Source organism: Streptomyces vietnamensis, assembly GCF_000830005.1.
GTDB classification, from domain to species: Bacteria; Actinomycetota; Actinomycetes; order Streptomycetales; family Streptomycetaceae; genus Streptomyces; species Streptomyces vietnamensis.
This window is the reverse complement of sequence record NZ_CP010407.1, coordinates 2306305-2362567: the sequence shown is the minus strand read 5'-3', so window position 1 is coordinate 2362567 and position 56263 is coordinate 2306305. Positions and strand designations below refer to the sequence as shown.

Here is a 56263-nt window from a genome sequence, read left to right as displayed (position 1 = left end):
GGTCGAGGAGCGGCAGGTGGTCAGTGAGACCATCGAGTCGGTCCGCTGCCGTTGGTGCAACGCGGTGGACCAGATCGAACTGGTGGACAGGCCGGGCGCCGAATCCTGAGGGACGGCGCGGACGACATAGGGGTGACGGATCGTGGAGCAGCCCGCGCACGGTGGTGAGCCGGCCGGCGCGGCAGGTGACGCTGCCGAGACGCTCGACCACCCACTGCCGGAAGGTGTACGGCGGCGGGTCGTCGCGCTGGTCGCGGACGCCTTCGGCGGGCTCACCGTCACGGAGCTGCCCGCCCCCCTTCGGCAGTACGCCCGCTTCACCGCGAGCCGGCGGGCCAAGTTCGCCGGCAACGCGATGGCCGCCGCCCTGGAGAGCGACCCGCTCTTCCGGCAGCGGATCGGCGAACGGTTCAAGCAGGGCCAGCCCGAGCTGGCCGGAGCCGTGGAGACCGGCACCCCGCCCGCGGCCGCCGACCCCGTCGACGTGGCCGCGGCCGCCTATGTGCTGCGCCCGCCCGGCTGGATCAAGCTCGTCGCCGCCGCCGGCGAGGAGGCCCAGCGGGCCGACGCCGAGCGGGCCGACGAGGCCGGCCGGCGCGAGCTGGAGCGGCTGCGCGAGGAGCTGGCCGCCGCCCAGGACCGCTCCCGGGGCGAGACCGAGCAGCTCAGACGCGACCTGGAGACCGCCCGCAAGGAAGCGGAATCGCTTCAGCGCAAGCTGCGCAGCGCCCAGAGCGACGTCAAGCGCGGCGAGGCCGCGCTGCGCAAGGTCCAGGGCGAGATCGAGGCCGCGCGGGCCGAGTCGGCGGCGCAGGTGTCGGCCGCCGAGAGCGAGACGCGGCGGCTCAAGGCCCGGCTCGGCGAGGTCGAGGCGGCCCTGGAGGCCAGCCGCAGGACCGCCCGCGAGGGCCGCTCGGTGGAGGACATGCGGCTGCGGCTGCTGCTCGACACGGTCCTCGACGCGGCCCAGGGGCTGCGGCGCGAACTCGCGCTGCCGCCCGTCTCGGTGCACCCGGCGGACACCGTGGACGCGGTGGAGCCGGGGCGGATGTCCCCGAAGGACATCGCGGCGCGGGCGCTCTCCGAGACGGACCCGGCGCTGCTCGACCAACTGCTCGCGCTGCCGCAGGCGCATCTCGTCGTCGACGGCTACAACGTCACCAAGACCGGCTATCCGACGATGCCGTTGGAGAAGCAGCGGCTGCGGCTGCTCGGCGGTCTCTCGGCGCTCGCCGCCCGCTCGGGCGCCGAGGTCACCTGTGTCTTCGACGGGGCGGAGCTGGCGGCCCCGGTGCTGCTCGCACCGCCGCGCGGGGTGCGGGTGCTGTTCTCCAAGCCCGGTGTCACGGCGGACGAGTTGATCCGTCAGCTGGTCCGGGCGGAGCCGCCGGGCCGGCCGGTCGTGGTGGCCTCCACCGACCGCGAGGTGGCCGACGGCGTCGCGAAGGCGGGAGCACGGCCGGTGGCCTCCGCTTTGTTGCTGAAGCGGCTTTCGCGCCTCTCGTGACACATCGCAACTCCTGGGCGGTATGCCCGAATTCTGGATGGCGCACCGTCAAGTACTCATCACTGCCCGTGTGATGTATGTAAATAAAGTGGTGCGTGGGCGAGATTTTTGCCATCGGGATTTGAACTGATCACAACTTGGTCACTAGGGTCGGGCCTCGAACCTTCGCGCGGTTGATCACCCATCCGGGGTGGCGGCGGAGGAACCGCCTGCCCCTGACCGGTTGGGCGGCTCTGAGGAAGAAGGAGCTCGCCCCCGTGGCGTCCCACCGTCGACCCAAGCAGCCGAGCCGAACCCGTGTGACCGTGCTCACCGTGACCGCGGCCGCCGCCGTTGCGCTCACCGCCCAGTCCGGGGCCCAGGCCGCTCCCGCCAAGCCGAAGATCGACGAGGTCAAGTCGAAGGTCGACCAGCTGAACGAAGAGGCGGAGGTGGCCACCGAGCAGTACAACCTCGCCGACGAGCGGCGGGGCAAGCTGCAGAAGGAGGTCAGCCAGCTCCAGGACAAGGTGGCCCGCGGCCAGCAGGAGCTCAACACCCTCCGCGACCAGATCGGTTCGGTCGCCAGCGCCCAGTACCGCTCCGGCGGCATCGACCCGGCGCTCCAGCTCTTCCTCTCCGCCGACCCGGACACCTACCTCGACAAGGCGTCCGCGATCGACCAGTTGAGCGCCCAGCAGGCCGACGTCCTCACCTCGATCCAGGCCAAGCAGCGCACGCTCGCCCAGGAGCGGGCCGAGGCCACCGCGAAGCTGGCCGACCTCGAGGACGTCCGCAAGACGCTCGGCGAGAAGAAGAAGAAGTTCCAGGGCAAGCTCGCCGAGGCCCGGGAGCTCCTCAACACCCTCACCGCGGCCGAGCGCCAGAAGATGGAGCAGCAGGAGCGGGAGCAGTCGCAGCGCGCCAGCCGCGCCGCCACCGGCTCGCGCCCCGACCTGGGCAACGAGGCCCCCGCGAGCAGCTTCGGCGCCGCCGCGCTCTCCGCCGCCGCCACCCAGCTCGGCAAGCCGTACGTCTCCGGCGCCGAGGGCCCCAACTCGTACGACTGCTCCGGTCTGACCATGTGGTCCTACCGCCAGGCCGGCGTCGGCATCACCCGCACCACCTACACCCAGCAGAACGACGGCGTGAAGATCGGCCGCAGCCAGCTCAAGCCGGGCGACCTGGTCTTCTTCAACAACCTGGCGCACGTGGGCCTGTACGCGGGCAACAACACCGTCCTGCACGCCCCCCACTCGGGCGCCGTCGTCCGCTACGAGTCCATGAACACCATCGGCTCGTTCATGTTCGGCGTCCGCGTGGCCGGCTGACCCTCCCCCGCGACCCGCTCCGGCATGCCGCCCAATCGGGTGGTTCGCCGCGACGCACACTGACCTGACGCCCCGCCGGTGACCTGTGTTCTCCGGCGGGGCGTCACTTTGTGTGCCCGGCACCTTCGTTGGACGAGGGCTGATCAGCGGCTACTGTCTGCCGCGCCAGTCTGCGTCGAGCCGAACGGAGCGCGATTCGTGGCGTCCCACCGCCGACCCGCCCGGGTCACCGTCCTCACCGCAGCCGCCGCGGCCACCGCGGCGGCGTCCCTCGGGGCCGTCCCCGCGAGCGCCGACCCCGGGGCCACCCCGGCGGCCACCCGCGCCACGGTCGACCGCCTCTACGAGGAGGCCGAGAAGGCCACCGAGGGATACAACCGGGCGGACGAGAAGGCGAACGCGCTGCGCCGGACGGTCTCCCAGGCGCAGGACAGCCTCGCCCGCGGCCAGGAACGCATCAACCGCATGCGGGGCGTGCTCGGTTCGGTCGCCGGGGCCCAGTACCGCTCCGGCGGCATCGACCCCGCCCTCGCCCTGCTGCTCTCCTCCGACCCCGACAGCTATCTGGACCGGGCCACCGCCCTGGACCGGGTCACCGCCCGCCAGACCGCCGCGCTCGGCGAACTCCGGCGCGAGCAGCGCAGCCTGAGCCAGAAGCGGAGCGAGGCCCGCGCGGCCCTCGCCGAACTGGAGCAGAGCCGGGCCGAGGTCGCCCGCCACAAGCGCACCGTCGAACGGAAGCTCGCCGAGGCCCGCCGGGTGCTCGCCTCCCTCACCGTCGAGGAGCGCGCCGACTACGACCGCGCCTCCCGCACCGGCGAGCGCGCCGAGGGACCCGACGGCGGGCCCGCCGAGCCGCTGCCGCCGCTCGCCGACCTCGGCCCCTCGCGGGCCGCCGCCGCGGTGATCGCCGCCCGCAGCGCGATCGGCAAGCCGTACGTGTGGGGGGCGACCGGACCCTCGGCCTTCGACTGCTCGGGCCTCATGGTCTGGTCGTACCGGCAGGCCGGGATCAGCCTGCCGCGCACCTCCTCGGCGCAGCGGTACGCGGGCCGGCAGGTGCCGCTCTCGCAGGCGCAGCCGGGCGACCTCGTCACGTATCGCGGCGACGCCAGCCACGTCGCGATCTACGCCGGGAACGGGCAGGTCATCCACGCCCCCTACCCGGGCGCCCGGGTCCGCTACGACCCGGTGAACATGATGTCCCACGTGACGGTGACCCGCGTTTGAACACGTCCCCGTACGGAGGTCCCGCACGACCGTGACCCGCGCCTGAGGGCGCCCCCGTACGATCGGGGGCGTGGCGGGTCGGCGGAGTGCAGCGGCGCGCGGTGCGGCGGCTGGTCTGCTGGCCGCGCTCCTCGCGCTCGGCGGATGCGCCGCCCCCGCCCCCGGGAGACCGGCGTCGGGGGAGATCCAGAGCCTCCTCGACCGGCACGCGCGGGCGCTGCTCGACCGGGACGAGGCCGGCTACCTCGCGGCCCTCGACCCCGCGCTCGTACCGGCCGCGCGCACCGAGTTCGACCGGCTCGCGAAGATCCCGCTCGGCGGCCTGAGCTACCGGGTCACCGACGTCGACCGGACCGGCGAGGGCCGGGTCACCGCCAGGGCCGAGCTCGGCTACCGGATCAAGGGCTACGACTCGGGGCCCGCCACCACCGAGCGGGTCCTCGACCTCGCCGAGCGGGACGGCCGCTGGTACGTCACCGGCGACCGCGCCGCCGAGGGCGCCCCGCAGCAGCTGTGGCAGCAGGGCGAGGTCACGACCGTCACCGGCCGGCGCAGCCTCGTCCTCGGCGTGGGGCAGAGCCGGGAACGGCTGCGGGAGATCGCGACGGCGGCCGACCGGGCGGTGCCCGCCGTCGGGGACGCCTGGCACGGGAACTGGGCGGGCCGGATCGTGGTCCTCGTACCCTCCTCGATCGAGGCGATGGGCCGTCTCCTCGGCGGGCCGGCCGCCTCCTACCGGGGCATCGCGGCCGTCACGACCGGCCGGACGGGCGGCGGCCCGACGGCGCCCGCGGACCGGGTGATCGTGAACCCGGAGGCGTACGCGGTGCTCGGCGCGTTCGGCCGGCAGCTGGTCCTCACCCACGAGACCACCCATGTCGCGACCCGCGTCCAGACCACCGGTGCCACCCCGGTCTGGCTCTCCGAGGGCTTCGCCGACTGGGTCGCCTACCGGGGGACCGAGCGCACCGCCGCCCAGGCCGCCCCCGAGCTGCGCCGCGCGGTCCTGGCGGGCCACCTCCCGGCGGAGCTCCCCGACGACCGGGCCTTCGCCTTCGGAGGCGACTCCGAGGCCCTGGCCCGGGCCTACGAGGGCGGCTGGCTGGCCTGCGAGCTGATCGCGGACCGCTGGGGCGAGGAGAAGCTGACCGCGTTCTACCGGGCGGTGGGCGCGCACCCGGCCCGGGACGGCGCGGTGGAGAAGGCGCTCCGGGAGGTCCTGGACACCACGCCGGAGGAGTTCACCGCAGACTGGCGGACGTACCTGGGGGAGCGGCTGGGCTAGCCCGCCCTCTCGGCGCGAGCCGGACAGGCCGTGGGGCCCGCCCTCTCGGCGCGAGCCGGACAGGCCGTGGGGCCCGCCCTCTCGGCGCGAGCCGGACAGGCCCTGGGGCCCGCTTCCTCAGCGCGAGCCGGACAGGGCCTTCTCGCGCTCCGGCCGAGTCGCCTGCGCGGGGATCTTCCCGGCCTCGGCGAGCCGCGGTTCCGTCACCGTGTGACGCCACAGGATCCGGCAGGCGATGACGGTGGCGGCGATCAGCAGACCGTTCCGGGTGAACAGCACCGCCACGCCCAGCGGATCGCTCCGCGTCACGTGCGAGAACCACACCGGGAACTCGAACTGCGTCACCGCCGTCGCCCACAGCACCAGGTGCGCGGGCTTCCGCATCCGGCTCGACCGGTAGGCGAGGCACACCGCCGCCAGGCCGACCAGCCACAGCATGTACTGGGGGGAGAGCACCCGGCTCGTCGTCGTGAACAGCAGCACCGCCACGAAGGCCGCGTCCGCCACCGTCGAGGAACCGAAGTGGACCGCCCGTATCCGCCACACAAGGAGCCAGCCGAACGCGGCGACCGTGAGGACGAGCGCGGCCGTCGACACCGTGGACACGTACGGGCCGAGGAACTCGATCGAGCCGTAGTTCATCTTCGCCTCGCCCTTCCAGCCGAGGTGCCGGACGACGTGGAAGACCATCGAGCCCAGCGACTCGACCTCGGTGCCCCGGTCGCGCTGGAAACCGAGGAAGGCCAGTGCCCCCGGCATCCACGCCACACAGAACGCGAGCACCGCGGCCGCCGCGCCCACCGCCGTCGACCAGGAGCGGAAGGTCGCCCGCCCCTTCGGGGTGCCCGCGAGCAGCAACACCGGCCACACCTTCAGGACCGCGCCGAAACCGGCGAGCGCGCCGAGCACGCGCGGGCTGCGGCCCGCCGCGAGCAGCCCCGCCACGGCGACGGCGGTGACCATCACGTCGTACCGGGCGTACGAGGTCGGGCCGAGCAGCGGGACGCCCGCCAGCCAGAGCCAGGCGCCGCGCGACGAGCGGCCCGCGCGGCGGCCCGTGTGGAGGAGCAGCCCGAAGACGAGCGCGTCGCAGAGGAAGGCGAGGAGGAAGAAGGCGGTCGCGTAGCCGAGGAACGGCAGCAGACCGGGGGAGAGGATCGCGAACGCGGCGGCCGGCGGGTACTGCCAGGTGATGTCGTCCAGCGGGTACGTGCCGGTCCGCAGGACCTCGTACCAGCCCTGGTAGATGTTCGAGACGTCGAACGTGATGTCCGGGCCGGGGATGACCACGATCTTGAAGACGCAGAGCAGCATGATCGCCCGGGTGAGGCCCCAGAGGCCGATCGGAAGCCGCAGACCCGTGCGTGATCCGTTCCCCACCGCACCCGTCGTCACTGTCGCGTCCTTGTCCTGTCGGCCCGCGGTAGCGGGACAGCCGTGTTGCCGGGCGGTGGATGCGATCGCGTACTGTCGGCCACGATGCACAAGACCCTGATCGTAACCAACGACTTCCCGCCGCGTCCCGGCGGAATCCAGGCCTTCCTGCACAACATGGCGCTCCGCCTGGACCCCGACCGGATCGTGGTCTACGCCTCCACGTGGAAGCGCAGCCGTGAAGGGATCGAGGCGACGGCCGCGTTCGACGCCGAACAGCCTTTCACGGTCGTACGGGATCGCACCACCATGCTGCTGCCGACTCCTCGGGTCACCGCCCGCGCCACCGCGCTGCTCCGCGAGCACGGCTGCGAGTCCGTGTGGTTCGGCGCCGCCGCGCCGCTCGGCCTGATGGCCCCCGCGCTGCGCAGGGCCGGCGCGAAGCGGCTCGTCGCCACCACCCACGGGCACGAGGCGGGCTGGGCCCAGCTCCCCGCCGCCCGGCAGCTCCTGCGCCGCATCGGCGAGGGCACGGACACGATCACCTACCTCGGCGAGTACACCCGCTCCCGGATCGCGAGCGCCCTCACCCCGGCCGCCGCCGGCCGCATGGTCCAGCTCCCGCCCGGCGTCGACGAGAAGACCTTCCACCCCGACTCGGGCGGCGACGAGGTCCGCGCCCGCCTCGGGCTCAGCGACCGCCCCGTCGTCGTCTGCGTCTCCCGGCTCGTCCCCCGCAAGGGCCAGGACACCCTGATCAGGGCCATGCCCGCGATCCTGAGCCGGGTCCCGGACGCCGTCCTCCTGATCGTCGGCGGCGGACCGTACGAGAAGGACCTGCACCGCCTCGCCGCCGAGACCGGCGTGGCCGGATCCGTACGCTTCACCGGCGCCGTCCCCTGGTCCGAACTGCCCGCCCACTACGGGGCCGGCGACGTCTTCGCCATGCCCTGCCGCACCCGGCGCGGCGGCCTCGACGTCGAGGGCCTCGGCATCGTCTACCTGGAGGCCTCCGCCACCGGCCTGCCCGTCGTCGCCGGCGACTCCGGCGGCGCGCCCGACGCCGTCCTCGACGGCGAGACCGGCTGGGTCGTCCGCGGCGAGTCCGCCGAGGAGACCGCCGACCGCGTCACCACCCTCCTCCTCGACCCCGAACTCCGCGCCCGCATGGGCGAGCGGGGCCGGGCCTGGGTGGAGGAGAAGTGGCGCTGGGACCTGCTCGCGGAACGGCTGCGCGAGCTGCTGTAGTCCCCGGAGTACGGGGAGGGGCAGCCCCCGGAGTACGGGAAGGGGCCGGGCGATCGAATCGCCCGGCCCCTTCCCGTTTCCCGTACGCGCCCCTACTTCGTGTAGATGGCCTCGATCTCGTCCGCGAAGTCCTTCGCGACGACGTTCCGCTTCAGCTTCAGGGACGGGGTGATGTGGCCCGCCTCCTCCGTGAACTGGGCCGGGAGGATACGGAACTTGCGGACCGACTCCGCCTTGGAGACCGCCGCGTTGCCGTCGTCGATCGCCCGCTGGACCTCCGCGATGAGTTCCGCGTCGTCCCGGAGGGAGGCCGCCGTCGAACCGGCCGGCTTGCCGTGCTCGCTCGCCCAGCGGCCGAGGAACTCCTCGTCGATCGTGACCAGCGCGCCCACGAACGGACGCCCGTCGCCGACCACCATGCACTCCGCGACCAGCGCGTGCGCCCGGATCCGGTCCTCGATGACCGCCGGGGCGACGTTCTTGCCGCCCGCCGTCACCAGGATCTCCTTCTTGCGGCCGGTGATCGCGAGGTAGCCGTCCTCGTCGAGCGTGCCGATGTCACCCGTGTGGAACCAGCCGTCCGCGAGCGCCTCGGCGGTCGCCGCCTCGTTGTTCCAGTACCGCGAGAAGATGTGCTCGCCGTGCAGCAGCACCTCGCCGTCGTCGGCGATCCGCACCACCGAACCCGGCAGCGGCTGACCGACCGTGCCGATCTTCTGCCGGTCCCAGGGGTTGAACGCGGTCGCCGCGCACGACTCCGTCAGGCCGTAGCCCTCCAGGACCGTGAAGCCGATGCCCCGGAAGAAGTGGCCGAGCCGCTCGCCGAGGGGAGCGCCGCCCGAGATCGCGTACTCGCCGCGACCGCCGAGCACCGCCCGCAGCTTGCTGAAGACCAGCTTGTCGAAGACCTTGTGCTTCAGCTTCAGACCGAAGGACGGGCCCTGCGGGGTGCCGATCGCCCTGCTGTACGCGATGGCCGTGTGCGCGGCCTTGTCGAAGATCTTGCCCTTGCCGTCGGCCTGCGCCTTCGCCCGCGCCGAGTTGTAGACCTTCTCGAAGACGCGCGGCACGCCCAGGATCAGCGTCGGCCGGAACGAGGCCAGTTCGTCCGTGAGGTTCTTGATGTCCGGGACGCAGCCGAGGCGGATCGGCGCCATCACGGACGCGACCTCGACGAGCCGCCCGAAGACGTGCGCGGCCGGCAGGAACAGCAGCACCGAGCACTCGCCCGTACGGAAGAGGGGCTTGAGCCGCTCCACCACGTTGCCGCACTCGGCGAAGAAGGCCCGGTGGGTCAGGACGCAGCCCTTGGGGCGGCCCGTCGTGCCCGAGGTGTAGACGATCGTCGCCGGGTCGTCCGCGTTCGCCGCCGACATGCGCGCGTCGAGCAGCTCGTCGGAGACGTCCGCGCCGGTGGCCGTGAGCTGCGCGACCGCGTCGTGCTCGATCTGCCAGATGCCCTTGAGCTCCGGCAGGTTCGCCCGCACGGACTCCACCGCGGCCTGGTGCGCGGCGCTCTCGACGAGCACCAGCGTCGCGCCCGAGTCGCCGAGGATCCACTGGATCTGCTCCGGCGAGCTCGTCTCGTACACCGGCACGGTCACCGCGCCCGCGCTCCAGATCGCGAAGTCGAGGAGCACCCACTCGTAGCGCGTACGGGAGAGCAGCGCGACCCGGTCACCCGGCTCCACGCCGGAGGCGATCAGACCCTTGGCGACCCCGCGGACCTCGGCGAGGAACTGCTTGGCGGTGACGTCCGTCCAGACGCCGTCGACCTTGCGCCCCATCACGGCGACGTCTGGGTGCTGGGAGGCGTTGCGGCGGATGAGATCCGTCAGGTTGCCGTCCGCGGGGACCTCGTACAGGGCCGGAAGGCTGAACTCGCGCAAGACTGCTGCTCCTCATCGGGCGCCGGCGCCACGGCTCTGTGTGATGCACCGGTGAAGTCCATGATCGGGCAGGTGCTCAGTGGGGGTGAGCACGACTGGACCGCTCGGACGTTACCCACCAGTACATGGTTCCCGATAGGGGGTCCCGGCCAGATGTTCCGTGCGTCACACATGCATGACGGTGCTCTGCGCACAGTAATCCACAGGTTTCACGACTCCCAAGTAACCGCAGGTGACACCCCCTAAGGTGGGCTCATGCGAGTCCATGTGGTCAGTGACGTGCACGGCAACGCCGGCGACCTCGCCAAGGCGGGGGAGGGCGCCGACGCCCTGATATGCCTCGGCGACCTGGTCCTCTTCCTCGACTACGCCGACCACAGCCGGGGCATCTTCCCCGACCTCTTCGGCACCGAGAACGCCGACCGGCTCGTCGAGCTGCGCACCGCCCGCCGCTTCGACGAGGCCCGTGACCTGGGCCGCAGCCTCTGGGCCGGGCTCGACGTCGACCGCGACACCGCCATCGAGGCCGCGGTCCGCCGCCAGTACGCCGAACTCTTCGCCGCCTTCCCCACCCCCACGTACGCCACCTACGGGAACGTCGACATCCCCCAGCTCTGGGCCGACTTCGCCGGGGCGGGGACGAAGGTCCTCGACGGCGAGCGGATCGAGCTCGGCGGGCTCGTGTTCGGCTTCGTCGGCGGCGGGCTGCGCACGCCCATGCGCACCCCGTACGAGATCTCCGACGAGGAGTACGCGGCGAAGGTCGAGGCCCTCGGCGACGTCGACGTCCTCTGCTCCCACATCCCGCCGGACGTGGCGGAGCTGACGTACGACACCGTGGCCCGCCGCTTCGAGCGCGGCAGCCGGGCCCTGCTCGACGCCATCCACCGCGTCCGGCCCCGGTACTCCCTCTTCGGCCACGTCCACCAGCCGCTGGTCCGGCGGATGCGGATCGGCCGGACGGAGTGCGTGAACGTCGGCCACTTCGCCTCGACGGGGAAGCCCTTCGCCCTGGAGTGGTGACGGCGCGGCCACGGGGGCGCGATAGCCTTCCGTCGGCACGTCTGTGCCCCTTTTACTTCCGCCGGACCGCACAGTGGAGGAGCCACCGCGATGGCCGAACACACCAGCTCGAGCATCACCATCGAGGCGGCGCCGGCCGACGTCATGGGCGTGATCGCCGACTTCGCCCGCTACCCCGAGTGGACCGGCGAGGTGAAGGAGGCCGAGGTGCTGTCGGTCGACGAGGCCGGCCGCGCGGAGAAGGTCCGCCTCCTCCTCGACGCGGGCGCCATCCGGGACGACCACACCCTCGCGTACACCTGGACCGGGGACGACGAGGTCTCCTGGACCCTGGTCAAGTCCCAGATGCTCCGCTCCCTGGACGGCTCGTACCTGCTGAAGCCCCTCGGCGACAAGCGCACCGAGGTCACGTACCAGCTGACGGTGGACGTCAAGATCCCCATGCTCGGCATGATCAAGCGCAAGGCGGAGAAGGTCATCATCGACCGGGCCCTGGCGGGCCTGAAGCAGCGGGTGGAATCGGGCGCGTAACGCCCCCACACCCCGCGGGGCCCCGCACCCGGCTGGACCTCCGCCCGGCACCCGTGCGAGGCCGCACCCGGCCGGGCGGTGCCCCGGCCCGCCCCCCCGTGCGGGGCCCGCACCCGGCTGGACCTTCGCCCCGCGCCCGCGTGGAGAGCCCGCACCCGCTGCCGTGTGGGCAATCGTCCCGCTGGGGCGGGACGGGTGGGCACACGGGACGGCGCGCCTGGCCGCGCCCCCGCCCCCTGCGCCTGGACCCGCACCCCAACGGCGCCGCACGACGTGGTGCGGGTCCAGGCGCGGAAGCCTCGGGCGCCGGCAGGGCGCGGGTCCGTTGTGCCCACCCGTTCCGCCCCAGCGGAACGATTGCCCACAACGGGGTGGGCACCGCCCCGTCGGGGCGCAGGCCCGCCACAGGTGGCGGGGGTGCACCGGTAACGTTCCCGGGCATGCGGATCATCCTTGTCACCGGCCCCGGCGGCGCCGGACGCACCACCCTCGCCGCCGCCACCGCCCTCGCCGAGGCGCAAGCGCAAGCGCAGGCGCAGGCCGGCCGTCAGGTCCTGCTCGTCTCCGAGGACGCCGACCCGATGGAGGGCGTGAAGCTCCTGCGCCCCCGCCCCGGGGACGACTTCCGGCGGGAGTTCCTCGCCCTCCAGGCCCGCTCCTCCGCCGCCCTCGACCTCCTCGGCACCGCCCCCTTCGAGGACGCCGAGCTCACCGAGCTCCCCGGGAGCCGGCAGTTCGCCCTGCTCAGGGCCCTGCGCGACGCCGCCGCCGGTGACCACGAGCTCGCCGTCGTCGATCTGCCCCCGCTCCCCGAGGCCCTCGCCCTGCTCGCTCTGCCCGGGCAGCTCCGCCGCTATCTGCGCCGCCTGCTGCCCCCGGAGCGCCAGGCCGCCCGCGCCCTGCGCCCGATGCTGGCCCAGCTCGCCGGCGTCCCCATGCCCGCGCAGTGGCTGTACGAGACGACCGCCCGCTGGGAGGCCGAGCTCGCCGCCGTCCAGGCCGTCGTCGAGGACCCCGACACCACCGTCCGGCTCGTCCTCGAACCCGGCCCCGGCGCCGCCCGCGCCCTGCGCACCGCCCGGCTCGGTCTCGCCGTCCAGCGCCTCGCCCTCGACGCCGTCGTCGCCAACCGGATCCTGCCCGCCGCCTCCGAGGACCCCTGGCTCGCCGGACTCACCGCCGAACAGCACCGGCACCTCGCGGAGCTCCGTACCGCCACCACCGGCGAGCTGTACGAGCTGCCGCATCTCGGCAGGGCCCCGCGCGGGGCCGAGGACCTGGTGCTCCTCTCGCCCGTCCGGACCGAGAAGACGGTCCCCGTACCGGAGTGGGCCGTCGAGGACCGGCGCGAGGAGGACGGCGTCCTCGTCTGGCACATCCCCCTGCCGGGGGCCGTCAAGGAGGAGCTCTCCCTCGTCCGCCGCGGTGACGAACTGCTCCTGACGGCGGGCGCGTTCCGCCGCGGCGTCCCGCTGCCGGGCGCCCTGCGCCGCTGCACCGTCACCGGCGCCGGGCTCGTCGACGGGGACCTCCGGGTGCGCTTCACGCCCGACCCCGGGCTCTGGCCCCGTACCCCCTGAGGCGCGTGTACCGTCGAAGTACGCAGCCACTGAGGAGTACGCCATGAGCGATTCGGACGCCTGGGCCAAGGCCTGTGCCGAGGACCTGGAGGCGGAGAAGGCCCGCCGCCGGGCGCAGCGCGCGGCCGAGCCCGGCTCGCCCGCGGAGGAGTTCCGCAGGCTCTTCGAGGCCGTGGCCGACAAGGTCTCCGGCAGCCTCGGGAACCCGCTCCTCGGCGGCCAGGCCGCGCAGACCGTGCAGCAGCTCGTCAACCAGGCGAAGGCCGTCGTCGAGCCCGTCATCGAGCGCAACCCGCAGGTCTTCGACCACCTCGCCGCCGCCGGCAGCGAGCTGCTCGCCGCCTACCGTTCCGCCGTCGAGGGCCACGAGAGCCGCTGGACCCGCGGCGGCGCCGTACCCGATGCCGACGACCCGCGCCGCGACGCGGATCCGGACACGCCCCGCAAGGACGACGAGGGGCCCGGAACCGGCCAGCACATCGACCTCGACTGAGCGGCGGGCCACCCCCGCTCGGGTACGGTGGGCCTTAGCGGGGCTCGACCGAAAACTGAGGGACACATGGGACTCACCATCGGCGTCGACATCGGCGGCACGAAGATCGCGGCCGGCGTGGTCGACGAGGAGGGCAACATCCTCGACACGCACACCGTGCCCACCCCGCCGACCCCCGAAGGCATCGTCGACGCCATCTGCGCCGCCGTCTCCGAGGCCGGCAAGGGGTACGAGATCGAGGCCGTCGGCATCGGAGCCGCGGGCTACGTCGACGACAAGCGTGCCACCGTCCTCTTCGCGCCGAACATCGACTGGCGGCACGAGCCGCTGAAGGACAAGGTCGAGCAGCGGGTCGGCCTGCCCGTCGTCGTCGAGAACGACGCCAACGCGGCGGCCTGGGGCGAGTACAAGTTCGGCGCCGGCAAGGGCCACGAGGACGTCATCTGCATCACCCTCGGCACCGGCCTCGGCGGCGGCATCATCATCGGCAACAAGCTGCGCCGCGGACGCTTCGGCGTGGCCGCCGAGTTCGGCCACATCCGGGTCGTCCCGGACGGCCTGCTGTGCGGCTGCGGCAGCCAGGGCTGCTGGGAGCAGTACGCCTCCGGGCGCGCGCTCGTCCGGTACGCCAAGCAGCGCGCCAACGCCACCCCGGAGCGCGCGGAGATCCTCCTCGGCCTCGGCGACGGCACCCCGGAGGGCATCGAGGGCAAGCACGTCAGCCAGGCCGCCCGCGCGGGCGACCCGGTGGCCGTCGACTCCTTCCGCGAGCTGGCCCGCTGGGCCGGCGCCGGCCTCGCCGACCTGGCCTCGCTCTTCGACCCCTCGGCGTTCATCGTCGGCGGCGGCGTCTCGGACGAGGGCGACCTCGTCCTCGACCCGATCCGCAAGTCCTTCCGGCGCTGGCTGATCGGCGGCCAGTGGCGCCCGCACGCGCAGGTCCTCGCGGCCCAGCTCGGCAACAAGGCCGGCCTGGTCGGCGCGGCCGACCTCGCCCGCCAGGGCTGAACCCGGTACGGAGCCGTACGACGACCGCCCGCCGCGTCCTCTCGGACACGGCGGGCGGTCGTCGTATGTTGGCCGTCATGGCGATCAGTGAGCTGCCCAACTCCCGCACCGAGAGCGACGGTTCGGCCGTCCTCCGGGTCCTGAGCTACAACGTCCGCTCGATGCGCGACGACGAGGACGCCCTCGCCCGGGTGATCCGCGCCTGCGCCCCGGACCTCGTCTTCGTCCAGGAGGCCCCGCGCTTCTTCCGCTGGCGCAAACACGCCGCCCGGCTCGCCGCCAAGAGCGAGCTGGTCATGCTCAGCGGCGGAGCCACCGCCGCCGGACCGATGCTGCTGTGCTCCCTGCGGGCCACGGTGGAGCGTACGGAGGACGTCCTGCTGCCGCTCACCCCCGGCCTGCACCGGCGCGGCCTCGCGACCGCCGTCGTCCGCTTCGCCGGGGCCCGGGTCGGTCTGGTCAGCTGCCACCTGAGCCTGCGCGAGGACGAGCGGTACGCCCAGGCGGGGATGGTCCTCGACCGGGTCGCCGCCCTCGGCACCCCGTACGCCCTCGTCGCCGGCGACCTGAACGAACGCCCCGGAGGCCCCGCCTTCACCCGCCTCACGGAGGAGCTCCAGGACGGCTGGGCGGTCAGCCCCTGGGGCGGCGAGCACACCTCGACCCCCGCCGACCCGCACCAGCGCATCGACGCGATCCTGGCGACCCCGGGCGTCGAGTTCCTCGGCTGCGGAGTCCCGCCCCACCTCGACCCGGCGGACCTGCGGGCCGCCACCGATCACCTTCCGGTGCTGGCGGCGGTCCGGGTGCCTGCCGCGTCCTGAGGCCGCACCCGGCACGACTTGCCCGGCCACCTGCCCGGCGGCCGGAGGCCGGCGCAGCCGTCCGCAGTGACACATGCGGCTCCGCCGCGTGGCCGGGAGGCGCCCCGGCGCCGAGTGGTGCGAGGGCGGCGTCGAGAATCAGACGACCGCCCCGCGGCCCGGGTCGTCGAAGCCGTCGTCATCGTCGTCGTCGTGCTTCATGCGGGCCACCAGGGTCACGAAGCCGCCCAGGAAGCCGCCCACGCAGAGCGTCGTCAGCCACCAGGTCATGTCCCACTGGAGCAGGACGGCGAGCAGCATCAGGACCGGGCCGCCGACGACCGCGAGCCAGGCGAACTTGGTCGTCGTGTCCGCCTCGGGCAGCGGCGGCGGCTCCGGCGGGACGAAGTGGCCCTCGTCGGCACCGCCCGCCGCGTCGTCCGGCTCGGCCGGCGAGTAGTCGCGGGGGCCGCCGGAGAGCACACCGGGCGCGAACACGATCGAGCTGCCGAGCGCGGGCCGCTCGGGACCCGCCTCCGGCTCCTCGTCCGCCTCGGGGTCCTCGACCGGGGGCTTCGGCCTCGGCTTCCAGGCCGTGCCCTTCACCGGCCGGATCTCCCCGGAGTCCTCGTCGGCCCCGTCTTCGGGCTCCGGAAGCGACAGGTTCTCGACGGGCCGGAACGGCTTCGCCCCCGGAGGGTCCGCGGGCTCCTCGCCGTACCCGGCGACGATCGCGGCCCAGGCCGCCTCCTCGTCGATGGGCTGCGGCTCCCGCCCGTCGCCGTCCTGCTGCTCAGCCACCGCTCCTGCTTCCCTTCCCGTCGACCAGATCCGGGGCCAGACGCTCGACGAAGGCCAGGCTCTCGTCGAAGATCCGCTCTGCATCATGGTCCAACGTCGCCACGTGGTAGCTCTGTTCCAGCAGGATCTCCTTGACGTCCGTCGAGGAGATCCGGGAGAGGATCCGGGCCGAGTCGGCGGGCGGCACGACGTGGTCCTGGGGGCTGTGGAGCAGTACCACCGGCTGGGTGACCTGCGGGAGCTGCGCGTCCACGGTCTGGAAGAGGCGGCGCAGGGAGTGCGCGGCGTGCAGCGGCACCCGGTCGTAGCCGACCTCGGTCACGCCCTCCTTGGCGATGTCGCTGGCGATGCCCTTGGTGGAGGGGACCAGGTGCCGGACGACCGGCAGGGCGTGCGCGGCGAGGCCGTGCACCTTGTTCGCCGGGTTGACCAGGACGATGCCCCGCACCGCGTCGCCGTGCTGGGCGGCCAGCCGCAGCGTGAGGGCCCCGCCCATGGAGAGGCCGAAGACGAAGACGGTCCGGCACCGCTCCTGGAGCTCGCGCAGGGCCCGGTCCACCTCCGCGTACCAGTCGTGCCAGGTGGTGAGCTGCATGTCCTGCCAGCGGGTGCCGTGGCCGGGCAGCAGCGGCACCGACACCGACAGGCCGCGCTCGGCCAGGTACTCGGCCCACGGGCGCATCGACTGCGGGGAACCGGTGAATCCGTGACAGAGAAGGACGCCGACCTCTCCGCCTTCATGGCGGTACGGCTCGGCTCCGGGAAGGACCGGCACCGGGGTCTCCTGTTCGGTTGCGACTCCGGCGTCTGCGGGTGCGCCGGAGCGACGGAAGATGGGGAAGGACCTTCACGGTACGCGACCGGACCGACACCGACCAGGGCCGTAGCGGGGGCCGTGCGTCGGTACGGGATAAAGTCGGGGCGACGGCACACGGAAGGCATGGCGAGTTGATCTACGGCGCAATGAAGTTCTCCATCGGAGGGTCCCTGAAGCTTGCCTTCCGTCCCTGGGTGGAGGGTCTGGAGAACATCCCCGCCGAGGGGCCCGCGATCCTCGCGAGCAACCACCTGTCCTTCTCGGACTCCTTCTTCCTGCCCGCCGTCCTGGACCGCAAGGTCACCTTCATCGCCAAGGCCGAGTACTTCACCACCCCGGGTGTGAAGGGCAAGCTCACCGCCGCCTTCTTCAAGGGCGTCGGCCAGCTCCCGGTGGACCGTTCGGGTGCCCGCGGCGCGGGCGAGGCGGCCATCAAGGCCGGCATCGAGGTCATCGAGGGCGGCGGGCTCTTCGGGATCTACCCGGAGGGCACCCGTTCGCCCGACGGCCGCCTCTACCGGGGCAAGCCCGGCGGTCTGGCGCGCGTCGCCCTGGCCACCGGCGCGCCAGTGATCCCGGTCGCCATGATCGACACCGAGAAGATCCAGCCGCCCGGCAAGGTCGTCCCCAAGCTGATGCGCCCGGGGATCCGGATCGGCAAGCCGCTGGACTTCACCCGCTACCAGGGCATGGAGGGGGACCGCTTCATCCTCCGCTCGGTGACCGACGAGGTCATGTACGAGATCATGAAGCTGTCCGGCCAGGAGTACGTCGACATCTACGCGACCGCCGCCAAGCGGCAGATCGCGGAGGCGGAGAAGGCGGCCAAGGAGGCCGTCAAGGCCGAGATCGCCGCTCGGGAAGAGTCCGGCGCGTAAGTCCCCGCGAGGGGTTTTCCGGGGGTGGGGGAGATGGCCAAGCGCGAGCGTGTCGTGCGCATGTCGGTCGAGCTGCCGCTGTGGCGGGCGCTGACCGGCTACCGCGTCCTGACGATGGTCTACGCGGTGCTGATCTTCGTGTTCGGCCGGGAGCGGTACGAGCGGCCCTGGATCGCCGTCGCCTATCTGGCGGTGCTGGGCGTCTGGACCCTCGCCACCCTCCCCAAGGTGGCGAACGCGGCGAGCTGCACCAAGCGCTTCCTCGGCGCCGACCTCGCCGTCGCCCTCGTCGGCATCCTCCTCACCCCGCTCGTCGACGCCCAGGCCCAGTCGGTCGACGGCCCCACCCTGCCGTCGATATGGACCGCGGGATCCGTCCTCGCGTTCGCGATCAAGGGCGGCTGGCGCTGGGCCGGCGTCGCCTCCTCCCTGGTCGCCGTCGCCAACATCGTCGAGCGCGGGCACCCCACCCGGGACACCTTCCACAACGTGCTCCTGGTCTGGGTCGCCTCCATCGCCATCGGCTACGTCGTCGAGGTCGCCCGCGCCTCCGAGCGCACCCTCGCCCGCGCCCTGGAGATCGAGGCCGCGACCCGGGAGCGGGAGCGGCTGGCCCGCGACATCCACGACAGCGTCCTCCAGGTCCTCGCGATGGTGCAGCGGCGCGGCACGGCGCTCGGCGGCGAGGCCGCCGAGCTCGGCCGGATGGCGGGGGAGCAGGAGGTGGCCCTCCGCACCCTCGTCGCGGGCGGGCTCACCCGGCCCAGCCTGGTCTCCGAGGACGAGTCCGAGGGCGCCTTCGTCCGGGTCGTCGAGGTGGACGACGATCCCCCTTATGGCGCGGGCGACGCGCCCGTCGACCTCCGCGTCCTGCTCGCCCCGCGCGCCGGGGCCAAGGTCACCCTCTCCGAGCCGGGCGCCCCGGTCCTGCTGCCGCCGCCCGCCGCCCGCGAGCTGGCCAACGCCGTCGGCGCCGCCCTGGACAACGTCCGGGTGCACGCCGGCGAGGACGCGCACGCGTGGATCCTGATCGAGGACTGGCCGGACGAGGTGATCGTCACCGTCCGGGACGACGGTCCCGGCATCCCCGAGGGCCGCCTCGCGGAGGCCTGGGGCGAGGGCCGGATGGGCGTCGCCCTGTCCATCCGGGGGAGACTGCGGGATCTGGGCGGCTCGGCCGAGCTGATCTCGGTCCCCGGCCAGGGCACGGAAGTCGAGTTGAAGGTTCCACGGGGGAAGGCAGGGGAGAAGTGAGCGAGCAGCGGATCAAGGTGATGGTCGTCGACGACCATCCGATGTGGCGGGACGCGGTCGCCCGCGACCTCGCGGAGGCGGGCTTCGACGTGGTCGCCACCGCCGGCGACGGCGAGCAGGCCGTGCGCCGCGCCGCCGCGGCCGGTCCCGACGTCCTCGTCCTGGACCTGAACCTGCCGGTCAAGCCGGGCGTCCAGGTCTGCAAGGAGCTCGTCGGCGGCCGTCCCGAGCTGCGGGTCCTCGTCCTCTCGGCGAGCGGCGAGCACGCCGACGTCCTGGAGGCCGTCAAGTCCGGCGCCACCGGCTACCTCCTCAAGTCGGCCAGTACGGAGGAGCTGATCGACGCGGTCCGCCGCACGGCCGTCGGCGACCCCGTCTTCACCCCGGGCCTGGCCGGCCTGGTCCTCGGCGAGTACCGCCGGCTGGCCTCCGAGCCCGCCCCGGCGGCCGGCGCCGACGAGCCGAAGGCCCCGCAGCTCACCGAGCGCGAGACCGAGGTGCTGCGGCTCGTCGCCAAGGGCCTCAGCTACAAGCAGATCGCCGAGCGCCTCGTCATCTCGCACCGCACGGTGCAGAACCACGTCCAGAACACCCTGGGCAAGCTCCAGCTGCACAACAGGGTGGAGCTCGTCCGGTACGCCATCGAGCGCGGCCTCGACGACGCCTGAGGCGGCCGGGGACGACGATGGGCCGTATATTCCGCATATACGGCCCATCGTGATGTTGAGGGGAATCCCGTGGAAATCCTGGCATTCGGCGTGCAGGCGGACGAGCGGCCCCTCATGGAGAAGGCCTTCGAGGGACACCACGACGTCCGCTGCCTGAGCGTCTTCCTCAATGAGGACACCGCCCCCATCGCCGCCGGCTACGAGATCATCTCCACCAGCGTCAACGCCGATCTGAACCACCGGGTCCTGCAGACCCTCGCCGCCGGCGGGACCCGGATGATCGCCCAGCGCTCCACGGGCTTCAACAACATCGACCTGGAGGTCGCCGAGCGCCTCGGCCTCACCGTCGCCCGGGTCTCGTCCTACTCGCCTTACTCCGTCGCCGAGTTCGCCTGGACCCTGGCCCTGGCGGTCAACCGCCGGATCGTCCGCGCCTCCAACCGGACCCGCGACTTCGACTTCCGGCTCGACGGACTGATGGGCCGTGACCTGCGGGGCCGTACCGTCGGCGTCCTCGGCACCGGCAAGATCGGCGAGGCCTTCACCCGGATCGCCCACGGCTTCGGCATGAACCTCCTCGGCTGGGACGTCGCCGAGAACCCCGCCTGCGTGGAACTCGGCATGAAGTACGTCGAGAAGGAGCGGCTCTTCGCCGAGGCCGACCTCATCAGCCTCCACGTCCCGCTCATGGAGGCCACCTGGCACCTCGTCGACGCCGCCGCCCTCAAGGCCATGAAGGACGACGCCCTCCTGGTGAACTCCAGCCGCGGCGGCCTCGTCGACACCGAGGCCCTCGTCACCGAGCTCCGGTCCGGCCGTTTCGCCGGAGTCGGCCTGGACGTGTACGAGGCGGAGGCCGGGCTCTTCTTCCTCGACAAGTCCCTGGAGGTCGTCGAGGACGACACCCTGGCCCGCCTGGTCACCTTCCCGAACGTGGTGGTGACCTCCCACCAGGCGTACTACACGACGGACGCGGTCGGCCAGATCATCGACACGACGGTCCAGAACGTCCTCGACTACGGCGCGGGGCGGCGCAGCGAGAACGTCCTGGTCCCGAGGGCCTCCTAGACCAGCACGCCGGCGAGCAGCGAGGCCGTCAGGGCGGCCCCGTCCGTCGTGAGCACCGACTCCGGGTGGAACTGCACCCCCGCGAAGCCCGGTCCGCGCAGGGCGTGCACCTCGCCGGTCTCCGCGTCCCGGCTCACCTCGATGCGGTGCAGCGCCAGTTCCGTCGCCGTCCGGTCGTCGCAGCGGGCGGTGAAGCTGTTGTAGAAGCCGACCGTCTGCTCCTGCCCGAAGAGGTCGATCCGCAGCTGCGCCCCCTGGAACGGGGTCCGCTTGCGGACGATGTCCAGGCCCAGTTCGGCCGCGATCAGCTCGTGCCCGAGGCAGACGCCGAGCAGGCCGTGGCGGTGTTCCCGTACGAGCTCCGCCGTCAGACCGCGCAGGAAGCGCATCTTCGGGTCGGACGCGTCCGAGGGGTTTCCCGGGCCGGGTCCGAGGACGACCGGGCCCTCGTGGGCGAGCGCGAGCTCCCGCAGGCCCGGCTCGTCGTAGCGGAGCACCGACACCTCGAGGCCCGAGGAGCGCAGGACGTGCGCCAGCATCGCCGTGAAGGTGTCCTCGGCGTCGATCACGAGCGCGTGCCCGGACAGCTCCGCCGACCTGACCTGCATCTTCAGCCAGAACGGCGCGAGGTCCGCACGACGCGCGTCGAGCGCGGCCCGCACCCGGGGGTCGTCGGCGAGGCGGGGCGCCACCGGGGACCCGTCGTGCGGCCGCCCCTCCCGTACCCCGAGCGCGGTGAGCACCCCCGCCGCCTTCGCGTGGGTCTCCGCGACTTCACCATCCGGGTCCGAGTGCCGTACGAGCGTGGCACCCACCGGCACCCGCAGCCGTCCGTCGGCGGCGATGTCGGCGGTACGGATCAGGATGGGCGAGTCCAGCGTCTGCGCCCCGTTCGCGTCCGTGCCGAGCAGGGCCAGGGCGCCCGCGTAGTACCCCCGGCCGCCCTCCTCGTGACGCTCGATCACCCGGCAGGCGTTCTGCACCGGCGAGCCGGTCACGGTCGCCGCGAACATCGTCTCCCGCAGCACCTCCCGCACGTCCAGCGAGGACCGGCCGCGCAACTCGTACTCGGTGTGCGCGAGATGGGCCATCTCCTTGAGCCGCGGACCGACCACCACCCCGCCCATGTCGCCGACCGTGCACATCATCTTCAGCTCCTCGTCCACCACCATGGAGAGCTCTTCGGTCTCCTTGCGGTCGGCGAGGAAGGCGAGCAGGTCCTCGGGGGTCGGGGCGGCCCCGGCCGGGTAGCGGTACGTGCCGCTGATCGGGTTCATCACGACCGTGCCCCCCGACATCCGGACGTGCACCTCGGGGCTCGCCCCGACGAGCGTCCGGTCCCCGGTGTGCACGACGAACGTCCAGTACGCGCCCCGCTCGCCCGCGAGCAGCCGCCGGAACAGGGCGAGCGCGTCGGCGCGCCCGAAGCCCGGGATCTCGCCGGTGTAGGTGCGCCGGATCACGAAGTTCGCGCCCTCGCCGGAGCCGATCTCCTCGTCGATGACCCGCCGCACGGTCTCCGCGTAGTCCTCGTCGGAGACGTCGAACCCGCCGCCCTCCACCCGTACGTCATGGGCGGGCAGCGCGGCGAGGGCCTCGTCGAGCGGCAGCTCGTACGCCTCGTCGGCGACGAGCACGGAGAGCGGGGTGCCGTCGTCCCGCACGTCGAAGCCGCGCTCCCGGATCTGCCGGAAGGGCACGAGCGCGAGCGTCGGCAGCGGGCCCACGGGCAGCTCCGCGAGGCGCTCGGCCTCGTGGACCCGGCCGATCAGCACCTCGACGGTGTCGTGGTCACGGCCGGGGGTGCGGCGGCGCAGCAGGGCGAAGGGAGGGCAGGAGTCGTCGAGGAGACGGGAGAGGTCCATGGGGCGTGTCGTTCCTTCCGAGCGGAGTACGGAGAGGAGGAACGGCCCCGGGTACGAGAAAGGCCGCCCCTCGGGCGGCCTTCGCGTGTCTGTCGGTGTACGCGAGATCAGTGGGCCGCCGGATGAGCGGTCCACCACCAGTTCTGGTTCGAGTGCGCGTACATGCGAGCACTGTAACCCAGCGGGACACGGGAACGGGGTCCGTTCCGCACCGTGGACGGTGCGGAACGGACCCCGCGGCCCTGCGATCAGACCTGCGACCCGATCAGACGATCAGGTTGTAGATCCCCCAGCCGCTGCCGATCGAGACGCGGGTGGCGTACGGGTTCGGGTAGCCGTTGGTGTTCTTGTAGAACCACAGGACACCGGAGGCGTCCCGGGCGATCAGGTCCGGCTTGCCGTCCTTGTCCAGGTCGCTCGGGCCGACCATGACGTTGTAGACGCCCCAGCCGCCGCCGACCTTGGCACGGGTGGCGTACGGGTTCGGGGAGCCGCCCGTGTTCTTGTACAGCCACAGCGTGCCGGTCGTGTCGCGGGCGATCAGGTCCGGCTTGCCGTCACCGGTCATGTCACCGGTGCTGATGAGCTCGTTGTAGACGTTCCAGCCGCCGCCCACCTTGACCCGGGTCGCGAAGGGGTTCGGGGTGGCGCCCGTGTTCGTGTACAGCCACAGGACGCCGGAGGCGTCGCGGGCGATCAGGTCCGGCCGGCCGTCGGCGTTCATGTCCCGCGCGCCGAGCAGCTTGTTGTAGATCCCCCAACCGGCGCCGACCTTGAGCCGCGCCTTGAACGGGGCGGAGGGGTTGCCGCTGCCCTGGTAGTACCAGAGCACGCCGTCCTTGTCCCGGGCGACCATGTCCCCGGTCCCGTCGGCCCGCAGCGCCGTCATCGGCGTGATCGCGTTGTACCCGCCCCACCCGGGCCCGACCCGGTACCGCGTCAGGAACGAGGTGCCCGAACCGGTGCCCTGGTACTGCCAGAGGACGCCGTCCTTGTCGCGGGCGATGACGTTGTAGCGGTCGGTGGTGGCGACGGGGGCGGCGCCGGGCGCCTCCACGATGTCGCTCTGCTTCACCCAGACGATCTTGTGGTGGAAGCGGATCGGCACGAAGAGCACGTTGCCGACGACGTTCTTCTGGGCGGAGCCGAACCAGTCGTCGCCCTTCACCGCGGGACCGGCCTTCACGTAGGCCTGGCCGGAGGAGAAGGTGAACTTCGACAGCGGGTCGTTCTCGTCGCCCGGCGGGGTCAGGCCGGCCGCGGTGTAGGCGGCGGTGTCCGGGAAGGAGCGGCCGAAGACCTTGGTCGAGGCGAGGCCCGACTTGAGCTTCACGGTCGTGGCGCCGGACACCGGCACGGTGTACTGGCCGCCCGGGTTGTAGAACCAGGCCTTCTCACCCGCGTACCAGATCGCCGTCCAGTCGGTGCGGGTCTCGGCGACGACGTAGAGGCCGCCGGCGCGGACCTTGTTGCCGTAGTTCGAGCCCTCGGACCAGCCCGAGCTGTAGTACGGGTCCTTCAGCGTCGTCGCGCTCGTCGAGGGCGACGTGTACAGGTAGCCGAAGTTGGACGGACGCGCCGGGACGGCCGTGCCGCCGGTGGTCAGCGTCGGCTGGTTCGCCGTGGTGAACGGCGGGACCACCCGGACCACCTGGCCGGCGCGGAGCAGACCGCCCGCTCCCTTGTCGCCCTGCGGGGCGCCCAGGAGGGACATGTAGTAGTTCCAGTCCCAGTACGGGCCCGCGTCCCAGTGGAGCGAGTCGACGTTGTCGTCCGTCTGGAGTGCCACCTCGTCGTGGCCGATGATGTGCTCGCGGTCGATCGGCACGCCGTACTTGTTCGCGAGGAACTTCACCAGGGCGGCGGAGGAGGCGTACTGGGACGGGGTGTACCAGCTGCCCTCCTTGATGGCGTAGCCCTCGTGCTCCACGCCGATCGCGTGCATGTTGTGGGTCCAGTTGCCCGCGTGCCACGCCAGGTTCTTGTTCTCGAGCATCTGGGTGACCAGACCGTCCGAGGCGCGGATCAGATAGTGGGCGCTGCCCGACCCGGTCGGGTCGGTGAGCACCTGGAGCGAGCCGTCGTAGCCGCCTTCGGTGTCGTGGATGACGATCTGGCGGATGTCCGTGCCCTGGTTGGGGCGGTCTCCGGCGGTGTAGTTCTTCTTCCCCGCGGAGTTGGGGACGCTCAGCTTGACGTTGCAGTTGAGGCCGGCGGGGCACTCGGGGAGCGTGGTCTCCGTCGTGCTCGCGAAGGTCGCGGCCAGCGGCACGTTCGACGGCTTGACCGGGTCGACCGCAGGGTCGGCCGGCAGGGTGACCTGCTCGCCGTCGAGGGTGAGCTCCCGCTCACCGGTCTTGATCGAGTCGAAGACGCGCTTCGCGAAGAGGTCGGCGCCCTTCTTCTCGGGGGACTGGCTGAACCGCGCCACGGCCGGGTACCAGTCGCCCGGCTCGTCGGACAGCTCGGCGCCGGCCTGCTTCTGGTAATCGGCGAGAAGCGCCGCACCGGCCCGGATGGAGGCCGAGGTGTCGTTCTGGACGGTCTGGGTGGAGCTGTCGATCAGCTCGGCGGCCTTGTCCAGGGTGTGGAGCCGGGGGTCGTCGGTGTCGACGAGCGCCTTCTCCAGGATGCGCCGGACCTTCTCGCGGTCGAAGGTCTTCTCGATCTCCGGCCGGCCGGAGCCGTTGAAGTGATCGATCTGCTCGTCGGTGACCTTCTGGTCCACGTCCTCCGGGTCGACCTTCGTCAGACCCATGACGTTGTACGAGCCGATCGTGCTCGGCTCGCCGTCGTGCGACTCCCACCGGCTCTGCTGGTACGACACCGCCATCAGCACGCTCTGCGGCACATCGAACTCGCGCGCCGCGTTTGCGAACTGCTCCTGGAGGGAAGAGTCGCCTCCGGGCTTGCCGTCGCCCGCCGCGCCGAGGAGGCCCGGTGAGGCGACCGCGATGGTGCCGATGGTGGCCGTGGCGACGACCGCCGCCGCCGCTCCGTACAAGAGTCGTTTCTTCTTGCGGTCCCTGCGGTGCCTCTGGGTCACGCCCACCCCTGTGGTTCGACTGTGTTCTTGTGAAACGCGCCGCAGGGTAACACCACACGAAGGCATGAATGTCACCAGCAGACATTTCCGGCGCGCGTCTCAGCCATTGGGCAGAGGGACAGGACAGGACGAAGAACCCCGTACTGTGGTGCATGTGACCGTGAACGCTGATTCCCACGCCGTCGCCAAGGCGACCTGGCGAGACCTGCCCGCGGCGCAGCAGCCCGAGTACCCCGATGCCGAGGCTCTGCGCGATGTGATCGCGGACCTCGAGTCGTATCCTCCGCTCGTCTTCGCCGGCGAGTGCGACCAGCTGCGCGCCCGGATGGGAGCCGTCGCCCGTGGCGAGGCGTTCCTGCTCCAGGGCGGCGACTGCGCCGAGGCCTTCGACGCCGTGTCCGCCGACCACATCAGGGCCAAGCTCAAGACGCTGCTCCAGATGAGCGCCGTCCTCACCTACGCGGCCTCCGTGCCCGTCGTGAAGGTCGGCCGCATCGCCGGCCAGTACTCGAAGCCCCGCTCCAAGGGCACCGAGACCCGTGACGGCGTGACCCTGCCGACCTACCGCGGCGACTCGGTCAACGGCTTCGACTTCAACGAGAAGGCCCGCATCCCGGACCCCGAGCGGCTGAAGCGGATGTACAACGCCTCCGCCTCCACGCTCAACCTGGTCCGCGCCTTCACCACCGGTGGCTACGCCGACCTGCGCCAGGTGCACGCCTGGAACCAGGACTTCGTGAAGTCGTCCCCCTCGGGCCAGCGCTACGAGGCGCTCGCCCGCGAGATCGACAACGCCCTGAACTTCATGAAGGCCTGCGGCACCGACCCGGCCGAGTTCAAGGCCGTCGAGTTCTACTCCTCGCACGAGGCGCTGCTGCTCGACTACGAGGGCGCCCTGACCCGTACGGACTCGCGCACCGGCAAGCTGTACGACACCTCCGGCCACATGGTCTGGGTCGGTGAGCGCACCCGTCAGCTCGACCACGCGCACATCGAGTTCTGCTCGCAGATCGCCAACCCGATCGGCATCAAGCTCGGCCCGACCACCACGGTGGACGAGGCGCTCACCTACATCGACCGTCTCGACCCGGACCGCGAGCCGGGCCGGCTGACCTTCATCGTCCGCATGGGCGCCGACAAGGTCCGCGACAAGCTCCCCGAGCTGGTCGAGAAGGTCACCGCCTCTGGTGCGGTCGTCGCCTGGGTCACCGACCCGATGCACGGCAACACCTTCGAGGCGGCCTCCGGCCACAAGACGCGCCGCTTCGACGACGTGCTCGACGAGGTCAAGGGCTTCTTCGAGGTCCACAAGGAGCTGGGCACCCACCCGGGCGGCATCCACGTCGAGCTCACCGGTGACGACGTCACCGAGTGCGTGGGCGGCGGCGACGAGATCTTCGTCGACGACCTGCACCAGCGCTACGAGACGGCCTGCGACCCGCGGCTCAACCGCAGCCAGTCGCTCGACCTGGCGTTCCTGGTGGCGGAGATGTACCGCGATCAGTAAGTAGGTTCTTACGGAGATGGGGCACGGATCGCTGTGATCCGTGCCCCATCTCCGTATCGAGGGCTTTTACGCCTCCGAGGCGCCGGGTAAGGTTAGGTTAGCCTTAACGATCTCGGCGGGAGGTGAACCGCGTGTACGTCTGCTCATGCTTCGGTGTCACGGAGAAGCAGGTCAAGGAGCACGCGGACGCGGGCGCCTGCACGCCCCGCCAGATAGCCTCCGCCTGCAAGGCCGGTACGGACTGCGGTTCCTGCGTCCGTCGCATCCAGGCCATCCTCGGGCGCGGCAACTGCCCGCGACGCGAGCTCGTGGACCAGGGCATGCCCGCCCTGACGGCGGAGACGGTCGCCGAGCTCCAGGAAGCCGCCTAGGACCCTCGGGTCCGTCCTAGCTGGGCTGCTCGATGAGCGTCGAGAGGTACAGCGCCTCGCCCAGGGACTCGATCAGCTCCAGCTGCGTGTCCAGGTAGTCGATGTGGTGCTCCTCGTCGGCGAGGATCTCCTCGAAGAGGTTGGCGGACGTGACGTCCCCCTTGGCGCGCATGACCTCGATCCCGCGCCTCAGGCGGTCGATCGCCTCCACCTCGACCTGGCGGTCCGCCTGGAACATCTCGGTGATCGTCTGGCCGACCCGCACGTGGAAGAGCCGCTGGTAGTTGGGCAGGCCGTCGAGCATCAGGATGCGCTCGGTCAGCTTGTCCGCGTGCTTCATCTCGTCGATGGACTCTTCGCGGGTGTACTTGGCGAGCTTCGTCCACCCCTTGTTGTCCTGGATGCGGTAATGCAGCCAGTACTGGTTGATGGCCGTCAGCTCGCCGGTCAGCTGCTCGTTGAGGAACTCGAGGACCTCGGGGTCGCCCTGCATCGCTTCAGGATCCTTCCACGCTACGTGTCCATGCCGTCACCAGGCGGTATGGCCGCATCCTCGCACCCCGAATGGGGGGCGTCCAGTAAGTGCAGGCTTAGTGTGAGTTGCCCGAATCGAGCCGCCCGCATGGTCGCCTGGTCATGACCACCCCTCGCCGTCTGTCACCATGGATGACATGGGTCAGCCGGAGAGCGGAGCACACCGGGAAGCGGGTCAGCCGGATCGTTCGCCGGACCTTCCGCCGGATCTGCCGCCGGGGCAGCGGCTCCAGCGCGGCTGGCCGGTCACCCATTACGGGCCCGTCCCCAAGTTCAAGCCGGACCGCTGGGAGTTCCGCGTCTTCGGGGCGACGGCCGACGGCGACAAGCGGTGCTGGAACCACGAGGAGTTCTCGGCCCTCCCGTTCTCCACGGTCGTGGCCGATCTGCACTGCGTCACGAAATTCAGCATGCTCGGGGCCGAATGGGGCGGTGTCCCCGCCCGCACGATCCTGGAGCTCGCCCCGCCCGCCCCGCATGTGACGCATGTGATGGTCTGGGCCGAGTACGGCTACAGCGCCAACATGCGGCTCGCCGACTTCGCGTCCGACCGTACGATCTTCGCCACCCACAAGGACGGGGAGCTGCTCACCGCCGAGCACGGCTTCCCGCTGCGGCTCGTCGTCCCGCACCTGTACGCCTGGAAGGGGCCCAAGTGGGTCCGGGGCGTCGAGTACATGGCGGCCGACCGCCGGGGCTTCTGGGAGGAGCGCGGCTACCACAACCTCGGTGACCCGTGGACGGAGCAGCGCTACTCGTACCAGGAGGAACCGGGAGACGGCCCGGAGCTGTAGCAGCTCCGGACCGTCTCGGTGGTGGTTCGGCGGTGGCTCAGTGGTGGTACTGGTGGACCACCGCGTGGCCCTTGCCGCGGCCGATCATCCACTTGTTGACCGGTGTGGTCACCACGAAGGCGATGGCGAGCGAGACCGCGAGGGCGACCCAGAAGAGCGCCTCGTCGAGGTGCGCGTCCATGGCGCTGGGCCAGAGGGCGATGACGCCGTTGTCGATGATCTCCATGACGGCGATCGAGAGGGTGTCGGCGGCGAGGGCGACCTTGAAGGCCGTCTTGAAGTCGACGCCGGCGGACAGGATGCCGCGCAGGGTGAGCGCGTAGCCGAAGAAGAAGGCCAGGATGATCGCGAGGACCATCGTCGGCAGGTTGCCCCAGCCGAACGCGGTGCCGATGATCATGCCGAGGATCTCGCCGATGGCGCAGCCGGTGAGGCAGTGCAGCGTGGCCTGGGCGGCCATGGACCAGGAGACCTTGCCGCCGGGGGTGCGGTGGTGACCCGCGTGGGCGTCGTGGCCCGTGTGGGCGTCGTGGCCCTCGTGGCCGACATGACCCTCGTGGCTGGTGTGGGTGCCGTGGCCTTCGTGACCGGCGTGCCCCTCGTGGCCGGCGTGGGTGCCGTGACCGGCGTGGGCGGCGTGGTCCCCATGGCCCGCGTGGCCCGCGTGGGAGTCGTGGTTCTGGTGGTGACCCTCGTGGCCCTGGTGGCCGGTATGACCCTCGTGGCCGGAATGGTCGTGGTGTGCGTGCGCTTCGTGCTGCATGAGGTGCCCCCAGCCTCGGGTATGCGGTTCCGTCGTCGATAGGAACCGTATACCCCCCTAGGGTATTCCTCAACAGGAAATGATCATCCTCGGCGCTCGCGGAGCTTCTTCAGGAGCTCGACGTCGGCGACGTGCCCCTCCTTGCCGCCAGGGGTCTCGATGATCAACGGTACGTTCTCGGTCGCCGGGTGCCGCAGGAGTTTTTCGAAGGCCTCCTCGCCGATGTGACCGGCGCCGATGTTCGCGTGCCGGTCCTTGTGGGCGCCCACCACGTCCTTCGAGTCGTTGGCGTGGATCAGCTTCAGCCGGCCCTCGCCGACCGTGTCCACCAGCAGGTCGAGGGTCTGCGCCGCGCCGTGCGGGCCCGCCAGGTCGTGCCCGGCCGCGAAGATGTGGCAGGTGTCGAGGCAGACGCCCAGCTTGGGGTGGCGGTCGAGCGCGTCGAAGTACGGCCCGAAGTCCCAGGTCCGCGAGCAGAGCGAGGAGCCCTGGCCCGCCGTCGACTCCAGGAGCAGATCCGGATCGTCCTCGTGCGTCAGCTCGTCGAGGAGCGGCAGCATCCGCTCGCGCACCTGGGCGAGGGCCACCTCGCGCGGCCGGCCGCCGGTCGCCGAGCCGGTGTGCACCACCACGCCCTTCGCGCCGATCTCCCGGCCCCGGCGCAGCGAGTGCCGCAGCGACTCCACCGACTTCTCCACCGTGGCCTCGGTGTGGGAGCCGAAGTTGATCAGGTACGGGGCGTGCACCCAGACCGAGATCGACTCGGCCTCGCACTCGGCCCGGAACCGCTCGTCCTGGACCGGGTTGCCGGTCGGGGTCGCCCAGCCGCGCGGGTTGGCGACGAAGACCTGCACGGTCTCGGCGCCCAGCTCGCGGGCGTACCCGAGGCCGACCGTGGCGAGGCCACCGGCCACGGGGACGTGGCCGCCGACGGGGTTGCGCATGAGTCTCTAGAGTCCCTTGATCGTGATGGTGATGGTGGAGCCCTCGGGCGCGGTCTGCCCGCCCTCCACGGACTGGCTCGCGACCTTGTCGCCGAGGTAGGGGAAGGACTTCTTGACCTCCACCTCGAAGCCCGCGTCCTCCAGGGCCGTCCGGGCGTCCTCGGTCGACCGGTCCGTCACGTCCGGGACCTCGACCAGCTTCGGGCCCTTGGAGACGGTCAGGGTGATGACATCGCCCTCGGCGGCCCGGCTGCCCCCGGCGAGGGACTGGGCCGCGACGGTTCCGGCCTCCTCGGGGGAGTTGATCCGCTCCGGGGCGACCTTCACGGTGAGCCCCTCCTCCTGGAGGGCGGCCGTGGCGTCGGCGACGGTCTCGCCGCTGACGTCGGGCACGTCGATCGGAGAGCCCTTGCTGACCACCAGGGCGACGGCCGAGTCGGGGCTGCGCTCGGTGCCGGGCTCGGGGTCGGAGCCGATCACGGAGCCCTGAGCGACGGAGTCGCTGAAGGAGTAGGTGATCACCCCGGGCGCCAGGCCCTCCTGCTCCAGGTCGCGCTTGGCCTCCGCGAGCGGCTTGCCCTTGAGGTTGGGCACCTTCACGATCTGCGGGCCGCGGGAGAGCGTGAGGGTGACCGTGCCGTTGCCCCGGACGCGCTCGCCGGGGGCCGGGTCGACGGCCATGACCGTGCCGCGCTCGTACACGTCGCTGAAGGCGCGCTTCGTGGTGCCGACGTCGAGACCGGCGTCCGTGAGGCGCTTCGTCGCGGCGGCCTCGGACTGGCCGAGGACTGCGGGGACGCGGGTGAACTGGCCGGAATTGATGTACCAGACGCCGGCGCCCAGGCCGAGGGCGAGCAGGACGGCGACGACCGCGAGGAGGGGGCCGCGCGGGGGCCGCCGGCGGCCGGCGCGGGGCGCCTCCGGGGCGGGCAGCCGGTTGGTGTGCTCCACGGGTACGGGCCTGGCGATCACGCTGGTCCGGTCCTCGGCGGTGTCCCGGGCCTCGGAGCGGGCCAGCGGCGGCACCGCGTCCAGCTGCTCGTCGCCGAGCCCGGCGCGGGCCTCCCGGAGCAGGGCGAGCAGGGCGACGGCGTCGTACGGACGGAGCTCGGGGTTCCGGGCCGTGGCCGCCGCGACCAGGTCGTCGAGCTCCGGGGCGAGCCCGGGGACGGTGGCGGAGGGGACGGGCACGTCGGTGTTCAGGTGCTGGTAGAGCACCTGGGCGGGGGTGTCGCCGGAGTGCGGCTTGCCGCCGGTCAGCATCTCGTAGAGGACGACGCCGCAGGCGTACACGTCGGCGCGGGTGTCGGCGGTGCCGTGCTCGATCTGCTCCGGCGCGAGGTACGAGACCGTGCCGAGGACCGCGCCGGTGGTGGCCGTCGCCGAGCCCACGGCCCGGACGAGACCGAAGTCGGCGACCTTCACCCGGCCGTCGTCCCCTATCAGGACGTTCTCCGGCTTCATGTCCCGGTGCACGAACCCGGCCCGGTGCGCGGCGCCGAGCGCGGCGAGGACCGGCTCCAGGATGTCGAGCGCGGCCCGGGGCGAGAGGGCGCCGCGCTCGCGCAGGACGTCGCGGAGGGTGCAGCCGGCGACGTACTCCATCGCCAGATAGACGTACGCGCCCTCGGCGCCCTGGTCGAAGACGCCGACGACGTTGGGGTGCGCGAGCCGGGCGACGGACTTCGCCTCGCGGATGAACCGCTCGACGAAGGCGGCGTCCGTGGCGAGGTCGGGGTGCATCACCTTGAGCGCGAGGACGCGGTCGAGGCGGGTGTCGACGGCCCGGTAGACCGTGGCCATCCCGCCGACGGCGATGCGCGCGTCGACGCGGTAGCGGCCGTCGAGCAGCCGCCCGACGAGGGGGTCCTGAAGGGTCGTGTCCACGGGCCGAGTCTACGAGGGCGGCGCGGGCGGGCGGGCCTGCCGCCCCTGTACTGCAGCGCACCTGTGACGCACCCGGCCCCGACGCGGACCACGGCCCGCTGGGCGGTGCCCGCCCGTGTGCCCGCGCCCGCGCTTGGCGGTGCCCCGCCCCGTGTGGCCCGAGCCCGCGCTGGGCGCCGCCCCGCCGCCGGGTGGGCCCGCGCCCGGGCGGGCGGCGCCCACCCGCCGTGTGGGCAATCGTCCCGCTGGGCGGGACGGGTGGGCACACGGGACGGCGCCCCCAGCCGGGCCTAGGCGTTCCGTGCCTGGACCCGCACCGACCGAGCGCCGTGCACGGGGTGCGGGTCAGGGCGCGGAAGCCTCTGGCGCCGGCAGGGCGCGGGTCCGTTGTGCCCACCCGTTCCGCCCTGCGGAACGATTGCCCACAACGGGGGCGGCGCCGTCCGTGCGGGTGGGCACCGCCCCAGCGGAACGATTGCCCACAACGGGGCGGGCGCGGCCCACAGCGGCGGGCGCGGGTCCGCAACGGGGTCAGAAGGCGGGGCGTTCGGGGTCCAGGTGGGCCTGGCCCGTGGTCGGGGAGGACGCGGAGGCGAAGTGGCGGCGGGGAATGCGGCCGGCACGGTGCGCCAGGCGGCCCGCTTCCACCGCGTGGCGCATCGCCGAGGCCATCAGCACCGGCTCCTGCGCCCGCGTCACCGCCGACGCCAGCATCACCGCCGCGCACCCCAGCTCCATCGCGAGCGCCGCGTCCGAGGCGGTTCCCGCGCCGGCGTCGAGGATCACCGGGACCCCGGCCCGTTCCGTGATCAGCTGGAAGTTGTGCGGGTTGCGGATGCCGAGGCCGGAGCCGATGGGCGAGCCGAGCGGCATGATCGCCGCGCAGCCGACGTCCTCCAGCTTCCGGGCGAGGACCGGGTCGTCGTTGGTGTAGGGGAGGACCACGAAACCGTCGTCGACCAGGGTCTCGGCCGCGGCCAGGAGCTCCTCGCCGTCCGGGAGGAGGGTCCGCTCGTCCGCCACGACCTCCAGCTTGATCCAGTTCGTGCCCAGTGCCTCCCTCGCCAGCCGTGCCGTGAGGACGGCCTCGCCGGCCGTGTAGCAGCCCGCCGTGTTCGGCAGGACCCGGATGCCGAGGCGTTCCAGGACGGAGAGGACCGAGCCCTGGACGGTCGGGTCCAGGCGCCGCATGGCGACCGTCGTCAGCTCCGTACCGCTGGCGACGAGGGAGCGTTCCAGGACGTCGAGGCTGGGAGCGCCGCCGGTGCCCATGATGAGGCGGGAGGCGAACTCCGTACCGCCGAGGGTGAAGACGTCGTCGGACATCGCGGTCAGCCTCCCTGTACTGCCGTGAGGACTTCCACCCGGTCGCCCTCGCCGAGCAGCGTCGTGGCCCACTCGCCGCGCGGGACGACCTCCTCGTTGACGGCCGCGGCCACGCCCGAGGGGGCGGTGCTCAGGGTCGCGACCAGGGCGTCGAGGGCGACGGGGCCCGTCAGGACCCGGGGCTCGCCGTTCACGGACACGTTCATGCGGGCTGCTCCTGACGTACGGGGGAGAAACGGCGGGGGGTGAAGGGGCGCGCCTCGTCGGGGAGGGTGCCCGTGGTGAGCGCCTCGGCCATGACGTCGCCGGTGACGGGGGTGAGCAATACCCCGTTGCGGTAGTGGCCGGTGGCCAGGTGGAGGCCGGGCAGGGCGGTCGGTCCGAGGAGGGGGGCGTTGTCGGGGGAGCCCGGGCGCAGGCCCGCGCACGTCTCGGTGAGCGGCAGCTCGGTGAGACCGGGGACCAGCTCGTGGGCGTCGCGGAGGAGTTCGTACACCCCGCCCGCCGTCACCGTGGTGTCCCAGCCCAGTTCCTCGCTGGTGGCGCCGACGACGAGCTCGCCGTTCTCGCGGGGCACCAGGTAGACGTGGCTGCCGCGGACGACGGCCCGGACGGTGCGGGAGAGGAAGGGGGCGTACGGCGCGGGGACCCGGAGGCGCAGGACCTGGCCCTTCACGGGGCGGACCGGTGGCAGGACCTCGTCGGGGACGCCCGCGAGGCGGCCGCTGAGGCTGCCGGCGGCGAGCACGACCTGGTCGGCCGTCAGCTCCTCGCCGTCGGCGAGCACGGCACCGCGGGCCCGGTCGCGTACGACCGCCAGGCGTTCCGCGAGCGTGCGGTGGAAGACCACCCCGGCCCGCTCGCAGGCCGTCACGAGCGCGGCGGCCAGTCGGCGCGGGTCGACCTGGTGGTCGCCGTCGACCCGGAGTCCGCCGCGGACGCCGGGGGCCAGCATCGGTTCGAGGCGGCGGCACTCGCGGCCGCTGAGCCATTCGGAGACGAGCCCGCAGCGGGTCTGCAGGGCGTGCAGTTCGCGCAGGTGGGCCCGGTCGTCGGCGTCGAGGGCGACGGCGAGGGTGCCGCAGGCCCGGTAGCCGACGTCGTGGCCGGTGGCCTCCTCCAGTTCGGCGGCGAAGGCGGGGTAGCGGGCCGCGGAGGCGAGGTTGAGCCCGAGCAGGGTCTCCTCGCCGTAGTGGAGTTCGGTGACGGCGGCGAGCATGCCGGCCGCGACCCGGGCGGCCCCGCCGCCCGGGTCCGGGTCGACGACGGCGGTGCGCAGTCCGCGCTGCGCGGCTCGCCAGGCCGTGACCAGGCCGATGATGCCGCCTCCGACCACGAGGACGTCGGACACATGGACATCGGAAGAACGCATGGGCGTCCAGCCCCTCCCTTCGCCGGCATGACCCGGATCAGGTTCGTACGGTCGGAGGCCGTCCCAGCCTCCCTCTCAGCCCGGTGCGTCCGGACTCCCGCGAGTGCTTTACGCCCGCCAGACTAGCCCGCGTCTCCGGGGGGCCACAGACCCCTCCCTTCCTGACGGTCCGTCAGATGCGTAAGGTGGTCGGGTGAGCGAGCAGAAGCAGGCCCAGCAGCACGTGGTGATCGTCGGCGCCGGAATGGCGGGCGTCCAGACCGCCGTCGCCCTGCGCGAGCAGGGCTTCACCGGCCCCGTGACCCTCATCGGGGCCGAACCCCACCAGCCCTACGACCGGCCACCGCTCTCCAAGGCGATCCTCCTCGGCAAGGCCGAGGACTCCGCCTTCGAGATCGACTTCGAGGACCTCGACATCGAGCTCCGCCTCGGCCTGGACGTCACCGGCCTCCGCGCCGCCGACCACGAGATCGACACCGAGGCCGGCCCCGTCGCGTACGACACCCTGGTCGTCGCCACCGGGGCCCAGCCCGTCGTCCTGCCCGGCACCGAGGGCGTCCCCGGGGTCCACCTCCTCCGCACCCTGGACGACGCCGTGCGCCTCGGGCCCGTCCTGGAGCGCCGCCACTCCGTCGTGGTCGTCGGCGCCGGCTGGATCGGCGCCGAGTTCGCCACCGCCGCGCGCGAGGCGGGCTGCGCCGTCACCGTCGTCGAGGCCGCCGACCGTCCGCTCGCCGGAGCCCTGCCCGCCGAGGTCACCGCACCCATGGCCGAGTGGTACGGGGCGAACGGCGCCGAACTCCTCACCCACGCGCGCGTGGACACCGTCGAGCCCGGCGCACCGGGCCGCGTCGTCCTCGCCGACGGCCGCGAACTGCCCGCCGACGCCGTCGTCGTCGGCATCGGCGCCCGCCCCGCCACCGGCTGGCTCACCGGCTCCGGCATCGCCCTCGACCCGAGCGGCGCCGTCACCGCCGACGACCGGCTGCGCACCTCGCTGCCCGATGTGTACGCCGTCGGCGACTGCGCCTCCTTCCCCTCCGCCCGCTACGGCGAGCGGCTCCTCGTCCACCACTGGGACAACGCGCTCCAGGGCCCCCGCGCGGTCGCCGCGGCGATCACCGGGACCGCCGACGCGCCCTACGACCCGGTGCCGTACTTCTGGTCCGAGCAGTTCGGCCGCTTCGTCCAGTACGCGGGACACCACGCGGCCGCCGACGAGCTGCTGTGGCGCGGCGACCCGGCCGACGAGGCCTGGTCCGTGCTCTGGCTGCGCGCCGGAGTGCCGGTGGCCCTCCTCGCGGTCGGCCGCCCCCGCGACCTGGCCCAGGGCCGCAAGCTCATCGAGGCCGCCGTCCCCGTCGACCCGGAGCGCGCCGCGGACCCGGCCGTCCCCCTGAAGGCGGCAGTCCGGTAGGGCCCGGCTACCGGCTGTCAGTCCGGGATGGCAGGCTTGTCCTGTGACCGAGATTGACGCAAAGACCGATGCTCTCGTCCCCGCCTGGCTCTTCCTCCCCGACATCGCGGAGGCGCTCGACATCGAGGTGACGCGCGTGCGGCAGCTGGTCAAGGAGGGCCAGCTCATCGCCGTCCGCCGCGAAGTGCGCCCCGGCGAGAAGATCCTCCAGGTGCCCGCCGCCTTCATCGACGGCGACAAGATCGTCAAGGGCCTCGTCGGCACCCTGACGCTCCTGCGGGACGACGGCTTCACCGACGAAGAGATGCTGGAGTGGCTCTTCACTCCGGACCCGACCCTGCCCGGCACCCCCGCGCAGGCCCTGAGTGAGAATCGCGGCACGGAGGTGAAGCGCCGCGCCCAGGCGCTCGCCGTCTGACGCACGCACCACCGAAGACACCACCGCGGGTGCCGGGCCGGCTGATCGAGGCCGGCCCGGCACCGGCACCACCCGACGGGGGGAACACCCATGTCCACGCCTCGTGAGCGGCTCGCCGACGCCCGGCTCTACCTGTGCACCGACGCCCGGAAGCGCCAGGGCGACCTGCCGGCCTTCCTCGACGCCGTGCTCTCCTCCGGCGTGGACATCGTGCAGCTCCGCGACAAGGGCATGGAGGCCGGTGAGGAGCTGGAGCACCTCGCCGTCTTCGCCGAGGCCGCCCGCCGGCACGGCAAGCTCCTCGCGGTGAACGACCGGGCCGACGTCGCCCACGCCATCGGCTCCGACGTCCTCCACCTCGGCCAGGGCGACCTGCCCGTGCCCGCCGCCCGCGCGATCCTCGGCGAGGAGGTGCTGATCGGCCGTTCCTGCCACGCCGAGACCGAGGTCGCCGCGGCCGCCGCCGAGCCGGGCGTGGACTACTTCTGCACCGGCCCCTGCTGGCCCACCCCCACCAAGCCCGGGCGGTACGCGCCGGGGCTCGACCTCGTGCGGTACGCGGCGGGCCTGGCCCAGGACCGGCCCTGGTTCGCCATCGGCGGCATCGACGAGACCAACCTCGACGAGGTCCTGGACGCGGGCGCCCGCCGGATCGTCGTCGTCCGCGCCATCACCGAGGCCGCCGACCCGGCCGCCGCGACGGCCGCCCTCGCCAAGCGGGTCCGCGAGCGCGCCGAAGCCTGAGGAACGGGGACGCCCACCGGCGGCGCGTCCCGACAGTTGTCCGAAAAGTTGTCCAACACTCGGACGGTGTTCACGCGGTTCCCTGGACCCCGTCTAACCTGCCCGTATGGCCCTTGGTACCGCTTCCGTCCGATCGGACCGCGCACGCACCGTGCGCGAGATCCTCGCGTCCGGTGAGACGTCGTACTCCTTCGAGTTCTACGCGCCCCGGACCGAGAAGGGCGAGCAGGTCCTCTGGAACGCCATGCGCCGCGTCGAGGCGGTCGGCCCCAGCTTCGTCTCCGTGACCTACGGCGCCGGCGGCTCCACCCGCGGCGGCACCGTCAAGGCCACCCAGAAGATCGCCTCCGACACCACGCTCACCCCCGTCGCCCACCTCACGGCCGTCGACCACTCGGTCGCCGAGCTGAGGAACATCCTCGGCCAGTACGCCGACGTCGGCATCCGCAACATGCTCGCCGTCCGGGGCGACCCGCCGGGCGACCCGCTGGGCGAGTGGGTCGAGCACCCGGAGGGCGTGAAGTACGCCGCCGACCTCGTCCGGCTGATCAAGGAGTCGGGAGACTTCTGCGTCGGCGTCGCCGCCTTCCCGGAGATGCACCCCCGCTCCCTCGACTGGGACACGGACATCCGGCACTTCGTGGACAAGTGCCGCGCGGGCGCCGACTACGCGATCACCCAGATGTTCTTCGACCCGGAGAACTACCTGCGGCTCCGCGACAGCGTGGAGAAGGCGGGCTGCGAGACCCCGATCATCCCCGAGGTCATGCCCGTCGTGAACGTGAAGACGCTCGACCGGCTGCCCCAGCTGAGCAACGCCGTCTTCCCCGCGGATGTGAAAGAGCGCATCCTCGCCGTCAAGGACGATGCCGCCGCTGTACGCTCCATCGGTATCGAGTTCGCGACGGAGTTCTGCGCGCGTCTGCTCTCCGAGGGTGTCCCCGGACTGCACTTCATCACGCTCAACAGCTCCACCGCGACGCTCGAGATCTACGAGAATCTCGGACTGCACCAGCAGTCGTGACCGGTCGTACCCGCCCCTGACCCGCGGCGGTGACCGTGGAGAGGGGCGGCGGGGCATGGGGTGGACGGTCCTCTACATCGCGTTCGGCGTGGTCGCACTGTGGCTGCTGGGGGAGGTGCTCCTCCAGTACAAGGCGCGGCTGCGCTGGCGCCTGCTCGCCTTCGGCGGCTTCCTCGGCGTGGTCCTGGGCGTCCTGCTGCCCTCCGTCTTCGTCATCATCGCCGGGGCCCTCGCCTTCGCCGTCGGCCAGACCTATGTGACGCTCTCCTTCCGCCGCGGCTTCTCCACCGGCTGGGCGATCGGCGGCAGTCCGGGCGCGAGCCGCCGCCGCAAGGCCGCCGCGCCGGCCGAGGCCGGACCCACCCTCGAGGTCACCGAGCTCTCGTACGACACCGTGGACTCCGCGTACGACACGGAGGACGGGCACGACGCCCACCAGGAGACGGCCGCCGAGACGACGGCGGTCTACGAGCCGCAGCCGATGCCCGAGGACACCGGCCAGTACGGGGTCTACGAGACCGCCGGCCAGGGCACCGGAGCAGCCGGGTACGGGACGGGGTACGACCCCTACGCGTCCGCGTACCAGCAGCCCGGCTACGAGCAGACCTCCTACGAGCAGCCCGGCTACGAGCAGCAGCCGGCCTACGACTACGGCGCCGCCGCCGGACAGCAGCAGTACGCCGCGTACTCCGACCCGTACATCGGCCCGGGCACCGACGGCCAGCAGTACGGCTCGTACTACAACGACCCGTACGCCCCCTCGTACACCTACGACACCCCGCCCGGCGGCGTCTGGGTCCCGCAGCAGCGCGACACCGAGCACGCCCCGCAGCAGCCGCAGGCCCCGTACGGCTACGAGCAGCCGCACCCGGACGACCAGTACCGCTACTAGGCCCCTACCACCTACTGGGAGCCGCGGAAGTCCGCGCCCTCCACGATGAGTCCGGCCACCAGCGCGCCCGACATGCCCGCGTGGGCGAGCCCGCCGCCGGGGTGCGACCAGCCGCCCGCGTAGTACAGGCCGGGCAGCGGGGAACGGTTGGCGGCCGGAAGGAGCCTGCCGTTCGCTCCGGCGAGCGCGGGCCCCGGCACCTCGGCGGCGCCCGTCTCCCGCCGTACGTCCTCCGGCGTCCGGACGTGCCGCCAGAGGAGCCGCTCCGCGAGTCCCGGGACCGCCCGGCCGGACGCCTCGACCATCCGGTCGGCGAAGGCCTCCCAGTCCTGCCCGGAGTCCCTCCGCACGGTCGCCGTGACCGTCACCGACTCGTAGTCACCGTCCGGGCGCAGCGCCGGGTCGTCAGGACGCAGCACGGTCACCGTCGGCCGCCCGCCCTCCGCGTGCACGACGGTCCGGTGGACCGCGTCCGCCTCCCGGGCGCCGCGCAGGGCCAGACAGACCGTCACCCGGCCCGTCCCGTTCACCTGGTGGCGAGGCGGGGCCTGACCGTGGTGCAGCGCCGGGACCGGGGCCCCGGACACCACGTGGTCGGCCTCGACGGTCTCGCCGCTCGCCAGCCGGACCCCGGCCGCCCGGCCGTCCTTCTCCAGGACGTCCTCGACCGGTGTGCCGAACACGAACTCCACCCGCCGCTTCCGGCACCGCTCGTACACCGCGTCGGCGAGCGCCCGCAGGCCCCCGCCCACGTACCAGCTGCCGAAGGTCTGCTCCATGTACGGCAGGACGACCGCCGAGGCCGGGGCGGTCGCCGGGTCGAAGCCGTACGACCACGCGTACGCGTCGAGGAGGGCCGCGAGTCGAGGGTCGCGCAGCTCCCGCGCCCCGACCTGGGAGAGCGTCGTCGTCGGGCGGCGCAGCAGGCCCGCCTTCGGGGCCGGGTACGGCTCACGGGCGAGCGGCGCCGGGTCGGCCGGCTGCGGCTCCTCCAGGAGCGGGCGCCGGGTCCGGTCCCAGGCCTCGCGGGCCCGGGTCAGGAAGTCGCCCCAGCGCTCGCCCGCGCCCGCGCCGAGCGCCGCGTCCAGGGCGGCGACCGTGCCGGCCCGGGAGGCGTTCGGCAGGTCGACGCGGGTGCCGTCGGCGAAGACGTGACGGGCCGCCGGATCGACCTGCGTCAGCGCGACGCACTCCTCGAGGGGTTCCTTGCCGGTCTTCACGAACAGGTCGCGGTAGACGGCGGGCAGGTGCAGCAGCCCGGGGCCGGTGTCGAAAGCGAAGCCGTCGCGCTCGAAGCGGCCGACCGCGCCGCCGTACGTCGACGTCCTCTCGTACACCGTCACCGTGTGTCCGGCGACCGCCAGTCGGGCCGCCGCCGCCATGGCGCCGAGTCCCGCGCCGATCACCACAATCCGTGCCATGCGGACGAGCCTATCCGGCGCCTCCGACACCGCCGGAGGGCAGGCCGGGGCCGGTCAGAAGTGGTCCGAGCCGTCGTCCGGCGGGGCGTGGACCCGTGGGCGGGCCCCCGGGGCCCTCAGCCGTTTCTCCTCCCGCCGCTGGGACCGGCGCCGCCAGAAGCGGCGGATCTGCTGGGCCAGGAAGACCACTATCGCCAGGCCCGCCAGGAGCAGGGCGGCCGCGATGACCGCCGCCGCCACGGGATGGAAGACGGCGAAGGTGACGATCGCCGCCACCCCGAGGTCCTCCGCCAGGCTCAGCGCGATGTTCGAGAACGGCTCGGGCGAGGTGTTGACCGCCATCCTCGTCCCCGCCTTGACGAAGTGACTGAGCAAGGCCGTCGAACCGCCGACCGCACCCGCCGCCAGCTCCGGCAGCGAACCGTTCTGCCCGGCGAGCAGGGCGCCGACCACGGCCCCCGCGATCGGCCGGATCACCGTGTGGACGGAGTCCCATATCGAGTCGACGTACGGAATCTTGTCCGCCACCGCCTCGCACAGGAACAGCACGGCCGCCGCGACGAGGACATCGGTGCGCTGCAGGGACGCGGGCACCTCGTCGGTCAGCCCGGTCGCGCCGAAGACGCCGAACAGCAGGACCACCGCGTACGCGTTGATCCCGCTCGCCCAGCCGCTGGTGAACACCAGGGGGAGTACCGACACGCCCGCGATCGTAACCAGGACTGAGTATCCGTACCTAGAGGGCGAGATGAGTAGGTGCGCGGATGGGGCCGGCACCGGCGGGAGGAGAGAGTGGAGCCCACGGAAGGGGCGCGGCTCCGGTACCGCCGGCACGGGGCTGCGGAACGGGGCCGCGCACCTGCCGGCACGGGGGCGAAGGAAAGAAGCCGGTGCGGCGAGGCTCGGGGGGATCGAGCCTCACCGCACCGGCCTTTCGTGCGCCTGCCCCACTGGCCTTTCGTGCGTCTGCCGCACCGGTCTTTCGTGCGTCTGCCGCACCGGCCTCTCGTACGTGCTTCTCAGCGGCCGCCGACGCGGCCGTGCAGCAGGCGGGACAGCGCCGCGTGCACGTCGTCGAGCGAACGCTCGCTCTGGAAGGCCTGCCAGTCGAGCGCCGCCACGAGCACCATCCCGACCAGCGCCGACGCCGTCAGCTGTACGTCGATCTCGTCGCTCAGCTCACCGGCCGCCACGCCCTCGCGCAGGACGCCCTCCACCACCGCGACGGCTTCCTGACGGACCACCAGGAGGGTCGAGTTCCAGGCGCGTCCGGTGCGCCAGAGCTCGGCCACGTACAGCTGGGTGAAGGCCGGATAGCGGTCGATGAAGACGAGGCCCGCCCGGATCATCGCGTCCAGCGCGTCGACCCGGCTCCCGCCGCGCTCGGCGGTCTCCTCGGCCGCCGAGCGCAGGGAGGCGGCGAGCAGCGACACCCCGTGGCGCAGCAGCTCCTCGAAGAGCTCGGTCTTGCTCTTGAAGTTGTAGTAGACCGTGCCCTTGGCCACGCCGGCCCGCTCGGCGATCTCGTCGACCGTCGTCGCGGAGAAGCCCTGCTCCGCGATGAGGGTGACGGCCGCCTCGTAGAGCTTCGTGCGCGTGGCCCGGCGTCGGGTGCTGCTGCTGTCCATGGCGTCGATTCTCACAGGTTCAGAGCGACAGTTCGGGGTGGAGCCGGTCGAGCGTCCACACCTGCTTCTTGCGCGCCGAGACGGCGGTCAGGGCCAGGGCGCCGACGGTGAAGGCGGCCAGGACCGCGCAGGCCTGCCAGACCGGTCCGAGCCCGCCCCCGGTGATCAGCCGGCGCAGCGCCTCGACCACGTAGCTCATCGGCAGGAACGGGTGGACGGCGTTGAAGAAGGCCGGGCTGGTCTGGACGGGATACGTGCCGCCCGCCGAGGTCAGCTGGAGCATCAGGAACGCGAGCACCAGGATCCGGCCCGCCGCGCCGAAGCGGGCGTTGAGCCACTGGATGATCGCGGCGAAGCAGCAGGTGACCAGGGCGAGGAAGCCGATCGTGCCGGCGGCCCGGGTCATCTGGAGGCCGAGGCCCCAGTGCAGGACCGACATCAGGGCCGCGACCTGGAGGACGCCGATCGCCGCCACCGGGAGCCAGCCCGCGAGCGCGATCCGCCAGGCGGAGCCGCCCGCCGCGAGGGCGCGCCGGTTCAGCGGCTGGATGATCATGTACGCGACCATCGCGCCGACCCAGAGGGAGAGCGGGATGAAGTACGGGGCGAAACCGGTGCCGTAGTTCGGCGCCTTGTGCAGGGACTGGGAGGCCAGCTTCACCGGGTCGGCCATGACCTCCGTGCGCCGGTCGCGGTCCTGCCGGTCGTAGTCGGGGATCTGGTCGACGCCGTCCTTCAGGCCGGTGGCGAGGGTGCCCGAGCCGTCGGCCAGCTTGAACAGACCGCCGTCCAGGGCGCCCGCGCCCTTCTTCAGCTTGCCGACACCGGTGTCGAGGCTGACCGAACCGGTCTTCGCCGCGGTGATGCCGGTGTGCAGCTGGTCCGCGCCCGTCGCGACCTTCTGCGCGCCCGCGTTGAGCTGGTTGATCTTCCTGATGGCGTCCTCGACGTCCTCGTCGAGGTGCGGGGCGCGGGCGGCCAGCTCGTCGGCCTGCTTCTTGAGCTTGACCAGGCGCGCGTCCAGGGTCTTCAGGTCGTCGCTGTTGTCCTTGGTCAGCTCGTGTACGTCGTCGGCGATCGTGGCCACGTCGTCGGCGGTGACCGAGGCCTTCTTGAGCTTCTCGCAGATCTTCGGGTCGAGCGGGGGAGTGGTGGCGGGGGCGTCGACGCAGACCTCGCGGTGGAGCCGGGCGAGATCGTCGTCGGCCCGGTGGGCGGCGGTACGGACCTGGGGCGCGTGCTCCACCAGGTCGGCGAGGTTGTGGCGGGCGGCCGTGGCCGAGTCGGAGACGAGCCGGGCGGTGTCGCGGATCGACTTGCCGTTGTTCGCCAGGTACGGGCGGACCTTGTCCGCCGTGCCGTTCACCTTGTCGGCGAGGCTCTGCGTGCCGTTCGCGACCTTGCGGGAGCCGTTCTCCAGGTCCTTGGCGCCCTTGTCGAGCTTCTTCAGGCCGGAGGCCAGGTCGCCGCTGCCGGTCTTGGCGTCCGTCAGCCCGTCCGACAGGCTCTTGGAGCCCTTCTTCGCCTTGTCCACGCCCTGCTTGAGGTCGGCCGCGCCCTTGGCGGCCTTCGCGGTGGCGTCGTGGATGTCGGAGAAGGAGATGAAGATCTTGTCGAGGAAGCCGCGCGAGGACTTCGTGGAGGCCGCGCTGCGCACCTCGGCGAAGACCGTCCGGGAGATCGAGCCGACGATGTAGTTGTTGGCGTCGTTCGTCCGCACCTGGAGCGCGCCGGTCTCGGGGGAGTCGCCGGAGCTGGAGGCGATGCGGGAGCTGAAGTCGCCGGGCATGGTCAGGGACAGGTAGTACGTCCCGTCCTCCACGCCCGCGCGTGCCTCGGCGTCGCTCACCCGGTGCCACTCGAAGGTGTTGCTCTTCAGGAGGCCCTCGGTGATGTCGTCACCGGCGTGGATCTCCTTGCCGCCGGCGGTGGCGCCCCGGTCCTCGTTGACGAGGGCGACGGGGATCTTGTCGAGCCTGCTGTACGGGTCCCAGAACGAGTACAGGTACAGGGCGCCGTACAGCAGCGGCAGCAGCAGGATCGCGACGAGCGCGGCGCGCGGCAGCTTTCCCCTGCCGAAGCGCTTCAGCTCAAGCGCGGCCAGTTTCGGCGAGCGCATCGGCCGCCCCCTCCTCGGTCGTGGCGTCGGTGGTGTCGTCGGCGGCCGGCTCCCCGACGGCGGCCGTGGTGTCCTCGGCGGTGCCGCCCTCGGCGCCGGTCCCGGCGGGGGCGGTCTTCGCGATGCCGGTCTCGGCGGTCTCGGTCTTCGCGGGATCGGTCTTCGTGATGCCGGTCTTCGCGGGATCGGTCTTCGTGATGCTGGTCTTCGCGGGATCGGTCTTCGTGATGCTGGTCTTCGCGGGGCCGGTCTTCGTGATGCTGGTCTTCGCGGGGCCGGTCTTCGGGACGCCGGTCTCCGCGGGGTCGGTCTTCGCGGGGTCGGCCGGGGCCTCGGAGGCGGTGTCCGCGGTGGTCCCGCCTTCCAGCGTCGTGATGCGCAGGGCGTCCTCGGGGGCCTCGCTGCAGACGGCGAGCACCGTCGTCCCGGAGGCGGCCAGGGAGCGCAGCAGCGCCCAGGCCTCGGCGCGGTCGGCGTCCGAGAGCTTCAGGTCCGTGTCGTCCACGGCGAGCAGCCGGGGGCGCCCGATCAGGGCGAGGGCGATCGAGAGCCGGAGGGCCTCAAGGCGCTCCAGGTCCCGTACGGAGGTCCGCTCGCCCTTCGGCAGGGCGTCGAGGTCGAGGCCCGCGGCCGCCACGGCCTCGTCGATCCGGGTCCGGGCCGTCGCCGCGCGCTCGGCGGGGCGCCGCAGGAGCGCCCGTACGGAACCGTCGAAGCGGCGCTGGAGCAGGGCCCGCTCGCGCAGGTGCTCGGCGACCGTGAAGGCGGGGTCGAGCTCGCTGACGCCCGGGACCTGACCGAGCGCGCTGATCCGGCGCACGGCGGCCATCTTGCGGGGCAGCGGGAGGCCGCCGACCTCGGCGTTCCCCTCCTGGGTCTTCATCCGGCCGGTGAGCGCGAGCAGCAGACAGGTGCGGCCCGAGCCCGAAGGGCCCTCGATCGCCACCAGCGTGCCGGGCTCGGCCCGGAAGGAGACCTTCCGGAAGGCCCAGCCGCGCGGTCCCTTCAGTCCGAAGCCGTCCGCGACGACGGCGGCGCCGTGCGGCTGCTCCTCGGTTTCCGTGCCCACGGTCCCACCCCCCATTCCCCTTTTTGAACTGACCAGTCAGTCTAAAAGTTACCCCTGAGTTGGGTTTCGGGCAAAGCCCCAGGTCAACGCGATTGTCAGTGGGGCGCGACACGATGAACACATACGGCCACAGCGCCGTCACGCGACGACAGGAGGCTCGTCATGGCCAGCCCTTCCGCAGCAGCCGCGCCCCGCCGCCGTCCCACCCCGGGAGAGGCGGGGCCCGCGTCCGACATCCACCCCGTCCCGCGCCGGTCCGCCGCCCCGCCCGCCGCCCTCGACCTCCTCGCCAAGTCCCGCGCCGGACTCGCCGAGGCCGCCGTCCTCGACCGCCCCCACGAGCGGTACGCCACCGCCCACCTCGCCGCCCTGCGCGCCGCGGCCGCCGTGCTCGCCGCCCGGGGCAGGGCCGACGCCCGGCCCCGCCACCGGCAGCGGATAAGGAGCACCTGGGAGCTCCTCCCCGACCTCGCCCCCGAGCTGACCGAATGGAGCGCCCTCTTCGCCGACGGCGCCCCGCGCAGAGCCCGCGCCGAGGCCGGCATCAGCAGCGCCGCCACCCGCCGCGAGGCCGACGACCTGCTCAGGGACGCCGGGCACTTCCTGCGCCTGGTCGAGCGGCTGCTCGCCCTCCCGCCGGCCCTGCCCCGCCGGCCCGGGGCCGACGAGGCGGACGGATGATCCGAAAGCCGGGGGCTAGGCCATAGGGTGGGGAGCGTTCGTACCCGTCACCGAGGAGTCAACAGCCGTGCCGGACCCTTCCCCTGTCTTCGGTCGAGAGGCGTCGTCGCGCCCGTCGCGCGCCTCCCTGCGTACCGCCGTCGTCTGGGACGTCCTCAAAGACGCCCTGGACCGCCGGGTCGAGGCCACCGGGAAGGACAGCCTCGACGTCCTCGACACGGGTGGCGGCTCCGGCAACTTCGCGGTACCGGTGGCCCGCCTCGGCCACCGCGTCACCGTCGTCGACCCCAGCCCCAACGCGCTCTTCGCGCTGGAGCGCCGGGCCGCCGAGGCCGGTGTCGCCGACCTCGTCACCGGCGTCCAGGGCGACATCCGCGGCCTCTTCGACGTCGTCGAGCGCGAGGCGTACGACACGGTGCTCTGCCACGGCGTCCTGGAGTACGTCGACGACCCCGCCGAGGGCGTACGGAACGCGGTCGCGGCGCTCCGCCCCGGCGGCAGCCTCAGCCTGCTCGCCGCCGGGGTCGGCGGCGCCGTCCTGGCCCGCGCCCTCGCCGGCCACTTCACCGAGGCCCGGCACGCCCTCGACGACCCGGCGGGCCGCTGGGGTGCCGGCGACCCCGTGCCCCGGCGCTTCACCGCCGAGCAGCTCGCCGAGCTCGCCGACGGAGCCGGACTCGAGGTCGGCGCCGTGCACGGCGTCCGGGTCTTCGCCGACCTGGTCCCCGGCGTCCTCGTCGACACCGAGCCCGGCGCCGCCGAGGCCCTGCTCAAGCTGGAGGCGGCCGCCGCGGAGCTGCCCTCCTTCCACGCCATCGCCACCCAGCTGCACGTTCTCGGCGAGAAGCGGGCCTGAGCAGCAGGGCCACCCGTTCGGCGGTGCAGGCCGGGGTGCTCCATGGAGTACGCCACAGCCCGCCCGATATGGGGCTCCGCCCCGTATGATCGGGGGACACCATCCGGCATGACGGACAAGGGGCTGGGGAATCAACGCCTCAGCAACCGATCCGCATGGCGGCCCGGATTGGCTATTCGGCATTGAGGGCGGGTTTCACGGGGGCGATTCCCTGCCTATCCTGAAAGGGCCGCAAACCGGTCGCCCCCGCGACCGACGACTAGGAGGACTCCGTGCCGCTCTCGGAGCACGAGCAGCGAATGCTCGAGCAGATGGAGCGAGCGCTGTACGCCGAAGATCCCAAGTTCGCGACAGCGCTCGAGGGAAGCGGACTGCGTACGTACACCCGGCGACGGGTTTACCAGGCAGTCGTCGGCTTCCTGGTGGGTATCGCGCTCCTCATGGCCGGAATGGTCGCACAGCAGATCTGGATCAGCGTGGTGGGATTCCTCGTCATGCTGGGCTGCGCGGTCCTGGCGGTCACCGGATGGCGCAAGGCGCCCAAGCCGGGCGAGCAGCGGGCGGCCGGAGGCCGTCAGGCTCGGCAGCGACGCTCCATGATGGACCGGATCGAAGCGCGGTGGCAGCGTCGCCGCGACGAGCAGCAGGGCGGCGGCCACTGACGGCCCCTGAGCGGTAGCCCCGCCCCCCGAACACACCCCGAGCCCCGCAGGGCCCGCGCCCCTCGACGCGCCCCCTGCGGGGCTCGACGCGTCGGGACCCCCACCGACACGGACCCACACCCGCGCGGCCCGCGCCCTCCTGGGCGACGCCCTTCACCGCCCGCCGCGTGGCCCCGAGCCCGGCTGGGCGGCGCTCCCGCCCGCGCGGGCCCGCGTCCGGCAGGCCGGTGCCCTCCGCCCCCGCCGTGTGGGCCCGCGCCCGGGCTGGGCGTCGCCCCGCTGCCGTGTGGGCAATCGTCCCGCTGGGGCGGGACGGGTGGGCACACGGGACGGCGCGCCTGGCCGCGCCCCGCCCCCTGTGCCTGGACCCGCACCCTGACCGCGCCGCACGACGGGGTGCGGGTTCAGGCGCGGAAGCCTCGGGCGCCGGCAGGGCGCGGGTCCGTTGTGCCCACCCGTTCCGCCCCAGCGGAACGATTGCCCACAACGGGAGCGGCGGGGCGCCGCCCCGGTGGAGCGGCTGCCCACAACGGGGGCCGTCGGCCCGGTGGAGGGGCTGTCCGTAGCGGGCGGTGGGGCGCGGCGCCCGCCACGGTGGCGGTGTCGTCAGTTCGCCTCGCGGGGCCCGCGGCGGAAGACGGCTGTCGCTCGCGCCGTCGCCGCCTGCCGCCACCCCGCCCAGCGCGCCGTCGCCGCGGCCCAGCGGGACGACGCCGCCCAGCGGACGCGGGCCGCCGAGCGCGGGGCCAGGAGGGCGCGGAGCCGGGTGCGGCGGTCGGCGCCCGCGTGGAAGCCCACGCGGACCCGCGCCGCTTCGGAGGCCAGGTCCGCGACGGGCCGCGGCCGGGGCGCGTACAGCACCTCCTCCACCGCCCGCGCCACCCGGTGCACCGCGTCCGCGGACTCGCCCCGCAGCTCACCGAGGCGGACGATCCGCGCCGCCGCCTTCCTCGGCGTGAGGGAGTCGTCCGGCTCGACCCCGTGGTCCCAGGCCGTGTCGTTGATCTCCTCCCAGACCGCGAGGGCGGAGCCGTCCGCGCCGAGCCGCCGGGCCCGCACCCGCCTGCGCCACAGCAGGGGCAGGAAGGGCAGGGCGAGGAGGAGCAGGACCCCTGCCGTCACGAGCGTCACCGTCAGGAGGTCGGGGCCCGAGCCGTCCGAGGCCGCGTCCGCGGCCGCCGCGTCCGGGCCGCACCCGCCGAGCTTCTTCTCCTGCGGGGTGCAGCTCGCCGAGGCGCTCGGCGCGGCGGACGGCTGCGCCGAGGCGCTCTGCTGCGGCTGCGCGGGCCCGGTGGCCGTGCCCGAGGGGGTGTTCTCCCGGGTGTACGCGGGGGTGGAGCCCCGCGAGGGCGTCGGCTCGAACCGTGTCCACCCGGCGCCCTCGAAGTACAGCTCGGGCCAGGCGTGCGCGTCCCGGATGCCGACGGAGACCGAGCCGTCGGTCTGCGTCGTGCCCGGCATGAAGCCCACGGCGACCCGCGCGGGGATGCCGAGCGAGCGGGCCATCGCCGCCATGGAGAAGGAGAAGTGGACGCAGAAGCCCTCCTTGTCCTTCAGGAAGCGGGAGATGGCCTGGACCCCGGTCCCGGACACCACGTCGACGTCGTAGCGGAAGCCGCCGTCCTGGGCGAACCAGTCCTGGAGCTTCACCGCCCGCTCGTAGTCGTTGCGCGCGCCCTTGGTGACCTTCAGGGCCGTCGCCTTCACGTCGCCCGGCAGCGAGGCTGGCACCTTGGTGTACTCGCGGCGCAGCTTCTCGGGGGCGGGTCCTGCGCCGGCCAGCTGCCCGGCCGTCGGCTGCACGTCCAGGCTGGAGACCTGGTAGCGGGCGCCCTTGGTGGTCTGCCGGTCGTCGCCGACGAGCATCCGGCCGGCCGGCTCGTACCGCCAGCGTCCTTCGATGTCGACCCGGCCGGCCGGGTACGGCATCGGCAGCCACTTCTGCTCGTACGCGTCGGAGGCGACGAAGTTGCTGGTCACCTCGGTGATCCGGACGCTCTGGGAGAGGCCGTCGGGCCAGGGCAGCTGCTTGGGCACGTCCTCGATCGGGCGGACCGAGGACTTCCACGAGGTGCCGTCGAACTGGTCGAGCGCGACGAGCCGCAGGTACAGCCCGCTGGTGTCGCGGGCGTTGGTCCGGTAGCGCAGGACCTCCCGGTCCTCCGGCTGGCGCAGGTTGTTCTGGAGGGAGACCAGCGGGTTCACGGCGGAGATCGTGCCGCCCTTGCCGGCGCCCCCGCCCCCCTCGCCGCCGCCTCCGAAGAGGCCGCCGGAGAAGCCCGGCAGCGCGAGCGGTGCCACCAGGGCGACGCCCATGGCGACGGCGCCGATCCGGCGGCCGGTGCGCGCCGGGGCGAAGGCGGGCCCGCCGGCGGCGACGCTGGAGCCGGGGCGGGCGGAGCGCTGGGCGCCGCCGAAGACGCGGCCCCACTGGGAGAGCCGGTCACGGCCCTCGGCGAGGAGCAGCAGCAGATAGCCGGAGGCAGCGAGGAGGAACCAGAGCCAGCCGGCGCCGCCGCCGGAGAGACCGGCGGCCACCGAGTACAGGGCGAGCAGCGGCAGGCCGGCCGGGGCCGCCTTGCGGAAGGTGACCGCGAGGGCGTCCACCAGGAGCCCGATCGCGACGACGCCGCCGACCAGCATGAGCCGGATGCCCTCGGTGTCGGGCGCGGGGATCGCGTACCGGCCGACGTCCTCGGCGCCCGCCCGGAACAGCTCGACGGCGTGGGTGAAGACCTCGGGGCCCGGGAGGAACCACAGGAGGGCCTGCTCGCGGGCGAAGCACACGGTCAGTGCGAGCAGCACGACGACGAGCTGGGCCAGCAGCGTCAGCGGCCGGGCCAGCGGCACCCGGCGGGCCAGTGTGCCCACCCCGCTCACCAGGGCGAGGACGAAGGCCGCCGTGAAGATCCAGGTCGCCGGCTTCACCAGGGGGAGCAGCGCCCCGGCCGCCATCAGGGTGGCGCCCCAGGAAGCGAGCGTCAGCCGTGTGCGGCCGCTCATGACCATCCTCCGTAGGTGTCGGCGGCGGCGGTCTCCGGGCGGAGTCCGGCCGCCTGCTGCCACAGGTCGGCGAGCGAGGCGCCGGGCGGTACGGCGAGGGCCGTCCAGCCCGCCTCCCGCAGCTGCCGCACCCGGTCCTCGACCGCTCCGGTCACCGAGCCGCCGGTGAGCCAGGTGCCGGAGTCCAGGACGAAGGCGACGGCCGCGCCGGTCCGCCCGCGCATCCTGGCGGTGAGGGCCGCCTGCTCCTCGTCGAGGTCGCCGAGGAAGGCGATGAGCAGCCCGTCGCCGCCGCCGCGCAGCACGTCGGAGGCGCGGGAGAGCCCGGCTCCCTCGGAGTGGTCGACGACCGCGAGGGTGTCCATCATCAGTCCGGCCGCCTCGGCCGAGTCCTGTGCCGAGCCGGCGAAGCCCTCGGCGCCCTCGCCGGGGATCGCGCTGCCGGTGTCGGTGAGCAGCCGGACCGCGTAGCCGCGCTCCAGCATGTGGACGAGGGCGGAGGCGGTGCCGGAGACGGCCCATTCGAAGGCGGAGTCGGGGCCCGCGCCCTGGAAGGCGATCCGGCGGGTGTCGAGGAGGACGGTGCAGCGGGCCCGCTGGGGCAGCTCCTCGCGGCGGACCATCAGCTCGCCGTAGCGGGCGGTGGAGCGCCAGTGGACCCGGCGCAGGTCGTCGCCGTGGCGGTAGGTGCGCGGGATGACGTCGTCGTCGCCGGCGAGCGCGAGGGAGCGGGACTGCCCGTCCCCGTACCCGGAGGCCTCGCCGAAGAGCTTCACCGGCGGGAGGGCCTCGGTGCGGGGCACGACGGTGAGGGTGTCGTACGCGCTGAAGGAGCGGGTCAGCTCGCACATCCCGAAGGGGTCGTTGAGCCGCAGCTGGAGGGGGCCCAGCGGGAAGCGGCCGCGCAGGTCGGAGCGGACCCGGTAGGACACCTCGCGCCGCCCGCCGGCCTCGACCCGGTCGAGGACGAAGCGGGGGCGGGGCCCCAGCATGTACGGCACGTGGTCCTGGAGCATCAGGAGGCCGGTGGGCAGCTTGGAGACGTTCTCCATGCGCAGCTGGACCCGGGCCTCGGTGCCGGTCTCGACCCGCTGGGGGGTGAGCCGGCGGGAGGCGGCGACCCGGTAGCGGGTCCGGTGCAGCACGAGGACGCAGATCAGCGGCAGGGCGGCGAGCAGCAGCCCGACGCGCAGCAGGTCGGCCTGGCCGAGGACGTACGCGCAGACGGCGGCGGCCACTCCCGCGGCGAGGAAGGAGCGGCCGCGGGTGGTGAGACCGCCGAGGGCGGCCCGCAGCCCGCCCCGGTCGTCCTCGTCGCCCCGCTGGCCCTCCGGCACGGCGGCGCCACTCATCACAGCCGCCGGGCGCCGGGCTGCTGCTGGCCGTAGATCGGTCCGGCGGGCGGGGCCGCGGCCGGGACGGGGGTGCGCTGCAGGATGTCCTGGACGACCTGCTCGGCGGTGCGGCGGTTCAGCTGGGCCTGCGCCGTCGGCAGCAGCCGGTGGGCGAGGACGGGCGCGGCGAGGGCCTGGAGGTCGTCCGGCAGGACGTAGTCGCGGCCGCTGAGCGCCGCGGAGGCCTTGGCGGCCCGCAGCAGGTGGAGCGTGGCCCGGGGGGAGGCGCCGAGCCGCAGGTCGGGGTGGGTGCGGGTGGCGGCGACGATGTCGACCGCGTACCGGCGTACGGCGTCGGCGACGTGGACCCCGCGCACCGCCTCGATCAGCTTGAGGATGTCGTGGGCGTGGGCGACCGGCTGGAGGTCGTCGAGCGGGGAGACCGAGCCGTGCACGTCGAGCATCTGGAGCTCGGCCTCGGCGCTCGGGTAGCCGATGGAGACCCGGGCCATGAAGCGGTCGCGCTGGGCCTCGGGCAGCGGGTAGGTGCCCTCCATCTCGACCGGGTTCTGGGTGGCGACGACCATGAACGGGCTGGGCAGCTCGTACGTCTGGCCGTCGACCGTGACCTGGCGCTCCTCCATGGACTCCAGGAGCGCGGACTGGGTCTTCGGCGAGGCGCGGTTGATCTCGTCGCCGATCACGATCTGGGCGAAGATCGCGCCCGGCTTGAACTCGAAGTCCCGGCGCTGCTGGTCGAAGATCGACACGCCGGTGACGTCCGAGGGCAGCAGGTCGGGCGTGAACTGGATGCGGCGCACCGAGCAGTCGATGGACCGGGCCAGCGTCTTGGCGAGCATGGTCTTGCCGACGCCGGGGACATCCTCGATGAGGAGGTGTCCCTCGGCGAGCAAGACGGTCAGCGAAAGCCGTACGACCTCGGGCTTGCCCTCGATCACGCTCTCCACCGATCGGCGGACTCGCTCCACAGTGGTGGTCAGATCAGCGAGGCTCGCTCGATCGTCATAGGTCGTCACCCCGGCCCTCCTCGGCCTTTCGGAACTGTCGTCCGAGCATTGTTGTTGCCGTGGCCGGGCCTGTCACTTGCATGCGGACAAGTACAGGGGAAATGCCAGGGTTTGACGGTTTAAGTTGCTGGTTTAAGCCGGGTCGATCTCGCGCAGGAGGCCGGTCGTCACGTCGAAGACGAAGCCGCGGACGTCGTCGGAGTGCAGCAGGAAGGGGGAGGTCCGGACCCGCTGCATCGACTGCCGGACGTCCTGGTCGACATCGCGGAAGGCCTCCACCGCCCAGGCCGGGCGCTGGCCGACCTCGTCCTCCAGCTCGTGCCGGAAGTCCTCGGTGAGGGATTCGAGACCGCAGTTCGTGTGGTGCACCAGCATCACGCTGCGGGTGCCGAGGGCCCGCTGGCTGATGGTGAGCGAGCGGATCACGTCGTCGGTGACCACGCCGCCCGCGTTGCGGATGGTGTGGCAGTCGCCGAGTTCGAGGCCGAGGGCCGCGTGCAGGTCGAGCCGGGCGTCCATGCAGGCGACGACGGCGACGCGCAGCACGGGCCGCGCGTCCATTCCCGGGTCGGTGAACTCGGCGGCGTAGCGTTCGTTGGCCTCGACGAGACGGTCGGTGACCGTGGGGCCGGTGCGTATGGCGTCGGCGGAGGGGTGCGCGGAGGTCGACATGGTTCCGACGGTAATGGTCACGCCCCTTTCCGGCCCGCTGTGAGAGGGGACAAAGAACATCAATGAGTCTTGTTGTGAGCTAACCCACAGATGGGGGCTCTCCGGGTCGCGCGGCACGCCAGTCGGTTGATTGACCGGCGCGTCCCGTGGACTAAAGTGACGCGAAGTTCACGGAGACAACGAGCGATTTCCGCGGTTTCTCCCCCGTGTGTGCGGCGGTACCTACGGCTCGGCCTCTCCCGCGGTACGTGCCTCCGCGCCGGATCTGAGAGGGCGCATTGAGCAACGACCGACACGTCCCGGTGATGCTCCAGCGGTGCCTGGACATGTTGGCCCCTGCCCTGGAGCGCCCCGGAGCGGTCGTCGTCGACTGCACCCTGGGCCTCGGCGGCCACAGCGAGGCCCTCCTGCAGCGGTTCCCCGAGGTGCGGCTCGTCGCCCTCGACCGCGACAAGGAGGCCCTGCGGCTCTCCGGAGAGCGGCTCGCCCCGTACGGCGACCGGGCCACCCTCGTCCACGCCGTGTACGACGAGCTGCCCGAGGTCCTCGACCGGCTCGGCATCCCCGAGGTGGACGGCGTCCTCTTCGACCTGGGCGTCTCCTCCATGCAGCTGGACGAGGCCGACCGCGGCTTCGCCTACGCCCAGGACGCCCCGCTCGACATGCGCATGGACCAGACGACCGGCATCAGCGCGGCCGAGGTCCTCAACACCTACCCGGCGGGCGAGCTGGTCCGGATCCTGCGCGCGTACGGCGAGGAGAAGCAGGCCAAGCGGATCGTCTCCGCGATCGTGCGCGAGCGCGAAAAGGAGCCCTTCACCAACAGCGCCCGGCTCGTCGAGCTCATCCGCGACGCCCTGCCCCAGGCGGCCAAGCGCACCGGCGGCAACCCGGCCAAGCGGACCTTCCAGGCCCTGCGCATCGAGGTCAACCACGAGCTCGAAAGCGTCGAGAAGGCCATCCCGGCGGCCGTGAAGGCCCTCGCCGTCGGCGGCCGGGTCGTCGTCCTCTCGTACCAGTCCCTCGAGGACCGGATCGTCAAGGGCGTCTTCGCGGCCGGCGCGGCGACCACCGCCCCGCCCGGGCTCCCGGTCGTCCCCGAGAAGTACCAGCCCCGGCTGAAGCTGCTCACCCGCGGCGCCGAGCTGCCCACCGAGGAGGAGGTCGCCGAGAACCGGCGCGCCGCCCCCGCCCGGCTCCGGGGCGTCGAGCGCATCCGGAAAGACGTCCCGTGAGCACGGCGAAGGGGCCCCTCAAAGGGCGGGCCGCTCGGCTCGGCCGGCTCATGCCGTCCGGGCCGAGCTCGGCCGCCCGCACCCCCTTCGTCCTGCTCGTCTTCGTGCTGCTCGGCGGCGGGCTCATCTCCCTGCTCCTGCTGAACTCGGCCCTCAACCAGGGCTCCTTCAAGCTGAACGAGCTCAAGGTCAAGACCACCGAGCTCACCGACGAGGAGCAGGCGCTCCAGCGGGACGTCGACGACTACGCGGCCCCCGACGCCCTGGAGCGGCGGGCCCGTCAGCTCGGCATGGTCCCGGGCGGCAGCCCCGCCTTCCTGGGCCCGGACGGCAAGGTCCTGGGCGAACCCTCGGTGGCGGTCGCCCCCAAACCGACCCCGAGACCCAAGCCGAAGCCGACGCCGCCCGCCGGCACCCCGAAGCCCCCGGCGAGCACCCCCGGCGGCCCCGTACGGACAGAGCCCGCAGCCGACCCGACCCGAACCTCCGGCAGGTGACCGAGCAGTGCCCCCCAAGGAGCCCCCGCGCCGTCGCGTCCCCGGTCCCGCCCGGCCCGCGCGCCCCCGGCCCGCCTCCGCCGGAGCCCGCACGCCCGGTGCCCGCCCGTCCCGCCCCGCTCCCCGCCCGGCGGGGAAGCGGCCCCCGGCCCGGCAGCCCCGCACCATCCGGCTCGGCAACCCCCGGCCGCGGCTGCGCCTGGTCGGGCTCGGCCTGACCCTGGTCATGCTGGTCTTCGTGGTGCGGCTGCTCCAGGTCCAGGCCGTCGACGCCTCCGCGTACGCCGCGAAGGCCGACAAGTACCGCTTCCAGGAGTACACGCTCTCCGCCGAGCGGGGCGAGATCACCGACCGCAACGGCATCGCGCTCGCCGCCAGCGTCGACGC

53 protein-coding genes and 1 riboswitch (2 of these 54 running past the window's edge) are annotated in these 56263 nt (G+C 72.8%); of the genes, 30 read left to right on the top strand and 23 right to left on the bottom strand.

Features of this window, described 5'->3' with window-relative positions; all coding sequences use genetic code 11:
- The 5 genes from SVTN_RS10400 to SVTN_RS10380 form a co-directional block, all read left to right on the top strand.
- A protein-coding gene (locus SVTN_RS10400) for a hypothetical protein (protein ID WP_041128830.1) crosses the window boundary here: on the top strand, window positions 1-109 show its 3' end. It extends 134 nt beyond the left edge of the window; the window shows 109 of its 243 coding nt (coding positions 135-243); the start codon falls outside the window, past its left edge; its stop codon occupies window positions 107-109.
- A 33-nt stretch (window positions 110-142) separates the two neighbouring features.
- A complete protein-coding gene (locus SVTN_RS10395; protein ID WP_041128829.1) occupies window positions 143-1507 on the top strand; it encodes an NYN domain-containing protein in 1365 nt (454 codons plus the stop codon).
- Between the two features lie 257 nt (window positions 1508-1764).
- Window positions 1765-2817, top strand: a complete 1053-nt coding sequence (locus SVTN_RS10390) for a C40 family peptidase (protein ID WP_041128828.1) — start codon at window positions 1765-1767, stop codon at window positions 2815-2817.
- Between the two features lie 198 nt (window positions 2818-3015).
- Complete coding sequence (locus SVTN_RS10385) at window positions 3016-4047, top strand: C40 family peptidase (RefSeq protein WP_041128827.1); 1032 nt, start codon at window positions 3016-3018, stop codon at window positions 4045-4047.
- Between the two features lie 70 nt (window positions 4048-4117).
- A complete protein-coding gene (locus tag SVTN_RS10380; protein ID WP_041128826.1) occupies window positions 4118-5332 on the top strand; it encodes a lipoprotein in 1215 nt (404 codons plus the stop codon).
- A 117-nt stretch (window positions 5333-5449) separates the two neighbouring features.
- Here SVTN_RS10380 and SVTN_RS10375 read toward each other — a convergent pair whose 3' ends face one another.
- Window positions 5450-6646 (bottom strand): glycosyltransferase family 87 protein, encoded by a 1197-nt coding sequence (locus SVTN_RS10375; RefSeq protein WP_078908737.1) that lies wholly within the window; start codon window positions 6644-6646, stop codon window positions 5450-5452.
- 165 nt (window positions 6647-6811) lie between these two features.
- Between SVTN_RS10375 and SVTN_RS10370 the strand changes: the two genes are divergently transcribed.
- Complete coding sequence (locus tag SVTN_RS10370) at window positions 6812-7954, top strand: glycosyltransferase family 4 protein (RefSeq protein ID WP_041128824.1); 1143 nt, start codon at window positions 6812-6814, stop codon at window positions 7952-7954.
- 92 nt (window positions 7955-8046) lie between these two features.
- Here the strand turns inward: SVTN_RS10370 and SVTN_RS10365 are convergent, their stop codons facing one another.
- Complete coding sequence (locus tag SVTN_RS10365) at window positions 8047-9843, bottom strand: AMP-dependent synthetase/ligase (RefSeq protein ID WP_041128823.1); 1797 nt, start codon at window positions 9841-9843, stop codon at window positions 8047-8049.
- A 255-nt stretch (window positions 9844-10098) separates the two neighbouring features.
- Here SVTN_RS10365 and SVTN_RS10360 point away from each other — a divergent pair, with 255 nt between their 5' ends.
- From SVTN_RS10360 to SVTN_RS10335, 6 genes are all read left to right on the top strand, one after another.
- Window positions 10099-10866: a metallophosphoesterase family protein gene (locus tag SVTN_RS10360; RefSeq protein ID WP_078908282.1), complete on the top strand. Its 768-nt coding sequence runs from the start codon at window positions 10099-10101 to the stop codon at window positions 10864-10866.
- A gap of 90 nt (window positions 10867-10956) precedes the next feature.
- Window positions 10957-11397, top strand: coding sequence for an SRPBCC family protein (locus SVTN_RS10355; protein ID WP_041128821.1), 441 nt, complete (start codon window positions 10957-10959; stop codon window positions 11395-11397).
- Between the two features lie 440 nt (window positions 11398-11837).
- Window positions 11838-12977, top strand: a complete 1140-nt coding sequence (locus tag SVTN_RS10350) for an ArsA family ATPase (RefSeq protein ID WP_041128820.1) — start codon at window positions 11838-11840, stop codon at window positions 12975-12977.
- Window positions 12978-13020: 43 nt separating this feature from the next.
- Complete coding sequence (locus SVTN_RS10345) at window positions 13021-13470, top strand: DUF5304 domain-containing protein (protein ID WP_041128819.1); 450 nt, start codon at window positions 13021-13023, stop codon at window positions 13468-13470.
- A 66-nt stretch (window positions 13471-13536) separates the two neighbouring features.
- Window positions 13537-14478, top strand: a complete 942-nt coding sequence (locus SVTN_RS10340; protein WP_041128818.1) for an ROK family glucokinase — start codon at window positions 13537-13539, stop codon at window positions 14476-14478.
- Window positions 14479-14555: 77 nt separating this feature from the next.
- Window positions 14556-15302, top strand: coding sequence for an endonuclease/exonuclease/phosphatase family protein (locus tag SVTN_RS10335; protein ID WP_041133756.1), 747 nt, complete (start codon window positions 14556-14558; stop codon window positions 15300-15302).
- Between the two features lie 138 nt (window positions 15303-15440).
- Here the strand turns inward: SVTN_RS10335 and SVTN_RS10330 are convergent, their stop codons facing one another.
- Window positions 15441-16082 (bottom strand): hypothetical protein, encoded by a 642-nt coding sequence (locus SVTN_RS10330; protein WP_041128817.1) that lies wholly within the window; start codon window positions 16080-16082, stop codon window positions 15441-15443.
- Entirely contained in the window at window positions 16075-16857 is a 783-nt protein-coding gene (locus tag SVTN_RS10325; protein WP_041128816.1) for an alpha/beta hydrolase, read from the bottom strand. Before SVTN_RS10325 ends, SVTN_RS10330 begins: the two co-directional genes overlap by 8 nt.
- Window positions 16858-17030: 173 nt before the next feature.
- Between SVTN_RS10325 and SVTN_RS10320 the strand changes: the two genes are divergently transcribed.
- The 4 genes from SVTN_RS10320 to SVTN_RS10305 all read left to right on the top strand — a co-directional run bounded on the left by SVTN_RS10320 (window position 17031) and on the right by SVTN_RS10305 (window position 20767).
- Window positions 17031-17777: a lysophospholipid acyltransferase family protein gene (locus SVTN_RS10320; RefSeq protein ID WP_174518248.1), complete on the top strand. Its 747-nt coding sequence runs from the start codon at window positions 17031-17033 to the stop codon at window positions 17775-17777.
- A gap of 33 nt (window positions 17778-17810) precedes the next feature.
- Entirely contained in the window at window positions 17811-19031 is a 1221-nt protein-coding gene (macS, locus tag SVTN_RS10315) for a MacS family sensor histidine kinase (protein WP_041128814.1), read from the top strand.
- Between the two features lie 20 nt (window positions 19032-19051).
- Complete coding sequence (locus tag SVTN_RS10310; RefSeq protein ID WP_041133755.1) at window positions 19052-19699, top strand: response regulator; 648 nt, start codon at window positions 19052-19054, stop codon at window positions 19697-19699.
- 69 nt (window positions 19700-19768) lie between these two features.
- The gene (locus SVTN_RS10305) at window positions 19769-20767 is read left to right on the top strand and encodes a 2-hydroxyacid dehydrogenase (RefSeq protein WP_041128813.1); all 999 of its coding nucleotides are present in this window, start codon (window positions 19769-19771) and stop codon (window positions 20765-20767) included.
- On the opposite strand, the gene SVTN_RS10300 is transcribed toward SVTN_RS10305, so the two are convergent.
- The 3 genes from SVTN_RS10300 to SVTN_RS10295 form a co-directional block, all read right to left on the bottom strand.
- A complete protein-coding gene (locus SVTN_RS10300) occupies window positions 20764-22632 on the bottom strand; it encodes an anthranilate synthase family protein (protein WP_041128812.1) in 1869 nt (622 codons plus the stop codon). The two genes, SVTN_RS10305 and SVTN_RS10300, sit on opposite strands and share 4 nt — an antisense overlap.
- Before the next feature lie 107 nt (window positions 22633-22739).
- A complete protein-coding gene (locus SVTN_RS46575; protein ID WP_223766914.1) occupies window positions 22740-22796 on the bottom strand; it encodes a trp operon leader peptide in 57 nt (18 codons plus the stop codon).
- A 101-nt stretch (window positions 22797-22897) separates the two neighbouring features.
- Window positions 22898-25678: an N-acetylmuramoyl-L-alanine amidase gene (locus tag SVTN_RS10295; RefSeq protein ID WP_041133754.1), complete on the bottom strand. Its 2781-nt coding sequence runs from the start codon at window positions 25676-25678 to the stop codon at window positions 22898-22900.
- Window positions 25679-25832: 154 nt separating this feature from the next.
- On the opposite strand from SVTN_RS10295, the gene SVTN_RS10290 reads away from it, so the two are divergent.
- Both SVTN_RS10290 and SVTN_RS10285 read left to right on the top strand, forming a co-directional pair.
- A complete protein-coding gene (locus SVTN_RS10290; RefSeq protein ID WP_425428955.1) occupies window positions 25833-27185 on the top strand; it encodes a class II 3-deoxy-7-phosphoheptulonate synthase in 1353 nt (450 codons plus the stop codon).
- A 122-nt stretch (window positions 27186-27307) separates the two neighbouring features.
- Complete coding sequence (locus SVTN_RS10285) at window positions 27308-27556, top strand: (2Fe-2S)-binding protein (RefSeq protein WP_041128811.1); 249 nt, start codon at window positions 27308-27310, stop codon at window positions 27554-27556.
- A 16-nt stretch (window positions 27557-27572) separates the two neighbouring features.
- Here the strand turns inward: SVTN_RS10285 and bfr are convergent, their stop codons facing one another.
- Window positions 27573-28049 carry a bacterioferritin gene (bfr, locus tag SVTN_RS10280; protein WP_041128810.1) on the bottom strand — a complete coding sequence of 159 codons (477 nt, stop codon included), beginning with the start codon at window positions 28047-28049 and terminating at the stop codon, window positions 27573-27575.
- 178 nt (window positions 28050-28227) lie between these two features.
- Here bfr and SVTN_RS10275 point away from each other — a divergent pair, with 178 nt between their 5' ends.
- Window positions 28228-28884, top strand: a complete 657-nt coding sequence (locus tag SVTN_RS10275; protein ID WP_041128809.1) for a sulfite oxidase-like oxidoreductase — start codon at window positions 28228-28230, stop codon at window positions 28882-28884.
- A 37-nt stretch (window positions 28885-28921) separates the two neighbouring features.
- Here the strand turns inward: SVTN_RS10275 and SVTN_RS45450 are convergent, their stop codons facing one another.
- The 6 genes from SVTN_RS45450 to thiO all read right to left on the bottom strand — a co-directional run bounded on the left by SVTN_RS45450 (window position 28922) and on the right by thiO (window position 35176).
- Entirely contained in the window at window positions 28922-29344 is a 423-nt protein-coding gene (locus SVTN_RS45450; protein WP_099055181.1) for a DUF4396 domain-containing protein, read from the bottom strand.
- Between the two features lie 386 nt (window positions 29345-29730).
- A complete protein-coding gene (locus tag SVTN_RS10265; RefSeq protein WP_041128807.1) occupies window positions 29731-30591 on the bottom strand; it encodes a deoxyribonuclease IV in 861 nt (286 codons plus the stop codon).
- Window positions 30592-30597: 6 nt separating this feature from the next.
- Entirely contained in the window at window positions 30598-32478 is a 1881-nt protein-coding gene (pknB, locus tag SVTN_RS10260) for a Stk1 family PASTA domain-containing Ser/Thr kinase (protein WP_174518247.1), read from the bottom strand.
- Between the two features lie 531 nt (window positions 32479-33009).
- On the bottom strand, window positions 33010-33804 hold the full coding sequence (locus SVTN_RS10255) for a thiazole synthase (protein ID WP_041128806.1): 795 nt from the start codon (window positions 33802-33804) through the stop codon (window positions 33010-33012).
- Window positions 33805-33809: 5 nt separating this feature from the next.
- A complete protein-coding gene (gene thiS, locus SVTN_RS10250) occupies window positions 33810-34010 on the bottom strand; it encodes a sulfur carrier protein ThiS (protein ID WP_041128805.1) in 201 nt (66 codons plus the stop codon).
- Complete coding sequence (gene thiO, locus SVTN_RS10245; protein ID WP_041128804.1) at window positions 34007-35176, bottom strand: glycine oxidase ThiO; 1170 nt, start codon at window positions 35174-35176, stop codon at window positions 34007-34009. The genes thiS and thiO overlap by 4 nt, the downstream gene beginning before the upstream one ends.
- Window positions 35174-35287: riboswitch (TPP riboswitch) on the bottom strand. (Overlaps the previous gene by 3 nt.)
- Before the next feature lie 133 nt (window positions 35288-35420).
- Here thiO and SVTN_RS10240 point away from each other — a divergent pair.
- The 5 genes from SVTN_RS10240 to SVTN_RS10220 all read left to right on the top strand — a co-directional run bounded on the left by SVTN_RS10240 (window position 35421) and on the right by SVTN_RS10220 (window position 39671).
- A complete protein-coding gene (locus tag SVTN_RS10240; protein WP_425429045.1) occupies window positions 35421-36593 on the top strand; it encodes an NAD(P)/FAD-dependent oxidoreductase in 1173 nt (390 codons plus the stop codon).
- Window positions 36594-36636: 43 nt separating this feature from the next.
- Window positions 36637-37011, top strand: coding sequence for an Rv2175c family DNA-binding protein (locus tag SVTN_RS10235; protein WP_041128802.1), 375 nt, complete (start codon window positions 36637-36639; stop codon window positions 37009-37011).
- Window positions 37012-37101: 90 nt separating this feature from the next.
- Window positions 37102-37755 carry a thiamine phosphate synthase gene (gene thiE / locus SVTN_RS10230; protein ID WP_041128801.1) on the top strand — a complete coding sequence of 218 codons (654 nt, stop codon included), beginning with the start codon at window positions 37102-37104 and terminating at the stop codon, window positions 37753-37755.
- A 106-nt stretch (window positions 37756-37861) separates the two neighbouring features.
- Window positions 37862-38779, top strand: a complete 918-nt coding sequence (gene metF / locus SVTN_RS10225) for a methylenetetrahydrofolate reductase [NAD(P)H] (RefSeq protein ID WP_041128800.1) — start codon at window positions 37862-37864, stop codon at window positions 38777-38779.
- A 55-nt stretch (window positions 38780-38834) separates the two neighbouring features.
- Window positions 38835-39671 carry a hypothetical protein gene (locus SVTN_RS10220; protein WP_041128799.1) on the top strand — a complete coding sequence of 279 codons (837 nt, stop codon included), beginning with the start codon at window positions 38835-38837 and terminating at the stop codon, window positions 39669-39671.
- A gap of 11 nt (window positions 39672-39682) precedes the next feature.
- Here SVTN_RS10220 and SVTN_RS10215 read toward each other — a convergent pair whose 3' ends face one another.
- The 5 genes from SVTN_RS10215 to SVTN_RS10195 form a co-directional block, all read right to left on the bottom strand.
- Window positions 39683-41092: a phytoene desaturase family protein gene (locus SVTN_RS10215; protein WP_078908279.1), complete on the bottom strand. Its 1410-nt coding sequence runs from the start codon at window positions 41090-41092 to the stop codon at window positions 39683-39685.
- Between the two features lie 54 nt (window positions 41093-41146).
- The gene (locus SVTN_RS10210; protein ID WP_041128797.1) at window positions 41147-41794 is read right to left on the bottom strand and encodes a DUF4126 domain-containing protein; all 648 of its coding nucleotides are present in this window, start codon (window positions 41792-41794) and stop codon (window positions 41147-41149) included.
- A 317-nt stretch (window positions 41795-42111) separates the two neighbouring features.
- Complete coding sequence (locus tag SVTN_RS10205) at window positions 42112-42720, bottom strand: TetR/AcrR family transcriptional regulator (protein WP_041128796.1); 609 nt, start codon at window positions 42718-42720, stop codon at window positions 42112-42114.
- A 19-nt stretch (window positions 42721-42739) separates the two neighbouring features.
- A complete protein-coding gene (locus tag SVTN_RS10200; protein ID WP_041128795.1) occupies window positions 42740-44839 on the bottom strand; it encodes a YhgE/Pip family protein in 2100 nt (699 codons plus the stop codon).
- Window positions 44811-45908 (bottom strand): ATP-binding cassette domain-containing protein, encoded by a 1098-nt coding sequence (locus SVTN_RS10195; RefSeq protein WP_245727485.1) that lies wholly within the window; start codon window positions 45906-45908, stop codon window positions 44811-44813. Before SVTN_RS10195 ends, SVTN_RS10200 begins: the two co-directional genes overlap by 29 nt.
- A gap of 162 nt (window positions 45909-46070) precedes the next feature.
- Between SVTN_RS10195 and SVTN_RS10190 the strand changes: the two genes are divergently transcribed.
- The 3 genes from SVTN_RS10190 to SVTN_RS10180 all read left to right on the top strand — a co-directional run bounded on the left by SVTN_RS10190 (window position 46071) and on the right by SVTN_RS10180 (window position 48107).
- On the top strand, window positions 46071-46589 hold the full coding sequence (locus SVTN_RS10190) for an SAV_6107 family HEPN domain-containing protein (RefSeq protein ID WP_041128793.1): 519 nt from the start codon (window positions 46071-46073) through the stop codon (window positions 46587-46589).
- A gap of 67 nt (window positions 46590-46656) precedes the next feature.
- Window positions 46657-47445 (top strand): class I SAM-dependent methyltransferase, encoded by a 789-nt coding sequence (locus SVTN_RS10185; protein ID WP_052499045.1) that lies wholly within the window; start codon window positions 46657-46659, stop codon window positions 47443-47445.
- 272 nt (window positions 47446-47717) lie between these two features.
- The gene (locus SVTN_RS10180; RefSeq protein ID WP_041128792.1) at window positions 47718-48107 is read left to right on the top strand and encodes a DUF3040 domain-containing protein; all 390 of its coding nucleotides are present in this window, start codon (window positions 47718-47720) and stop codon (window positions 48105-48107) included.
- 606 nt (window positions 48108-48713) lie between these two features.
- Here the strand turns inward: SVTN_RS10180 and SVTN_RS10175 are convergent.
- The 4 genes from SVTN_RS10175 to SVTN_RS10160 form a co-directional block, all read right to left on the bottom strand.
- Entirely contained in the window at window positions 48714-51110 is a 2397-nt protein-coding gene (locus SVTN_RS10175; RefSeq protein ID WP_041128791.1) for a transglutaminase TgpA family protein, read from the bottom strand.
- Window positions 51107-52462, bottom strand: a complete 1356-nt coding sequence (locus SVTN_RS10170; RefSeq protein ID WP_041128790.1) for a DUF58 domain-containing protein — start codon at window positions 52460-52462, stop codon at window positions 51107-51109. The genes SVTN_RS10175 and SVTN_RS10170 overlap by 4 nt, the downstream gene beginning before the upstream one ends.
- The gene (locus tag SVTN_RS10165; RefSeq protein ID WP_041128789.1) at window positions 52462-53481 is read right to left on the bottom strand and encodes an AAA family ATPase; all 1020 of its coding nucleotides are present in this window, start codon (window positions 53479-53481) and stop codon (window positions 52462-52464) included. Before SVTN_RS10165 ends, SVTN_RS10170 begins: the two co-directional genes overlap by 1 nt.
- A gap of 123 nt (window positions 53482-53604) precedes the next feature.
- Window positions 53605-54144: a beta-class carbonic anhydrase gene (locus tag SVTN_RS10160; RefSeq protein ID WP_041128788.1), complete on the bottom strand. Its 540-nt coding sequence runs from the start codon at window positions 54142-54144 to the stop codon at window positions 53605-53607.
- A 278-nt stretch (window positions 54145-54422) separates the two neighbouring features.
- Between SVTN_RS10160 and rsmH the strand changes: the two genes are divergently transcribed.
- The 3 genes in view from rsmH to SVTN_RS10145 are tightly spaced (at most 7 nt apart) and all read left to right on the top strand, a layout consistent with a single transcriptional unit that may run on beyond the window.
- Window positions 54423-55379, top strand: a complete 957-nt coding sequence (gene rsmH, locus SVTN_RS10155; protein ID WP_041128787.1) for a 16S rRNA (cytosine(1402)-N(4))-methyltransferase RsmH — start codon at window positions 54423-54425, stop codon at window positions 55377-55379.
- On the top strand, window positions 55376-55876 hold the full coding sequence (gene ftsL / locus SVTN_RS10150; RefSeq protein WP_041128786.1) for a cell division protein FtsL: 501 nt from the start codon (window positions 55376-55378) through the stop codon (window positions 55874-55876). Before rsmH ends, ftsL begins: the two co-directional genes overlap by 4 nt.
- Before the next feature lie 7 nt (window positions 55877-55883).
- A protein-coding gene (locus tag SVTN_RS10145; protein ID WP_041128785.1) for a peptidoglycan D,D-transpeptidase FtsI family protein crosses the window boundary here: on the top strand, window positions 55884-56263 show its start. 1603 nt of this gene lie beyond the right edge of the window; the window shows 380 of its 1983 coding nt (coding positions 1-380); its start codon is at window positions 55884-55886; its stop codon lies off the right edge, out of view.

What these genes read in the sequence shown, in the direction of transcription:
- thiO (WP_041128804.1), bottom strand. Translation starts at nt 35,176, where the DNA reads ATGCGTTCTTCCGATGTCCATGTGTCCGACGTCCTCGTGGTCGGAGGC.
- SVTN_RS10215 (WP_078908279.1), bottom strand. Translation starts at nt 41,092, where the DNA reads ATGGCACGGATTGTGGTGATCGGCGCGGGACTCGGCGCCATGGCGGCG.
- SVTN_RS10300 (WP_041128812.1), bottom strand. Translation starts at nt 22,632, where the DNA reads ATGGACCTCTCCCGTCTCCTCGACGACTCCTGCCCTCCCTTCGCCCTG.
- macS (WP_041128814.1), top strand. Translation starts at nt 17,811, where the DNA reads ATGGCCAAGCGCGAGCGTGTCGTGCGCATGTCGGTCGAGCTGCCGCTG.
- SVTN_RS10265 (WP_041128807.1), bottom strand. Translation starts at nt 30,591, where the DNA reads ATGCGCAACCCCGTCGGCGGCCACGTCCCCGTGGCCGGTGGCCTCGCC.
- SVTN_RS10310 (WP_041133755.1), top strand. Translation starts at nt 19,052, where the DNA reads ATGGTCGTCGACGACCATCCGATGTGGCGGGACGCGGTCGCCCGCGAC.
- SVTN_RS10275 (WP_041128809.1), top strand. Translation starts at nt 28,228, where the DNA reads ATGGGTCAGCCGGAGAGCGGAGCACACCGGGAAGCGGGTCAGCCGGAT.
- SVTN_RS10360 (WP_078908282.1), top strand. Translation starts at nt 10,099, where the DNA reads ATGCGAGTCCATGTGGTCAGTGACGTGCACGGCAACGCCGGCGACCTC.
- SVTN_RS10370 (WP_041128824.1), top strand. Translation starts at nt 6,812, where the DNA reads ATGCACAAGACCCTGATCGTAACCAACGACTTCCCGCCGCGTCCCGGC.
- SVTN_RS10340 (WP_041128818.1), top strand. Translation starts at nt 13,537, where the DNA reads ATGGGACTCACCATCGGCGTCGACATCGGCGGCACGAAGATCGCGGCC.
- SVTN_RS10255 (WP_041128806.1), bottom strand. Translation starts at nt 33,804, where the DNA reads ATGTCCGACGACGTCTTCACCCTCGGCGGTACGGAGTTCGCCTCCCGC.
- SVTN_RS10345 (WP_041128819.1), top strand. Translation starts at nt 13,021, where the DNA reads ATGAGCGATTCGGACGCCTGGGCCAAGGCCTGTGCCGAGGACCTGGAG.
- SVTN_RS10335 (WP_041133756.1), top strand. Translation starts at nt 14,556, where the DNA reads ATGGCGATCAGTGAGCTGCCCAACTCCCGCACCGAGAGCGACGGTTCG.
- SVTN_RS10170 (WP_041128790.1), bottom strand. Translation starts at nt 52,462, where the DNA reads ATGAGTGGCGCCGCCGTGCCGGAGGGCCAGCGGGGCGACGAGGACGAC.
- thiE (WP_041128801.1), top strand. Translation starts at nt 37,102, where the DNA reads ATGTCCACGCCTCGTGAGCGGCTCGCCGACGCCCGGCTCTACCTGTGC.
- SVTN_RS45450 (WP_099055181.1), bottom strand. Translation starts at nt 29,344, where the DNA reads ATGGCCGCCCAGGCCACGCTGCACTGCCTCACCGGCTGCGCCATCGGC.
- SVTN_RS10200 (WP_041128795.1), bottom strand. Translation starts at nt 44,839, where the DNA reads ATGCGCTCGCCGAAACTGGCCGCGCTTGAGCTGAAGCGCTTCGGCAGG.
- SVTN_RS10205 (WP_041128796.1), bottom strand. Translation starts at nt 42,720, where the DNA reads ATGGACAGCAGCAGCACCCGACGCCGGGCCACGCGCACGAAGCTCTAC.
- metF (WP_041128800.1), top strand. Translation starts at nt 37,862, where the DNA reads ATGGCCCTTGGTACCGCTTCCGTCCGATCGGACCGCGCACGCACCGTG.
- SVTN_RS10240 (WP_425429045.1), top strand. Translation starts at nt 35,421, where the DNA reads ATGGCGGGCGTCCAGACCGCCGTCGCCCTGCGCGAGCAGGGCTTCACC.
- SVTN_RS10375 (WP_078908737.1), bottom strand. Translation starts at nt 6,646, where the DNA reads ATGCTGCTCTGCGTCTTCAAGATCGTGGTCATCCCCGGCCCGGACATC.
- SVTN_RS10220 (WP_041128799.1), top strand. Translation starts at nt 38,835, where the DNA reads ATGGGGTGGACGGTCCTCTACATCGCGTTCGGCGTGGTCGCACTGTGG.
- SVTN_RS10350 (WP_041128820.1), top strand. Translation starts at nt 11,838, where the DNA reads ATGCGGATCATCCTTGTCACCGGCCCCGGCGGCGCCGGACGCACCACC.
- thiS (WP_041128805.1), bottom strand. Translation starts at nt 34,010, where the DNA reads ATGAACGTGTCCGTGAACGGCGAGCCCCGGGTCCTGACGGGCCCCGTC.
- SVTN_RS10355 (WP_041128821.1), top strand. Translation starts at nt 10,957, where the DNA reads ATGGCCGAACACACCAGCTCGAGCATCACCATCGAGGCGGCGCCGGCC.
- SVTN_RS10160 (WP_041128788.1), bottom strand. Translation starts at nt 54,144, where the DNA reads ATGTCGACCTCCGCGCACCCCTCCGCCGACGCCATACGCACCGGCCCC.
- SVTN_RS10190 (WP_041128793.1), top strand. Translation starts at nt 46,071, where the DNA reads ATGGCCAGCCCTTCCGCAGCAGCCGCGCCCCGCCGCCGTCCCACCCCG.
- SVTN_RS10175 (WP_041128791.1), bottom strand. Translation starts at nt 51,110, where the DNA reads ATGAGCGGCCGCACACGGCTGACGCTCGCTTCCTGGGGCGCCACCCTG.
- bfr (WP_041128810.1), bottom strand. Translation starts at nt 28,049, where the DNA reads ATGCAGGGCGACCCCGAGGTCCTCGAGTTCCTCAACGAGCAGCTGACC.